Here is a 57,671-nt window from a genome sequence, read left to right as displayed (position 1 = left end):
CGCTTCCAGAAGACGTTTCTTGACGTAAACATAAATGCCGAGAAGATTATTGGCGACTTCCCCGCCGTCTTCCATATTGAGCGCGAGCATCAATTCGGTGACGATGTCTTGTGCCTTGAGAATATGATTGTTTACCACGTCGTACTTGCGGGGCGTATTGTTCTCGATCGCTACGTGCAGGAAGCGGATCGCCCCTTCATAAAGCATTACGATAAGCCGTCCCTGACTCACAGTAGAAATTTCGTTGGATTTGTACTGCTCGACAGAGGCCGTCGATTTTCTAGCAAGTGACATGTGTCTCTCCTGAAATACTCTTCGACAAAATCCGGGACCGCCTTAACGTGGGTGGATAATTCTTAAGCGTATCTGGGCGAAAATTCTTGGCAAGCCTGTTTCCAAAACCTAGAAAAAAGCTTGTCTTTTTAGCGTCAGGTCGCGGTTCCAACTTGGAGGCCGTTCTCCAAGCCGTTCAAAAAGGCAGAATCCGCGGAATTCCGGAGCTTTTGATTACCGACAACCCCGAAGCGTCCGCAATCGGTGTCGGATCCAAGTACGGAGTACCCTCTAAAATTTTGAATTTTTCCTCCTATGCGCAAAAGGAAAAATACCATTCCGATCTACTGGAAATCCTGGAAGCTCAATCACCCGATCTGATCGTGACCTGCGGTTATATGAGAATCCTGAAAAAAGATGTCATCCGCTCCTTTCCGAATCGGATCATCAACATACATCCTTCCCTTCTTCCGGCTTTTCCGGGATTGAATGCGCAAAAACAGGCCTTCGAATACGGAGTGAAAATCTCCGGCTGCACCGCCCATTTTATAGACGAAGGGGTGGATTCCGGCCCCGTTATTCTACAAGGAACCGTGAAAATCGACCCGGAGATGACGGAAAGAGAATTGACTCTGGCAATTCTGAAAGAGGAACATAAAATCCTGCCTCTCGCGGTGAAGTTATTCTGCGAAAATAGGCTTTCGATTAAAAATAGGAAGGTCTCCATCCTCTAGCATGATCCAAATCAAACGTGCTCTCATTTCGGTCAGCGACAAAACCGGGCTCATCGGTTTTGCGAAATACCTGGACTCCAAAGGCGTGGAGATCATCTCCACAGGCGGCACATTAAAGACTCTCCGTGACAGCGGAATCCAAGCCGTAGCCATCGACGATTATACCGGCTTTCCGGAAATTCTGGACGGCAGGGTCAAAACCCTGCACCCCAAAGTCCACGGAGGATTATTGGGGGTACTGTCCAATCCCGAACACAAGAAAAAAATGGAAGAGCTCGGAATCCCGAAAATTGATCTCGTCGTCGTGAATCTCTATCCGTTCCTGAAAACCGTTTCCAAACCGGGAGTACAGTTGGACGAGGCGATCGAGAACATAGACATAGGCGGTCCGTCCATGATACGTTCCGCCGCCAAAAATTACAGGTTCACCGTCGTGGTCACCGACCCGAACGATTACAGAACCGTCGAAGAAGCAATGCAATCGAACGGCGGAGCCGTGGATGCCGATACTTCCTTTTTACTGATGCGAAAGGCGTTTTCCCATACCAGCATGTACGACACCGCGATTTCTTCGTGGTTCAATAAGTTAGCAGGGGAAAAATTTCCGGAAATCCTCAATCTTTCCTTCACCAAGAAACAGAAGTTACGGTACGGGGAAAATCCCCACCAGGGAGCCGCTTTTTACGAACCCCTCTTTACCAAGAGCGAGTTTTCTCCGCTGCAAGGTAAGGAGCTATCCTTCAACAATATGTTGGATTTCGATGCTGCTTTCCATATCTCCGCGCTTCTTCCGGACAATACCGTCTGTATTATCAAACATTTGAATCCTTGCGGAATCGCCTACGCCGACGATCCCTTAGAGGCCTTTCGCCTTGCGCGCAGGACGGATCCCATTTCCGCATTCGGAGGAATCATCGGAATCAAGGGCAGGGTGTCCGGAGAATTGGCGCAATTGATCGGAGAAACTTTTGTGGAAGGAGTCATCGCGCAGAAGTTCGAAAAGGAAGCCTTGGACTATTTCTCCAAAAAGCCGAATGTTCGATTGATCGAGATCGAAAATTTCCAGGAAGCTCTGGATGAAATGGATCTAAGACCGATCCATCACGGAATGCTGTTACAGGATAGGGATTACGCCACCATTTCGGAAAAAGATCTGAAAGTGGTTTCCAAAAAGCAACCGACGGAAGAGGATATCCGAGGTCTGATGTTCGCTTGGTCGGCGGCCAAATTCATCAAGTCCAATGCCATCGTGTATACCGAAGAAAACGCGACTCTCGGAATCGGTGCAGGACAAATGTCTCGCGTGGATTCGGTCCAACTCGGCGCGACCAAAGCGTTGAACGTAGGTTTATCAGTGGTAGGTTCTTACGTCGCCAGCGACGCGTTTTTTCCGTTTAGAGACGGGATTGATGCGATCGCAAAAGTAGGAGCCAAAGCGATCATACAGCCTGGAGGATCCATCCGGGACGAAGAGGTGATTCGTGCCGCGGACGAGCACGGATTAATTATGGTATTTACAGGCATGAGGCATTTCCGGCACTAGGATGGAATTCTTTCTCTATCTGATCTTTTTCGCTTTTTCTTCCGCCTTTCTGGCCTTGGTAGATTATTACTTTGCCCTACTTTTCTTAAGCGGCAAAGATACCTTTCACAAAAGCGAATTGACCGATTGGTTTAGAATCCTTCCCACCAAACTGCTTGCGATCTTCGAATCCAACGGAAGCCTCCAACACGGAATGATCGCGTTCGGAGTTTCTTCCTTTTTCGCCTATGTTTGGACCCTTACCGGAGGCCTGATCGGATCGCCTCATTATGCGGACTCGTTCGGAAATTATTTCTTCCTGTCCTTTCTGATGCCCGTACTCGTGTTGGTATTTTATCCCAGAATATCTTCCGAGCTTTTAGTCTCCGGTTCCCAGTTCCGACAAGGTTCCTTTTTGGCGAGGTTGTTGGAACAGGAAGTGCCTTTGGTTTCCGGAATCTTCCTTTCCGTCATCGCCTCGAACTTGGCGGTCTACGGATTGTACCATGAGATTGCGTTTTTGTTCGTTCTTCCGAATATTTCGGTTTTAGGGGTTCTACTTGTGCTACGATGGAACGGAAAAGTACGTTTCGGAGGAATCCACCTGGATAGGAAGTCCACGGAGGAAGAGGATTTCGAGGAAGAAATCTAATCGGAGACGGTTTTTCTGCCGATAGGGTTATTATGAAAGGGATCACTTTACCCGCGATTTTCGTCTCCATGCTCCTTCCGGCGATCGGCCTCCAAGCCCAATTTCCCGGGGACGGAACGAGAAGCAGACAAGAGAACACAAATCGCCCTACTCTGGAAGGTTTTGCGGAAGTTCCCTGGGAAGCCACCTACGCGCAGGTCCGGGAAAAATTCCTTTCTTTGGCTACCAACCCGGACAGCGGGGAAAAAGTGGAAATCGTCAACGAGGATAAAGAGCGATCTCTTCTGATCCGCAGGAACGGCATCTTTTACGTATATCGCTTTTATTCCACTCCCAAATTGGTGCTGGATTCCCGTCCTAAGCAAAAACAACCCCAGACCAATCCCCCACCCGCAAATGAAGAAGAAGATCATACGGATCCGGGAAAACTCTTCTCCGTCGGAATTTCCTTCCGTTACCTTCCGGGAAAAGACGTCCAAGACAAGCTCGAGAATAAGTACGGAAAACCCAAAAAAGAAACCTTGGATGAAAAGAAAATCGGAGGGGCCGTCCTCTGGGAATTGACCAACGAAAAGGAAGTGCCTCCCAAAGGAGGCTTCGTGGTGCAATGGAAGGAAGCCTTTAAAAAGCAGCCTTTCACCCGCCGTGTGGATTATTTCAGTTCGAAATTAAAATTCCAGATCGAAAAGGAATACAAGGAATTCTTCTCTGCGGAAGAGATCAAAACGTTACGAGACCTGATTCCTTAAGTCCTTTCCGTTTTTCTTCCGCGGATCGGAGAAGCAGTTTCCTAAAATCGGATTGACCCGCACCCCGTGCGGAAGCGATTATCCAGTTAGATCATTCCTGGAAAATCGGAGCTTACTGTGGAATTATATTTAGACACGGCAAACGTGGACGAAATCAAAGAGATTGCCTCTTACGGACTCTTGGACGGAGTTACCACGAACCCTTCCCTCATCGCGAAATCCGGACGCAACTTTAAGGACGTCATCAAAGAGATCTGTTCCATCGTTTCCGGTCCCGTCAGCGCGGAAGTCCTCGCTACGAAACACGAGGATATGCTGAAGGAGGCGGACGAGCTCGTCGCGATCGCGAAAAACGTCGTGATCAAAGTCCCCTTGATTCCGGAAGGTCTAAAAGCGGTCGTAAAACTTACGGAAAAAGGGATCTCCACTAACGTGACCCTTTGCTTTTCCGCTCCGCAAGCGCTTCTTGCAGCCAAGGCGGGAGCCACTTATATTTCTCCTTTTATCGGACGTGTGGACGATACGTCTTGGGACGGTATGGAACTGATTTCGGAAATACGCGAAATCTACGACAACTACGGCTTTGAGACGAAAATTCTGGCAGCTTCCATCCGAGGCCCCATGCATTTAAAGGAATCTGCGCTGAGAGGAGCCGACTGCGCCACCATGCCTATCTCCGCTTACCAACAACTATTCAGACATCCGTTAACCGATATCGGATTGGAGAAATTTCTGGAAGACGCTAAGAAATTAAAATGGTAAAATTTCTTTTCCTGTTCTAGGAAAAAACAAAAAGCCCGCGATCTTGCGGGCTTTTTTATTTCTACGCTGATCGATAGCGGAACCGCAAAAACGTTTTTTTTCAAGGAAGAAGTTTCGTTCCGTAATAGTCGTCCATCAAGATACGGATCTGGTCCACGATACAGAATATATCCTGGTGCGAAGCGTCGTAATACTTATCACAGGAATTGGAAACGTTCATATCCACTGTACGAGCCTTGTATTTTTTTCCGAGTTCCCGGATTCTAGGCCACCAAACACGATCCAATCCGAGTTCATAATATCCCTTACGATATCCGTCAAAGACTCTCGGCCAAATTACGTAAGCGACGATTCCGTTCTCTTCGCATAACTTCAGAAATTCCTCGACAAAATAGAACTGGGAATCGGTGACCTTGAATCCGGACAAATAAATGCTCTTCAATCGGATCGCGTCTTTGGCGAGTTTGTCCGGTCGATTCGTCGCAGTGGCATAGGCCATCTGTTCCCCGTTCGTCATGTCCAAAAGTACTTTCTCGTCGTTAAAGGCAGGGTCGTATTTGTCCAACTCTCCCGCCAATAGACGATTCCAAAAAAGTTTGAAGCTAGGTTTTACTTTCCGGTATACGAAAAATTTTTCCTTGATCAGATCCATTTTATCGCCGGAAGAAAAACGACTCCAGTATGTCCGTATGAAATCCTCGTCCGCGCCCAATCTCAGGAAAGGTTCGTACATCAGACCTTTGGAATCGTCGAAGGCTTCGGGACTCACCACGTAAAAAACCGCTTTCGGTCGAACCCCGGATTCCAGGGTTTTCTTAAGCCAATAAAAACCGTAAGCAGGGACGGCTTGCGGACCGGCAAAATTATAGAGAACCCATTCTTTCCGGATTTTTTCGTCAAATGCCTTTTCGGAATAGGCGTAAGCACGCGAATCTCCGAAGGCCATGGCGAGCTTTCTCTCCTTGATCTTCGGATCGGAAAGCATTCTCTGAAATAGGGACCGGCGTTGCGCGTAATATACCGGATTGCCTTCCTGGTAAAAGGAATCCCTAAAATAATCCAACGTGAATATCTTGTCCGCAAAAAACAGAATGATCAGAAAAAGGAAAGGGAAATAGATATAAAAACGTTTCATCCTCGTACCTTAAAATTGTCCGTAAAAGAAGTCCGCATTCCCGTTAGGCAGAGCGGCCAAGACGAGAACCCAAGCAATCGGAAGCAGAACCGATTTAGTCCTCTCCGAAAAACGGAATTTCTCCGGCCATTCTTCCGAACAATGGAAAAGCATCGCGATCAATAGCGCGAAGACGCAAGGTTCCGCGTTCGGAAAATCCTGACCGGACGCCCAGGTAAAAATACGTGCGACCGCATCAAAGGCCGTCTTTACGTCCGGAGTGAAAAATAGAATCCAGGAAATGCAGTAAACGTGAAGTACGAACAGATACGTAACGACTCTTTTGAGATAAGGAATCTCCGGAAACAGCTTGATTCCGAAATCCTTAAGCACTCTCTCCGCCGAAAGATAGGCGCCGGTGAACAAACCCCAAAGAAGATAATTCGTATTCGCTCCGTGCCACAAGCCCCCGATTCCGAACGCGACCAGATAATTTAGACAGGTACGGATCGTTCCTTGCCGAGATCCTCCTAACGGAATATAAAGGTAGTCTCGGATCCAAAAGGAAAAAGTGAGATGCCAACGCCTCCAGAAATCGCCGAATCCGTTCATGAAAAACGGAGCCTTGAAATTCTGGGGAAGTCGTAATCCCAATAACTTTCCTAACCCTCTGGCGATGTCCGTAAGACCGGAGAAGTCCAAATACAGATAGATCGCGAAAAAGTAGATCGTCCGTAACAAAGCCCAGCCGGAAAAGACAGCAGGTTCACCGAACACCGGAAAAATGGACCCTGTCATAAGCACGGAGAGCACCGACTTTTTTAAAACTCCGAATAAGACCAACCAAAGACCGTCGGTCATGTCTTCTCGGGACATTTTAGGAAAGGAAAATTGCGAGGATACGTCGTTGAATCTGAGTATGGGGCCCGCGATCATTACCGGAAAGAGCAGGACGAAGGATAGCAAAGAGGAGAACGTCACTTCCGAGTCTATGGTTCCTTTCTTTCGATCCACAGCCAGAGAAATCAATTGGAAGGTATAATAACTGATCGTAAGCGGAAGAATCACTTCGAACCCCGCCCATCCTAGCGCCTTGGACAAAAGAGCATCCAAACCGGATTTATTCTGAAATTCGGAAATTCCGAATGCGATGCCGATCAGGTCCGTTAAAAAATAGAAATATTTAAAGAAGGCAAGATTGAGTACGTTGAATCCGATGGAGACAGGTAAATACCATCTTTTTTGTAGAAAGAAACGCAGCAGGAGCCAATTGATCGTGATAACGATCCAAATGTGGATTAAGAAAGGCCAAGAGGAAAACCCGTAAAAAACGGAGGAGGCAAAAATCAGAAAATGACGTTTCCAAGTATCGGGAAGATTCCAATAAATTAAAAAAACCGCCCCGAAAAAGAATAAAAATTCTAAACTAGTAAAATTCATGGTCTCCAATGATCGGGATCCAATTCTGCATATTGCCCTTCTTGGAGCCCGAGGTCTTTTAGTCTTAGATTTCCGATACGAACTCTCTTGAGATCCTGCACCCTAGTTCCGAGAGCCGCGAACATCCGACGAATCTGTCTTTTCCTTCCCTGTTTCAATACGATCCTGAATTGAAAAACCTCCGATCCCTTGGTCGCAGGTACGACAGACTCCGCTTTTAGGATTTCCCCTTCGTCGTGGATTCCTTCTTGGAATGTTCGGATCGTTTCCGATACGGAAACGGGTTCACGGACGACGACTTCGTATTCTTTTTCCATGGAACGGGAAGGATGGCTGATCCGTTGAACGAATTCTCCATCGTCGGAAAGAAGCAACAGACCCCGTGAATCCAAATCTAATCTGCCGGCGATCGCCAAATTCCCGAATTTAGCGGGCAATAGTTCGAAAACCGTATGATTGTGGAATCGATCTCCGTGCGAGCAAAGGTAACCGGGCGGCTTGTTCAGCGCAAGAAAAACAGATCCGTGCTTGCGGATCGCCCTTTTTCCTTCGACGAAAACTTCGTCCGTTTCGGGAAGGATCCGGGTACTTAAATCCCGTACCGTCTTGCCGTTCAAGGAAACTTTGCCGGACTGGACCAGCTCTTCCACCTTGCGACGGGATCCTAAGCCGCAATCCGCCAGGAAACGGTTGATCCGAATCCCTTCCGAAGGCGGAGAAAAATCCTTCTCCCCTCTTCCCTGCTTTCCCCTCAAAACTTCCCTTCCTACTTTCCCGGAGGAAAAATATCCGAATTCATTCCAGAGTAGGAAACCTGTGTTTTACGGCTACCCAAAACACTTGACCGCGTAAAGGACGGGATCAGTCTAGAAGCAGTGAATCCTCTCAAGAAAAAACCCAGAACTTCGTCCAATCTCCAGGCGCCCGAAAAACCGGATTGGTTGAAGGTGAGACTCCCTTTCCGGGAAAAGAACAATCCTGTAGGCTTCGTTCGAGAGTCCCTGGATGCCAAAGGGCTTCATACCGTCTGTGAAAGCGCTTCCTGCCCGAACCTAAATCATTGTTGGTCCAGGAAGACCGCTACATATATGCTCGGAGGAGATATTTGCACGAGAAGGTGTTCCTATTGCGACGTCGCTTTCGGAAAGCCCTTCGCTTTAGATCCGGAGGAACCTTTGCATGTGGCGGAATCCGCGGCGGCTTTAGGTTTACGGCATGTGGTCATCACTTCGGTAAACCGGGACGACTTGCCCGACGGAGGAGCGAACCATTACAAGAGAACCGTGGAACTGATCCGGGAGAGGCTTCCGGAATGTAAGATAGAATTGTTGGTTCCGGACTTCAAAGCAAAGGTAGAAAATCTAGAAATCATATATTCCTCCAAACCGGACATTTTGAACCATAATATAGAAACCGTAAAAAAATTATTTCCTGAAATCGCTCCCGCAAAACGATATGATCGTTCCCTGGAAGTATTGAAACACGCCTCCGATCGAGGTTTTTTGACGAAGAGCGGTTTGATCTTGGGACTGGGGGAATCCACGGAAGAAATTCGGGAAGCGCTTGCGGATTTGCGGAATGCCGGCGTTCAGATGGTGACCTTGGGTCAATACTTGCAACCGACCCCTTCCCACCACCCTGTAAAAGAATATGTTTCTCCGGAAACCTTTCGGGAACTGAAAGAATACGGGCTTGGCCTTGGATTTCGGAACGTCTTTTCGGGACCTCTGGTTCGAAGCTCCTACCACGCCGACGAACAGATCTCATGGAACGGGAACTAAGAGAATCTAAAAATCGATCCGATCGAGGAGATTCCTGCGATCCGGAGGAAATCTCAAAAATCCTATTTCATTCTCTCCTTTCCTTTCTCTCTAAAAAAGAAGGTCCAGTCTCGAAGACGGAGATAAAATCCTTACTCGTGGAATCTTTAAATCTAGTCCGGGGATTCCGTGTGGAATGGGCCGAAATCCGAAAATTCGGAAAAGGAAAACTCTTAGTCGCCCATCGCAACAAAGTCCTGGTTCTGGATGCGGAAGAAACTGTAAATACGATCCTTCGTCTCTGGAATGAAACCTTGGAATCTAGAAAGTAAAGGTCGGACCCCGAATTCCGTCGAGATCCGATCCTATTTTGAATTATTTTCCTGCCGGCTTAGCGCTGGAAGGAGAAGTCGCATCCGATTTGATCTCTACTTGTCGGATCTTAGTTTCGGGAGGAGTGAGATCCAGCGTGAAGGTCAATTTTTGCGGATCACTTTCGTTTCCTACGTTGTCCACGGATTTGGCCTCTATCGTATGCTGGCCCGGAGCAGTTACCGAAATCGGATCCTTATAAACGGACCATTCCGTAGCTCCATCCACCTTCACCATCAGTTGTTTGATTCCGGAAAATTGGTCGTTTCCTTTCAGAAAAAAAGAATTTCCTTTTTTCGTGTACAATTTGGAATCCACGGAAACCAAAGGAATGGTTTGCTGGATTGAAACGACGGGTTTTTCAAAGTCCGTCGTAACGACGAATATCCCTTCCTGGGACGTATTATTGGATTTATCCGTCGCAAAATACTTTAAGGTATTCACACCCAATTTGTCCAACCGGATCGGCTGGCTATCGTAAGTCCTGAACTCTCCGCCGTTTACGGAGAACTTCACTTCCTTAATACCGGCCAGATTGTCGGTGGCTAAAATCGTATAGGTAACGTCTTTCGAGGAGTAACTTTGGTCCCGAGAGGAAAAAACGGGATGACTCGGGTTGATCTTGATATTCGGAGGAGTATTGTCCACTAGGACGGTTAGAGTTTTGGGGTTCTCCTTGTTTCCTACCTTATCCACCGCCCGGTAACTGACTTTTACGATTCCTTCGTTTGCGATGAAAATAGGCGAAGTATATGTTATGAATTCCTCATCACCGATTTTATACTCCATAAAATCCACTTTGGAAGCTTCGTCGGAGGAAGTAAGTTCGAAGGCCACTTTAGAATTTACGTATAGGTCCGGCGTCGTTCCCGTTTTTTCTTCGGAATCCGTTTTTTTGCCCGTAGGATTGGCGGATGGATTTTTTCCGGAGCCTGTGCTCTGCCTCGTAGGTTGCGTCTGCGATTTCGGCGTAGGTTTCGTCTCTGAATCCGAGTCCTGCGCAAAAAGTGCCGAAGACCACAGGATTAGACAAGCCGTAACGAGTCGGATCTGGGAAGGTCCCTTCATTCGAATCTCCTTAAAAGATCGTTGAATATCGATTTAAAAAACGGAACGCACGAATGCATACCAACACCTCCTGCTTCCGCAGGTTCGGTTTCGTTTTTCAATTTTGACGATAAAGTTGGAGAATTTCCGACAAATTTCCGGAAAACAAGGCGTTTTACGATCGTCCTACGGAAATTCTTCCGGGAACTTCAGTCGGCAGGAAACGAGGCAAAGGGCATGAAAAGAAAAAACCCGGTGCCTCTTCCTGAGGACAACCGGGATTTTTCCACCAATTCTTTAGGCTTACGGATTAGAGATTGGTCTTAGTTTGGAAGTCGTAAATAACCTCTTGCACATCCGCTTGGTTGATCCGTTTGATACCTTGCTCGGTATGAACGATCATCGTGCTTCCTTGCTGGTCGACGATTGCTCCGATAAAGGAGGTACCATCTGCCATTACGATTTTTTCCAACTTCTCATAATAGTTTACGAGGTCTTGCTTGGTTTTGAGGTCTTTCGGAGCGGAAACCAATACGTTTTTAAAGCGTTTGAGTTCCTCTTCTTGGCGTTTCGTCAGTTCTTCCTCTACCTTCTTGCGTTCCGCTTCGTTGACTGCGGCGCTCTTCTCGTCCAGTTTTCCAGAAGCGTTTTCCTCGTTCAATTTTACGATCTTATCCGCGGTTCCTTTGTCCACGGTGACGATCGTATTGATCTCTTGTTCTTCGGATTTGGAAATTCCTGCCCCGTTCAATTTGGTGACCGCTTTCGGAATGTCTTTGTCCAGAGCCGCTACTTTAGCGGTATCGTTGGTACCGAATGCTCTATCGGATGCTTTAACAAGGGAAGATTCGTTCTTTTCGAGAACGATTTCGGCTTTCTCCAAAGATTCTTTCACTTTCTTCAAGCCGGCATTCGCGTCGATTTCTTCGTCGCTCAGGCCTTCCAAAGCTTTTACGCGAGGAGAAACCGCTACAGATCCTTCCAATACTTTGATTACGGATTTATCCGGTTTGGTACGATCCACCAAGAAAGAAGTTCCACGCACACCTGCGATCGCGGTCGGAGTGATTACGGAGAACTGATCGTCTTTGCTGGCCTTATTGACTTTTGCAAATACTTTTCCAGAAACAAGGGCCAAGCGGGTATCCGTATTGCCTTTCGCATTTAAAGCTAGAGTCGCAAACTCGAGTTGCGAATTTTCGGAAATCCGAATCGCGGATCCGTCTGCGAACTGGATGTCCACTTTAGCCTTTGCTTTGGTAACAAGTTTGTCTCCTGATTTCAGAGAAGCTCCTAATCCTGCTTTCTCTTCCGTCAGGTCAGCGTGCTGGATTTTGGATTCTCCAATGCTGAAAACGATGACTGCCGTGGGCTCGCTCTGTTTTGCGCTCGCGGTTTCTGCTTTTTCTGCAGGCTTTTTGCAAGCTCCGGATGCTAACAGACCGATCACCAGGACGGCCGATGCAACGGAAATATACTTCTTCATACCCCTATCCTATCCTTCTTGATCGAGATTAACCGGACCTGCGGTGGAGCGGCCCGACCTATATGGTTTAACATTCAAAAGATTCTGTTTTTCAATTTATTTCAATTTTTTTTTACCAATTGATAAATATTTCCGCCGCTAAAATCGGCAAAATAAATCTCACCGGAGGCGTCTTGGCCGAAAGTGCTGATCGACATTCCGAGATTTGCGATTTCTCGAACGTTCGTTTTTCCTTGGGGATTCTTTTGCAGAGCCCAAATTTTACCGGAAACGAAATCCGCAAAAATATATTTCCCTTCTAAAATGGGAAGTTGTTCTCCTCTATACACATAACCGCCTGTGATGGACTGACCGGTTTTGTGATCGTATTCATAAATCGGATCCATGATTCCGGGTTTTCGGCAGTCCCGGTTGTTCCGAAAACAATGAAAGCCCTCTTTGATGCTCCATCCGTAATTGCCTCCCTTTACGATCAGATCGATTTCTTCGAATTCGTTTTGCCCGACATCCGCGAGATACAATTCTCCCGTTTTTCGATCGAAAGAGAACCTCCAGGGATTTCGCAGTCCATAGGCCCAAACCTCGGGAAGAAAACCCGGTTTATTTAAAAAAGGATTGTCTTTCGGAATTCTATAAGGCGGTCCCGAGCTTTCCGGATTCGGTTCGATCCGAATGAGACTTCCCAAATACGTAGACGGATTTTGCCCTTGCAATAACGGATCGTTCGCCGCTCCTCCGTCTCCGAAACCTATGTACAATTTTCCGTCGGGCCCGAATGCGAGCTGTCCCGCATTATGGTTGGAATAGGGTTGATCGACTCTGAGTAAAACCCGCTTCCGATCCTTCCAAGCGAGAACTCTTTCGCTTTTCCATTCGAATTCTATAATCCAGGTTTGGTCCGTTCCCGCTTCCTTGGAGACCGCATTGACATAAAAGGACCGACTTCGAGCGAAATCGGGAGAAAAGGCAAGTCCGAGCAAACCCTCTTCGGATCTAGTTTCCACACTGCCCACGAAGTCCGCGACCAAAGTCTTTTCCTTCGTTTTTATATCGAAGAGCCAGATCCTTCCTTTTTTTTCCAGCACGACCAACTTGGAGTCCGCACCCGGAAGAAATTGCAAATCCGTGGGTTCCTTGAATCCGGAAGCGACTTGGATCCAGGCAATGTCCGACCAGCCCGCCGCGGGGATTTTCCTTTTTTCTGCGCCGATTTCCGAAACGGAAGCGTAGATCGCTCCAAGCAGAAGCAAACGGAGGGCCAAAGTACCGGTATTCCGGAAAATCATTCGGAAATATTGGCTCGAAAAGGGTCTGGGTCAACGCGAAAAAACGTAAAAACGAGATGCCAAAACCTAACGAAAAAACAGTCTGTCGTTAAGATGAATGCCAGCAGTACCTCGCGCCCGAAGTCTTCCGTAGCTCTATTAGAGGAAATGGAGAGGAAATACCGCGATATCCCCTTGGAAGCGATCGTTAAACAGGACATACTCAGACAGGGGATCCATTTTTTGCCGGAATCCTTTTTGGTGGAAGAAGAGTACAAGACGAAGGATTATTTCATCTTTTCTTTCGATCATATTCCTCTAGCCGATCTCAAGGAAGGCGCCGATTCCAAAGCTCCCGAAGAGATCAAGATCACCGGGGGTTATTTTCATCTTTTGCCCACGGTGGTTTCTACTCGAAACAATCCTAACTCGCCGTATCAGGTCCGACGTATTCCTCCGGGAGAAACGGGAGAAGGCGGACCGGGACTCTATTTAAACGATACTTTTTTGGGACAATTGGAGTATCCTCCCAAGCCCGCCTGGTACAGACACAGAACGAAATCGGGAAAGTTTCCGGGTGAAATCGCTCCGGTGATAGAATGGGGGTATCTGATCTATCTGACGGTATTTCGAAATTGCCAGTACTTCGGAAAAGAAGAAGAGTGCGCTTACTGCGATATCAATCACAATTACAGACAGCAGAAAAATGCGGGCCGTCCCTACACCGGAGTCAAGGATGTGGAAGATCTTTTGGAGGTATTGTCCTGGATCGATGCGGAAGATCGGATCGCTAAGGTGTATACGATTACCGGCGGTTCCGTCATCACATCTTTAAAGAAAAAGAACGAAATCGATTTCTATCTGGAATACGCAAAAGCCATCGAGGACAAGTTTCCCGGTAGATGGATGGGAAAAATCGTATCGCAAGCCTGGGAAAAGGAAGACTGTAAAAAATTCAAAGACGCGGGAATCCAAGTCTATCACCCGAATTACGAGGTCTGGGACAAAGAACTTTTCAAAAAGATCTGTCCCGGCAAGGAATCGTATATCGGAAGAGATACATGGATCCGCAGAATCGTGGACTCTGCGGAAATCTTCGGACCTTCTTATGTGATTCCGAATTTCGTAGGCGGGGTGGAACTCTCCCAGCCCTGGGGTTTTTCCACGGTCAAAGAAGCGGTGCAATCCACCGGCGAAGGCCTGGACTTTTTCATGTCCAAAGGAATCATGCCTCGTTTTACGGCCTGGTGTCCCGAACCGTACACCACGTTGGGCACACAGCCAGGACCTCCACTGGAATATTTTTGCGAACTACTGACCGTTTGGAAATCCACATTCGAAAAATATAACCTACCCGTACCTCCCGGCTACGGGGACCCGGGTCCAGGCAAGGCGGTTTTTTCGGTATCCGCCTTCATGGATGTTATAGGATATCCCGGGAGAGGTTGATTTTAATCCCCGCCGGAGGACGAGGATTTTTCCACTCGTCTCCATCCGTCGGCCCAGGCCGCAAAGGAATTTTGGTTTCGGGATTGCACATAAAGTTTCCCTTTACCGGAAAACTTGGCGACCAACCCTTCTCCGGACAGAAACAGGGATTTCAACCCTCCGATCCTGTCTATATGGTAATCCAAAGTGGTCTCGAAACCCACGATATGGCCGGTATCCACGATATACGTCCCGTCCACATCGACGGTATGAATCGCCCCAAAGCTGGAAAAAAATAGGTCTCCGGTTCCGCCCACTTTTAAGAAAAACAGACCTTCTCCGGAAAAAAATCCTTTGAATCCTCCCCACTTGCTGTCTATCACCAAGCCGGTCGAACCTGCTACGTACGCGCCTCTACTCAATATCAATTCTTCGTTGTTTAGGGAACGATGTTCCAAATCGCCTTGGGTTTCGGAGGTAAGGTACAGATCTCCGCCGTTTCCTTCCGCGGAAAAGGTGTTTTGAAAAAACGATTCTCCGCTGAGCAGAGCCCTTTTTGCCGAAGCAAAAATTCCGCCCTCCGCTTTCGTTTCCATTTTAACGTTAGGTGCCATTGCTACCATGGCGCCCGATTCCGCGCGTATGGATTCTCCGTTTTCCAGAGAAACCTTCAGCACGGGAAAATCCGGTTTTGCAAGTATTTCGTATTTCATCCGAGAGTCCGTCCTTATCTTTTCTTAGGGGGAAGTTCCGACCGGAACCAAGCCCCGAGTGTGGGCACATTTCTGGTTTGGATCCAGAGTCTTCCCTTTCCGCTGAATTTCGCCACAAGTCCTTCCCCGCCGAAAAAGAAGGATTTCCAACCGCCGAATTTCGTAATTTTGTAATCTAGACCTTCCTGGAAAGCGACTATATGCCCCGTGTCTACGATAAACTCCCCGTCCACATCAAGGGCCTCGATTCCTCCGTAACTGCCGATCAGCAAGGTTCCGACGCCGGAAAGTTTCAGGAAAAACAGGGATTCTCCGCTAAAGAACCCTTTCATTCCCTGGAACTTCGTATCCATTTCGATGGCAGGAGAAGAAGCCAAAAAGGAACTGGACTGCACGTATATGGTCCCGTTCAAATCCAATTTTTCAATATCACCCGGAAGAGTAGGCGCCAACAGTAATTCTCCCGGTTGGGCCGCCGAAAAAGTGTTCATCCAAAAGGATTCTCCCCCTAAAAAGGCCGCCTTTAAGGATTTCAGAAATCCTCCTTTCTGGGCCTTGTGGGTCTCTATTCCCAAATGGGAACTCATGCTCATCATTGCGCCGGCTTCCGCCTTGATGGATTCTCCGGAATCCAAATTGATTTTTGCCACGCTATAGGACGGTTTGTATAAGATATCGATTTTCATAATGCTACCTAGTCAATGGATTCGGATCATACGGGAAGTAGGCGGGTCAACCAACTGATGAAACCCGAAGGAACTCTGCTCTGGATCCAAATCGTTCCCGTTCCCGAAAAATTTGCGACCAGACCTTCTCCGCTAAAGAACGTGGACTTCCAACTTCCACCCGCCTTTCCTACGGTAAATTGCAAAGAGTTATCGAAAGCTACGATATGCCCCGTATCCACCGTATAAGCCCCGTTCACGGAGATCGGAAAAATGGAACCGTAAGCGCTTAAAAACGCCTTGCCGCTTCCGGACAATTCCAGCAGGAAAAGTCCTTCCCCGCCGAAAAGAGAGCGCAGTCCTCCGAATTTCGATACGACCTGGATTCCTTCATCGGAAGCGAGATAAGCTCCGGCTTCCACGAAAATGTTTTTTCCGCTCAGATCTATCTCTACGATATCTCCGGGTAACTCGGGAGCCAGTCCGATTTCTCCGCCGCTTGCAGGAGCCGTATACGTATTAAAAAAGAAGGATTCTCCACCTAGGAATTTTCTGGATAGAGCGGACAGGAATCCGCTCCCCATTTTGGTTTCGATTCCCATGCCGGAGCTCATATAAACCATGGCGCCCGCTTCCGATTTAATGGATTGACCCGGCCCAAGTCTCAATTTCAATAGGGAGAAGGACGGTTTGTGGCTAATCTGGTACTGCATATCGCGGTAATTAGAAATTAATTTCCTTACTCGTCAACCGGATTCCGACCTTCCAGCCTATTGACCGATTCGATTCAGCCTAAAAAAACGGATTTTCTTTGTATGAAATACGTCTTAATCACCGGAGCCAACCGAGGAATCGGATTCGAGCTCGCTAGAATTTATTCCGAGAACGGCTATGAAGTTCTCGCAGCCTGTAGAAAAGCCTCGGAACCCCTACGTCGATTAAAGGTTAGAATTTTCGAGGGGTTGGATCTGGGGGATTGGAGGAGTTTCGACTCCTTAGCGAACGAAATCTCCGGCTCTTCTCTGGACCTTCTGATCAATAACGCCGGTATCTTAATCCCGGACAATCTGGAAAGCATCGATTTTCAGGAACTGGAAACCCAATTCTTAATCAATTCCCTGGCCCCGATCCGACTCACTCATACCCTTTTAAGCAAGATCAAGGACGGCGGAAAGATCGCTTTTATCACGAGCAGAATGGGTTCGATTGGAGACAATTCTTCCGGCGGATATTACGGTTATAGGATGTCCAAAGCGGCACTGAACGCGGGAGCGGTCTCCTTGGCGAGGGACCTGAAAGCCAGAAACATCCCCATAGCCATTCTTCACCCCGGAATGGTAGCGACAGGAATGACCGGAAATCAGGGAATCCCTCCTAGGGAAGCCGCAGAAGGTCTATTCCGCCAGATCGAGAATTGCACCCTTTTTACCAGCGGTAAGTTCTTACACCAAACGGGAGAAGAAATCCCCTGGTAAAGGCCGGAGAAGCTCGAATTTCCGAAGCGGGTTTCGCCCGACCAAGTATCAAAAACAGGATTCCAGAAAGCATAGGCTTCGAAAAATAGGCTTAGAAACCGTTCAACGAAGGGAAACTTCCGAATCCTGAATTCTGTCTCTCTAAAACAACACTGTTGCAGAAAAGAGACAGAGCGGCGGAAATTTCTTGCGAATTATGTCTCCTTTATACTTAAACCCAGGTTATAGTCTCTTTCAGGAAGCCGTTTTTAAACCTCATTGGCATGGAAGTTGCTTTAATAGTACGAAAGGGCTATTTTCCCACCTTGGGGAACGGCTCGGAAAACAATCTGCGTGCAAGGAAGCGAAGTGACTCTCTTGGATAGGAACCGATGAATTTCACGGAACATAGAAAAACTCTCAAAGAAACAGTTAGAATTAAAGGGATCGGGCTGCACTCCGGAAAAGAAGTGAATCTTATCGCTCACCCTGCCCCGGTCGGAACGGGAATTATTTTCGAATATAGAAAAGGGGAAGATAAGGCGTCGATTCCCGTAGAACTCAGCAACGTGGTCGACACAAGTAATGCCACCACCCTAGGGGACGGGCAGTACAGGGTCCAAACGGTGGAACACCTGATGGCGGCAGTCTTTTCCCTAGGAATCACGGACATGATTCTGGAAATCGACTCCGTGGAAGTACCGATCATGGACGGTTCTTCCCTTCCGTTTTTGGAGGCTTTCGAAGCAGCCGGGTATACGGAATTCGAAGAAATGCAAGAACCGATTTATGTGAAAAACCCCATGTGGGTCGTGGACGGTGACAAATACCTGGTCATTCTTCCCAGCGACGAATGGAAAGTAACCTACACGATAGATTTCCCCCACCCTCTTCTCAAAGGACAGAATATAACGATTCGGCTGGACCGCGAGATACTCAAGAAGGAAATCCTGCCGGCTCGCACCTTCGGTTTTTTGAAGGATGTGGAGGCTTTGCAGGCCAAAGGATTGGCAATGGGCGGCTCTCTGGACAACGCGATCGTCCTGACCCAAGACGGATATCTCAATGAATCTCTCAGATACGAGAACGAGTGCGTTCGGCATAAGATTCTAGATTTGGTCGGAGATCTGTCTATAGCCGGAAGACCGATTATCGGACATTATTTAGCCTCCAAGGCAGGCCATGCCCTGGATGTTTCCATGGCAAAACTGGTCATGAGCTCCGAAACAGGAAACGAATTGGGCAAATACAAAAGCCGTCGTATTCCCCTCTTCAAGAGAAAGGCCGCAGCGGTTTAATCTCTCCTTTTCGATCAGGCGCCGATCGCAGGATCCTTTCTCGGAATTGAAAGAGGTCCGTCCGCGGTCGGTTTGTCTCCGTTAAAAAAGCTTGTCGGATCCGGAAACCGCAGGTATTCCTAACCTTCGCGGAAATTATCCTCCATGAACGGCAGCAGACGAACGACTTTTCCAGGGATCATCGCTTTTCCGGGGCGCTTTTACGGTCGCTGCGTAAAGATCGGAACGAAAAAAAGACATCTCGCACACGGCGCGTACGTTCACGAATCCGAGGTAGAAAAGGAACTATCCCGTCTGGAAAGAGCGGTTTCGGCGTCCCGCAAAGAACTTAAGGAAATCGTAAATAAACTTCGGGAAAAATCGGAAGATAAGGAACTTAAGGAGATCCTCGAAACTCAGGTGGTCCTGATGGACGACCCTACTCTATCGAATTCCTTTCGGGACCGAATTCAAAATCACAGTGAGAACGCCTTTCTTGCAGTGGAAAATTCCCTGCGCGAATGGTCCGAAAAATTCAGCAGGATGGAGAATCCCTTTTTTCGGGAAAGAGTCGATCATTTAAAGGATATTTCGAACCGCATTCTGGAAAACCTACTGGATAAAAAAGAGGAGGTTTCCTTCCTCGCAGAACTTTCGGAAGACGTGATCCTTGTGGCGAGAGAACTCACACCTTCCCAAATGATTCTTATGAATAAGGCCAGGATACGCGGGATCGCAACGGATCTCGGCGGAAAAACGGGACACATGGCCATCCTGGCACGCAACTACGGGATTCCCACCATTGTCGGGCTGAAACAATTTTACGGAAACGTAAAGGATAACGAGTACGTCTTTCTGGACGGAGAGAACGGGCTTATGGTCCGCTCTCCGACGATAGAGGAAGTGAAGTATTACGGAGCCTCCTCCCCCATCCAATTGGAGGACAAATCCCAAAAGAAAAGAAAATCGATCACCAAGGACGGAGTCAGGATTCGCCTAAAATGCAATCTGGAATCCGACGCGGATTGGGAACAGGCCAGAAAAATGGAAGTGGACGGAGTGGGACTGTTCCGGTCGGAGTCCCTATTCCTGAAATACCAGGACAGCAACGTATCCGGAGAAGAACAGTTCCAAGCCTACAAACGAATTACCGAAGGCTTGGATCCGAACCCCGTATACATCCGTACCTTCGATATCGGCGCGGATAAATTCTCGACGGGAGAAATCGAAGAGAACCCTTTTTTAGGAAACCGGGGAATCCGATACAGTCTGCAGAACCCGGATTGGTTTAAGGAACAACTCACCGCGATTTTAAGGGCGTCCTCTTTCGGGAACCTAAGCATTCTACTTCCCATGGTCACCAACCTTTCGGAAATCAAAAAAACAAAGGAATTGTTGGAAGAATGCAAAAGGGAATTGAACGCTAAAAGGGAGAAGTTCAATCGGAAAATCAAGATCGGAATCATGGTGGAAACCCCTTCCGCTGTGGCCTCTATGGACGTTCTAGCCAAGGAAGTCGATTTTTTTTCGGTCGGAACGAACGATCTACTCCAGTATCTGATGGCCGTGGATAGGAATAACGTGAACGTATCCGGCCTTTACAATCCGTTTCATATCTCCTTCTTACGAGCCTTACACCAAATCGTAAGCACGGCTTGGAAATATGAAAAACCCCTGAGCATCTGCGGCGAAATCGCCTCGGATACTAATTTTACGATTCTATTAATCGGATTGGGATTTCGGGAGATGTCCGTCTCTCTTCCCTTCGTCGGAGCCATCCGGAATATTCTGGCTTCCGTTAGCCTCAAGCAAGCGGACTTTTTGCTTAGAAAAGTGATGGAACTATCCGAATTAGAGGACTACGAAGCGATCGAGGCCTTCTTATTTAGCAAGCATCTCGAATAGGATCGTACCTTATTTTTCCGTTCTAGTTCGTCTTTTCCTCCGTTTCCTGAACGTATTCCATAGCAAGGAACAAAAAGGGGAAATGGCTTCTTTCCTTTTCCTGCAAGAAAATGGCGCAAGTCTCTTCCTTTCCCTTTAAGAACTGGAGATAGGATTGTTTTTCCGTGCGGCAATAAAAGCTACCCCGTAGGTCGGAAGCGGACGAGATTTCATTGACCCACTCGAGCAATCCCGGCAAGTCCCTTTCCAGCTCCTCTCCGGTAAGAAACAGAATTCTATAATTTCGTTCTTTCCAGTTACCGACCAACTGAAAACCTTTTCCCGCCATACCCGGAAATACCGAAACGGAATCCGCAGGGCCTTCGATCCTCGAGAAGACGAGAGAAGGAGTTCCTCCCAAAATCGTCGGAAGAAAAATATCGAAATCGATTCCGGCAAGTTCCTCTTTCCCTTCGATTCTGCAAAACCCCTTTTTAAATCCGGAGGTAAGCCCTTGGACTCGGATCTCTTTGCCTAATGAGGCTGCGAGTGCGCCCCGAGCCGCCAAAAATGCCAAATTCAAAACGGAGAGTTCCCGTATACGGGAGAAATCCCAGACCTCCGGATGTTTGAAAGCGGAGAAATACAGGTTATCTAGAGCATAAACGTCGGAATGACCGTAGGGCTCGAATACCGCAGAACGCGTAAGTGCCTGACTCATACCAAACCTATCGGTACGTTTTCATGAGTTGACGGTAAAAAAAAGCCCGCGAATGAACGCGGGCTTTCGATCTTTTCAAAAATGTAAAGTAGGGAGGACTATTTGTCCGTGTATACCTTTTTGATCTTATCGGCGTATTTTTCCGCGATCACGTGTCGCTTCATTTTCAACATGTTGTTCAACTCATCGCCTACTTCAAACGGTTTTGTGATCAAAAAGAAGGGGGTAACCTGCTCGAAGGATTTAAAACCGTTCTTTGCGTTATTCAGGTTTTTGATCTCCTTACGGAAGAAATCCGTTACCTTCGGATTTTCGATGAATTTCTCCTTATCCGAAAACTCTACCCCGTTCTCTTTGGCCCACTCCTGCAATTTTTCGAAGTCGGGGACGATAATGGCCCCCAGATTTTTCTGGTCCTGACCGATCACCATACACTGACTGATATACGGAGACTCCTGGAGCTTATTTTCGATAGGAACCGGCTCCACATTTTCTCCGCCCATAAGAACGACGGTGTCCTTCGCACGGCCCGTCAAGGTCAGGGTCTTTTTAAAATTGATCATGCCCATATCGCCGGTATTCATCCAGCCGTCGACCAATGCCTTAGCCGTCGCTTCCTCGTTCTTGAAATACCCTTTCATGACCTGGGGTCCTTTTACGAAAACGACTCCCTTACGACCCAACATTCCTTTGGTGATATGTCCGTTCTCGTCCACCTCGGTCAGTATTTCGTTGTTGTCGTTCCGGATCTGCAGATTCGTCTTCGGCACGATGGATCCGACGGAACCGATGATCAGTTTTTGGAAGGTCCGAACCGACAACACCGGCGAGGTTTCCGTCATACCGTATCCTTCCAGAACCTTAATCCCGATATTATTGAAGAACTCGTCCACATGTCTCGGAAGTGCTCCTCCTCCGGAAATGGATGCCTTGAGCTTTCCGCCGGTAGCGGTTCGAATCTTGGATAGAACTACCTTATCCAAGGTGGCGCTGTTCAGGAACAAAGCCAACGCGGAAACCGCATATAACGGCAAACTTAGGAAAGACAGTTCTGTAGGCGCCAACGAGTATGCCGCGATCGCGGTCAGGACGGTCAGAGTATACGGTCCGGTCAAAAGGAACTGTATAACCATTAGTATTCCGTAAAATACGGATTTGATCGAACTCCGCCCGTGATAATCCACTTCGTTGCCGGAAAGAAAACGCGCTGCCGCATTCTTTTTGTCGGAAAAGAAATATGCGATTTTGAACAACCCTCTACGCAATGCGGGAGTCTGACCGGGATCGTTGATCCGAGTATAAATTCCGTTGTAAATGTTTTCCCAGAGACGAGGAGCCGATCCCATGAACGTAGGTTTTACCGTAGCCAAATCCTGTCTCAGGTCCCGCACGTTCGTATAATAGGTGGCCGCCCCTATGCTGATGCAAACGTATTCGACTACTCTTTCGAATACGTGCCATACCGGTAGTATCGATAGAAGTTTCGCTTCCGCATTGATCTTCAACATCGGAGTCACGTTCAACACCTGATGCATCATATTCGAATGCATGAGCTGAACCCCTTTCGGTAATCCGGTGGTTCCGGACGTATAAATCAGGGTGAACAGATCGTTCGGTTGAATGCCGGCTACCCGCTCTTCCGCCTTCCGAGAACCGCCGGCACGCAGCTGTTTTCCTTTTTCGATCAGGTCGTACAATTTCAGGATTCCGGGAGCGGTGGATTCCCGATCCATCATAATGATCGTCTTCACTTTCGAAAGCTGGGATTTGTTCCGATTGAACTTTTCCAACATCTTGTCGTTTTCGATAAAGACTACTTCCGACTCGGAATGGCTGATGATATAAACGATTTCAGAATCCGTAATATCTGTCCCGCGAGGTACGTCCGCAGCACCGGACATAATGATCCCGTAGTCGGCGATAATCCACTCCAAGCGATTATCGGCCAAAAGGCCCACATGCTCCCTTGATTTGATCCCTAAATCGATAAGTGCTTCCGCCAAATTTAAACCATAATCGTACAACTGACCGTAGGTGACCGGATGATAGTTTTTCTGGGCGTCCTTGGAGTAAAAAGCGGGTTGGTCTTTGTATTTTTCCGCAGCCTCACGGAACAATTGGGCGAGATTCTCAGCCATGAATCATAAATCTCCTGATTTACTAAGGGGTTATTCTATGCGTCCCGGAGAACCCGGCATGCCCCCCCAGGTTAAAAGTAGAACCTGAGAGATAAATCCTTTTTTGGGCTTCCGGAACCTGAAACGGAAGTTATTTCATCGGCCCGTTAGCCACAATCAACTGTTTTACGGCGCTTCCAGCCAATTTCTGATCCTTCCTTGCAGAACGGGTAAATCCTTCTCGGAAATTCCATACTGGGAATGGAGACGTTTTCCGGAGGCGCTAAAAACGAATAGAGCGGGTTGTCCTTCGATTTTTAGAAGTTGTACCAACTTCCATTCCGGATCCAAAAAGCTAGGATACTCCATTCCGAAATCCTTTGCAGCCTGTTTGATCTCGGGCACGGTAAGATCGTTTTCCGTATTGATTCCGAACACTTTCGCATTCTTTCCGGTAAGGTCTTTTCTTAAGGCTTCCACCACCGGAACGGCCTTTTTGCAAGGCTCACACCAGCTCGCCCAGAAATCCAGTATTAGAACCTGCCCGCGGTATTCCGAAAAACTATGGGAATTCCCTTCCCAGTCGTTTAAGTGAATCTGATACAGGGGTGCCTCGTTCGGACGGGAACAGGAAACCGTCTGGAGGAAGGAAAACAGAAGAAAACCGATCGCGAACTTGCGGCGAAACATCATTTCCGTTCCAAAATACCGGGAGAAAAGTCCCGAGCAAGCCAAATCCGCTCTTCCGAGATACTCGAGGCGATCCTCCTTGCCAGCTCTGAGCCCACTTCTAGAATGGGACGACAAGATCGGAAAACGAAGTGTCCTCTTCCATTTATAATTATTTTCTCGACTTTTCCGAATTCGAGAGTTATCTAAAAGGGCGCCCCTTTTTCGGATCCGGTATTTCCGCCATCCCCGCATTCGATTCCAAAACCTCGGATTCCGCGGAAGCGACAATGGAGTGGTCGACCAAACGGGGCTTCCGCCTGGAATTGAAACACACCGAAAAAGTCCATCTCAGAAAAGAATGGAAGGAAACCGAATGGGAAAGGAAGGAAGATCTATTCCGATTTTTTCCGAATCCTTCCGAGGAAATTTTCTTCCAAGCTCTGGACAAAAATAGGTTTCATGTTCTCTGGAAATCGGAGAGAGGTATCGTTTTCTCCGGAACCCTATCCCGAAAGAACGCATCCCTCTTACATCGAATTTTCGCTTTTTTCACCTTGAAACGGTAGGTTTCGTTTTTCCTTTTTTTCCAAAAAATCCAAGAAGACCTTTCGGGTCAATTTTGCGGAAGCATTCATTTCAAACTTTCTGAGATCCGCTTCGGGAAGTTTCCAGGGTTTAGAAGAATACAGAGACATTTCTTCCGCCCAATCCTGCGGATTCGACAAGCCTTTGTATCGAACGGAGCGTCCGCCGATCTCGTGGAATACGTTCAAATCGGAAACTAGGCACTGCTTTCCATGAGCCAGCGCCTCCACTAAAGGAATTCCGAATCCTTCATATAAGGAAGGAAACAGAAATAAACCGGCCTTGGAATAAAGATAATGAAGCTCGGCATCGGTGGGAGATTCTATCCAGAGCATGGAACCGGCGGAAGTTTCCGATCTCATGTTTTCCACTAGGGCTTCCGTCCCCCATCCCGCCTTCCCCGCGTGAACCCAAAGGAGAGCCTTTTTCCCCGCCTTTTGTCTGTATTTCAAATAAGCTTCCCGCAAGAATCCGTAATTCTTTCTAGGTTCGACCGTGGAAACGGAAAGAAAAAATCCCGAGGAAATTCCGGCGACCCGTTCCGTCGGCGGCTTCCGGACCGAGATTCGGATTTCCTTGGCATCGTATCCGGGATATACGACCGAAATCTTTTCTTCGGGAATATGATAATACGACTTCGCCTCTTCGGCTACCGCGCGGGAAATCGGCAAAATCTTGTCTGCTCTTTCGGCGCTCCAGCGCATGTAAACGGATTGTTGGAATCTCGCGATCGGACGCATGGTCTCCGGAAATTTCCGAAGCACAAAGTCCACGCAAGTGATGACCGCCGGAACTTCTTTCGGGAAAAAAGGCGGAAGAAGTTGTTGGGTGCCCCAGAACAAATCAATATTCTTTTTTCGTAATTCTCGGGGAAGAGCGAGACTAAAATAAAGTCCCCCTTTGGAGGCGAGGAAACCTGTTCCGATCTCCTCCTGTACGTTCGGTAATTCCTTGAGATGCGCGTGACTCGGATGTATCGGACGATGCGAAAATAGAAGAAACCGAAAGCGCGGATCTCCTTCGAACCCTTTCAAAGTAGAGGCGATCAATCTTCCTACGCCCGAGACAGGCGTGGACAGAGGACGGGCGTCCACTCCTATAACGAAGTGTCGGCCGGGGAAAGAGGAAATAATTTTTTTCTTAGGAACCAAAAAGGTGGGATCTCCGTAATACGATTACCAACTTTCCCGGACGGAATTTCTAAGTCTTTCGCTATTCTTTTCCCAAAATTCCAGTACGTAATTCTCCCGACCTGCAAGAAGGCCTACGCTGAGTTCGGAATCCAGAAAACGAAAGGAGTTGCCCGTTTTGATCTCCAAATCGAAACCTTTCGAGGCTCTTAAGATCGCGATTCCTCCCGCAATATCCCAATCGTTCTTGGGTCGAAGAGAAAGAGTCATCTCGGCCTTTCCTACGGCAACCAAAGCGAGCTTGTACGCGATGGAACCCGTAGCTTTCCGTACGTATCGGGGACCGAAATCAAAATCTTGGAACATTCCATCACGAGTTTCGGATACGGAAACTAGGACCTCACGGACAGCACCGGGATCTCGCGACTCATCCTTCTCTTCCAAAAAAAAGCGGGGGGAATCCCAATCGATTTCCAGATTCGAATACGGAGGTTTTAGAATCTGGAGATCCGAACCGATCCCGTCCCTTCCCCAGAAAAATTCCCCGGTTGCAGGATTCATAATGATGCCGAAAACCGGAGTTCCGTCCTCTACTAAACCGAGACTTAATGCGAATTCCGGATTTTTTGCGACGAACTCTCTCGTACCGTCTATAGGATCCAGAATCCAAACCCTTCCGTTTCGGTGGGATTTCTGATCGAAAGGTAGGGTGTCTTCTTCGGAAAACACGGGGTCTCCGAAACGTTCCCGGATTCCCCGGACCAAAATACGATTCGCGGCGAGATCCGCTTCCGTAACGGGGTCCCCTTTCTTTTTTTCGCGGACCGCGAATTCGCTTCGATAGATCCTCAGGATTTCGTCCGCAGCCTCCAAAACGAATTTGGAAACTATACGGGCTTCTTCTGGAAAAAACATTCGTCTAGAATTATTTTCCTTGGGTCTGGGGTTGTTGTTTATCTTCCTTATGCGATTCTTCGTCCAGATTATCCGGTCTGATATAGAAAACCTCGTTCGAGGGGGTTTGAAGATACAGTTCAGGATCCATTAGATAACTATAAAATACGATGTACGTCTTGTATTTGACGTATACGGAATAGGTCCCTTTTTGCTGTTCGTACTGGATAGAATCCGCGGTAAGGCCCTTCGTATATTCCTTATATTCCAAATATTTCCTGTGGAGGCTGTATTTTAATGCGGAGAGGAGGTTCTTTTCCAGGGTAGCCTTTTTAGTGGCTTCGGATACCTTCCTGTTTTTGTTGAATTCTTCCACCTTATTGAATTCTTCCACAAGACCGGTGACTTTTCCCGCCAGGAGCGGAGTCGCCAGACTCAAGGCCAGAGCTGCTACTAAAATCCGTTTCATTGGTTTTCCTGTGTTCCTTGGAATTATTATCGGTTTTTCGCAGTAGGAACTTCTCCTTCCGTTATATTTTCTCTAAGGGGGTATAGGCAAGGAAAAAGTTCTTTTCCAAAGAACCGAAACGGATTTTCACCTTCCGATTCTTGCCGTGCCCTGAAACTGCGAGGACCGTTCCCGGGCCGAACTGAGAATGGCGAATCCTGTCTCCTTCCCGGATTTCCGCTTCCTCCCCGAGAGGTTCCGCCGAAGGTTCGAACTCGGAAAAAGAGAGGTTCGAGACCGTTCCCGCGTAGGCTCTAGGGGGTCCTTCCGGCTTTCGAACCCCCTTTTGGGAAACCGTCGATTCTCCTCCGAAACATTCCGTCGGAATTTCGGATAGGAACCGCGAGGGAATCATCGGTTCCACACGGCCGAATTTACGGGTATATTTACAATAACTTAGGTTCAACTTTTTTCCGGCCCGAGTCAAAGCAACGTAGAAGAGACGCCTCTCCTCCTGCTCTCCCTTGGGTTCCTCCAAGCTCATGGCGTGCGGAAAAATCCCCTCTTCCAAACCCGTCAAAAAAACGACCGGAAATTCCAGACCTTTTGCGTTATGAACTGTCATCAGATGCACGTAATCCGTAAGCTGAGCCGAATCCTCTTCGGAAGTAAGCAGGCTGATTTGATTCAAATATTCTTCCAAGCTGGGAGAATCTTCCCGCTCCTCGTATTCTACGATGGAATTCACGAACTCTCGTATGTTTTCCAATCTGGAAACGGATTCCTCGTCCTGTGAATTCCGTTCCAGGTGTTCCGCCCAACCGGATCGCGCCAATACTTCCAAGGCGATTTTGGAAGGGGGCTCTCCTTTTTCCTTCATTTCGATCAGGTCCGAAAAAAGGTGATATAACTCTTTTGCCTTGGCGAAAGCGGCTTTTTTTAGCGGTAAGTCGTGGTGCCCCAACGCTTCCAAAAAGGAAATTCCACGATCCAGCGAAAATTCCCGCATCTTTTCCAGACTGGCCTCGCCTATACCTCGGGGAGGGTTGTTGACGATCCGTAAAAGGGAAACCGAGTCCATAGGGTTGGCTATCACGCTTAAATAAGCCACCATATCCTTGATTTCCGCTCTATCGAAAAACCGAAAACCTCCGAATATTTTGTACGGAATTCCCGATGACCGTAAGCCTTCTTCGAAATATCTGGACTGGGCGTTCGTCCTATAGAATATCGCAAATTCCTTATATTCCGATCCTCTTGCGGACTCTGCCCGGATTTTTCTCACCGCGTCGTAAGCTTCTTCGGTTTCGTTTTCGAATTCGGAAAGTCGGATAGGTTCTCCTTCGGAATTGTTCGTGAATAGTTCCTTTTCCTTTCTATCCGGATTATGCGCGATCACTTTAGAAGCCGCTCGGATGATCCTACCCGTCGACCTATAATTTTCCTCCAGCTTTACCACGAACGCGTCGGGAAAATCCTTTTCGAAGTTCAATATATTCGTAATATCAGCCCCTCTCCAGGAATAAATGGACTGATCGTCGTCCCCGACCACGCAAAGGTTTCCTCTTTCTCCGGCAAGCAGACGAACCAGACGATACTGAACCTTATTCGTATCCTGGTACTCGTCCACCATTACGAATCTCCAACGCTCCTGGTATTTGGTCAGAACCGTCGGGTTTTCCTCGAAAAGTCGGACCACTCGCAGGATCAGATCCCCGAAATCGAAGGCTTGGTTTTTTCTTTTCCTAGACTCGTATTCCGAATAGATTTTTGCGATCACTTGCGAGCGGTGGGAAAAATCCTCTTTGCGCACATATTCATCCGCACCCGTCATGGAATCCTTCATCGAAGAAAAAATTCCGACAAGAGTCGACGGTTTGTATTGTTTCGGATCCTCGTGTAAGTCTTTGACAACCTGCTTCAACAAGGATTCCTGTAACGTCGTATCGTAAACGGTAAATCCGGAGTCGATTCCTAAGGTCGCCGCCTCTCTACGAAGGATAAATAGACAAAGGGAATGGAAGGTCTTGACTTGCACATTCGGAGAGATGTTCTGCACCAGATTGCGGACCCTCTCCAACATTTCGGCGGCGGCTTTATTCGTAAACGTAAGGGCACAAATGGAATCCGTCCTACGGTTCAGAATCAGATTCGCGATCCGATGAGTGATGACTCTCGTTTTGCCGGAACCGGCTCCCGCAAGAATCAGGACCGGACCGTCCAACTTTTCCACCGCCGACCTCTGCGGTTCGTTTAACCCATCCAGATCCATCAAGAAAACCTGTCCTTAAAAACGATAATCTCCAATCCCGAATACGAACTGAAATGCACGGTCCGATTCGTATCTTTCGAACGGGGCCCAGAAATTCCCGGTAGGCCGAATCTTTTGCGCGAAATACAGTCGCAACGGGAGGACCGGAATTTGGATCCTGAGACCGACGCCCCACGAGAATCTCATCCGCTCTATCGCGAGATTGTCCGCGGAAAGCACCTGATAAGCTGGGTTATTCAACGCGTCGTAGGATACGTCCGCTTTTTGCCCGTTGGACAGATTGAAATTATTCAACAAATACCAGCCTATCGGATTGGAAATCTCCTGTTGCTGGATGTTCTTATCATAATTATGCGCGTAGTCTTTTTTTACTCCGGTATAACGGTTGACCTGTTCGTACATGGCTCCTCCGTCCAGGAATATAACCAACCACAACAGACTGGGTTCGATCGGGATACGGATTTCCGAATCGAACAGTACGCGGTGCTGTGCACCGCTTCTCCATTCCACGGGGTATTTGGCATCGTTATAATACCATCCTCTTAAGGATTCGTATCCGCCTATGATCAACAAATCCTGAGGACGGATGTACGGATTCTGAACAGGATCTTGGTGGCCGTATTTCGGAGACCGTTGGAACGTGAACATATTCGAAGTACGGAATTCCTGCACCACTCTCCAGCGGCGTAGGGAGTTGTTGCGGATCAGGCCTCCGAACGTGAAGTCGAACCAAGTATGGTAGTATTCCGCGGTAATCCTGTACTGGTCGAAGTGGGAAGAACCGCCCAAATACTGACCCACATTATCCACTTGGAGAAGGATATCATATCCTCTGGTGGGAGCGAATACGTTATCCCGAATATCGAACGAAATACCGTTCGAAATCTGGGAACGGAATTGCCATCCTTGTCTTACGTTAGCAAGAACCGCGTCCGAAACGAGCGCGGTCGGATTCGAATACGAGTAAAAGGCGGGCGTATACCTGTGAAAGTGGGTCCAGTTCGTAAAGACTCGGTGCGCCAAACCTACTGTGACTCCCAAACCGTTGTTGTCGTACGTCGCATTTTCGGTGGTCGGAGCGGTCGTGCTATTCGATACGTTAATGGTCGAAGTAGAGCCCAAGAAAATAGTACGAGAAAAATAAAATAGGGAGAGAGACAGGGACCAAGGAGTATCGTTCAACCAAGGTTCCGTCCAGGAAATCTGAAAAGACCTTCTGTACGGACCGAACTCGATACGGCCGGAAATCTTTTGTCCGGTTCCGTTCAGGTTATTCTCACCGACTTCGGTAAAGATGGTAAATCCCGTGATCGTTCCGTAACCGCCTCCCATGGAAACGGTTCCCGTGGGTTGCTCCACAACCTCGACCACCAGATTCATCTTGGTGTCGTCCGAACCCGGCCTCATATTCAGGTTCACTTCCTTGAAATATCCAAGGTTGTGGATTCTCTCGCGGGACCGGTTCACTTTGGCCGAATCGAAAAGGTCTCCCGGTTTTACCAGCATCTCCCGGCGAATTACCTTATCCTGGGTCTTCTTATTTCCCTTAATGATGATGTTTTCAATCTTAGCTAGATTGTTTTCTCGAATCGTAAAATCCACATGCACGAATTTACGACCTCGGAGATTGGAATTCCTGGCGTAAAGTTCCCGCAACCGTCGAACGTTCAACTGCTTGTATTCGTCCTCGCAGATTTTACGTTCCAGTTCCGATCTTCTAGAATAACAATTCTCGTAATATTGCAGGCTCTCCTCGTCCAGAGAAACGATTTTCCTTCTGGGAATCACCTGAGCAAAAATATGTCCTTTGGAACCGTAGAGTTCGTTCACAGAGGAACGGTCCCGCATGAAGATGGATTCGTCGAAAATTTGCCCGACTTCCCGTACGCTATAGTCCAAGACCTTTTCCACTTCGTCCAAAGTGAAGAGCGGAACCAGCTTGTCCTTAGGCGTGTCCGGCGGGTTCTTTTCCTTGTTCAAAAATACGGGTCTTCCTTCGTTATCCAAGGTCATGTCGTGGGAAAGGGTGTATCCGTTAAAGTAGTACACCTGACCTTCGTACAGCTTTATGTTGACTATGATGACCCTTCTGTCCTTCTTTTCCGGGTTTTCCCAGTGGATTTCCCAGTTCGTGCCTTCGCGCAAAAGTTCCGAATCCAGGTATCCTTTGCTTCGCATATATGCCTGGATCGTTTCCTTATCTTTTTCGAATGCGCTTTCCTTAAACGATCCCCCTTCGAAGACCCCCTCTTCCTTGAGGTCCATTAGGCCCAAAATTTCGGACGTTTCGATCGTTTCGTTTCCGTAGACATTGATCTTAGCGACGGGGATCTCCTCCCCTTCGTCTATGACGAATCGCACCTTTACTAGGTTCGTCTTAGGATCCGGCTTTCCGAGCTCGGCCTTTACGTAAGCCAGAAAAAAACCCTCGTCCCTATACTTTTGCAGAATGAGGTCTCTCGACTTGGAGACTTTTTGCGGCGTGATGACCTCGTTGTCTTTCAGAGGCATCTTATCCCGAAGGTCGGCGGGAAAAACTTCGTCCGCTCCTACGAACTCGATTTCTTTGACCCGGGGTCTTTCCTTTAGTTCTATGATGATTCGTACGCCGCCCTCGACGTCTTCGGCCTGGATATCGATGAAGTAGAAAAAACCGGACGCGAATAGGGTCTTTAGATCGCGATCCACCATACCTTTCGTCAAGGCTCTACCGCGCTTCAATTCGAGCATCGAGTCGATATCGGAGTCGGACGTATTTCGATTTCCTTTAAACGTGACTTCTTTGATCGTTTTACCGAAATAGTCGCTCCTCTTCGACAGCAATTCGGAGATGTTGCCGGAATAGAAAAGGGAGCCCGTCAAAAAGAAGACGGCTAAAAGTTTATTTACGGGAGGTTTACGTTTCAAGTCGCTTAATCAACCTTTACAGTTAGGTTCCAAATTCCTCCAAAATAAAGGAAACACCCCCTATGCCGGGAGTTGAGTCGCTCCGATTTCCAGTTCTCTTATTTTCCTCCGGGTTGACGTACCATAGCGAGATTGAATCTGGTCACTCCAGCTTCATTCACCTTGTCGATTACCTTGACGACCGTCTGGTAATTCGCGCCGCCGTCACCGCGGATGATCACTCTATTTTTATTTTGTTCCTTTTTGTCCTTATCCTCGGGACCCATAAAAACTTTGATCTTGTCGGTCAATTTTTCAAGAGGAACCGGTTCCGTGTCCTTATCTAGAAAAATTTTGCCGTCCTTATTGATCGTAATCACTAATTCGTCTTTTTTCTTTTCCTGAGCGGTACTGGAGGATCTAGGTAATTCGATTTTGATCACGGTAGATTTTTCCAGGGTGGCGTTCATAAGAAAATAAATAACGATAAAGCAGATAACGTCGATCATCGGGGCAAGCTCGATCTGCCCCGGTCTATAGGCGCCGTTTTGACTTCTCCACTTTTTGAATCGCATCGTTACTTCAGGTACCTAAGCGCCTGCTCGGAAAGAGTCTCCATTTCGGAGATTGCGTCATCTTTTCTTTTCTGGAAGAAGTTATTGAAAATATAAGCGGGAATAGCCACGGCCAATCCCATTGCGGTAGTAATCAACGCCTCGCTGATCCCTACCTCGGCACCTTTGGTTCCGGATCCTTCCGCAAAGGAACGAATGATTCCGACTACGGTACCTAGAACCCCCAGCAAAGGAGCGATGGTTGCAATGGTTGCCAAGGCGGAGAGAAATTTATCCATACGCTGGATCTGGCTCAATCCCTGGCTTAGAATTTCATCCTCTACGGAGGAAGTTTTCCGCTTAAACTGGGCAATAGCCGCCTGGATGACTTGAGAAGAAGGACCTTGGCTTAGACTGCGAAGCAAATCGGATGCGGAATCGTAATTCTTTTCTGTCAGTAGATCTTTTACTCTTCTCCATTCATCAGGAGAAAGGGCCTTCCAACGTGAAAAAAAGATCAATCTTTCTATAATAATAGTGAACCCGATGATAGACACAAGTAAAATCAAAATTGGGATCGTTTCTGGTGGAATAATGGATACCAGAGAATCGGTTTTGGCAAGAATCATTGTCGGTCAAGCTTCTCCAGGGAGTAGGGTTTCTGACTCGGCTGTTGCTGCCAAACGATTTTTAGAAGGAATGCTTCCTTTTTACCAGAGAACCCCCCGGTATCCAATCATTAGGAAACGGTTCAATTAAACCGCTTTCTTTTTGAGCAACTCTTTTGCATGGTCAAGGGCTCCCCGCGAAACATTCTGACCCGAAATCATCCGAGCAAGTTCCAAGGTTCTTTCCTCCATCCCCAAAAATTCCGCTTCCGACAAAGTCCTGCCATCCGTGATCCTCTTGCTTACCTTTAAGTGGTGATCGGCGGCAGCGGCGATTTGTTGCAAATGAGTAACGAGAAGGATCTGATGAGTCTTTGACAAAGTGCGCAATTTTTTCGCCACATCCATAGCGATTTCTCCGCCCAAACCGGAATCCACCTCGTCGAAAACCAAAACTTTTCCATCATAATTAGATCCTAATACGCTTTTGATCGCCAGCATAACCCGAGACATCTCTCCCCCGGAGGCGATTTTGCGTAAAGGCCGAGGCTTCTCTCCCGGATTCGGACTAAAGTAGAATTCGGCCTGGTCCAGTCCACTCTCGTTGACTAAATAGGATTTTCCCTGGGATTCCACTTCTCCTTCCACACTCGATTCCCATCGAAGCACGACCTGGATTCCGGCTCCGGGCATTCCCAATGCTTCCAATTCGGATTTTAACCTAGGCTCGAACCTACCTAAAGATTCCCTTCTTGCTTTAGAAAGCTGCATACACAATTGGGCTAATTTTTCCGTGGCTTTTTTCTTTTCTCTCTCTAGGGACTCTTTGGATTCCATGTTCTGAGCGAGGGCCTCCAACTCATTTTCCGCGTTTCGTTTGGAAAGCAAAACCTCCTGGACGCTTCCTCCATATTTCTTCTTCAATTTTTGGATCAGATCCAAACGACCTTGTACATGTGCCAATCTGTCCGGAGAAAAATAAATCTCATCCTTTTGGTCCTGCACGTTCGTATTGATCTCCCTCAAAGTGACGTACACCTCTCTCAACGCACCTTCCAGCTCCGCATAATCGGAATGGATTCCCTTCATCTTTTCCGCAGCGATCAAAATCCTCGAAAAGGAACTCAAAACGGAATCTTCCGTTTCCGAAAGTAATCCGGTAATGATTTCCAGATTTTCCGATAATCTCTCTCCGTGAGACAAGAGACTCTCCTCTTTGCTCAATTCTTCCTCTTCTCCCTCCTTCAAATTCGCGGACTGGATTTCCTCGATTTGGTATTGTAGGATTTCTTTTTTCCGATTTCTATCCCCGTGGCTAGCTTCCAATTCTTCTAATCGCTTTCGAAGACTCCGGTACGTCAGAAACGATTCCCGGACCTCCGAGCGAATGGAATATAAATTCCCGAAGGAATCCAGAATGTCCAACTGCTGACTCTTATCTAAAAGAAGGATCTGATCGTTTTGGTTATGTACTTCCGCAAGTAATTCCCCCAATCCTCGCAAAACTTGAGCCGCCGCCAAGGAATGGTTGATTAGAATCTTGGATTTTCCGTCCCGAGAAAACTCCTTCCTCAAAACCAATTCCGTACCGGATACTAGGATCCCTTTTTCCGCCAACCATTGCCGAGCGGAAAGATTTCCGCCGAGATCCCAAACGGCTTCCAGCACGTATTTTTCGGCACCGGTACGAATGTCCATGGCGCTACTTTTGCCGCCTAACAGAGAAGAAATCGCATCCAGCAAAAGAGACTTACCGGAACCCGTTTCTCCCGTGATCGCGGTAAAACCGTTCCGAAAATCGATATATGCGGATTCTATTAAAGCGAAATCCCGGATCGAAAGCATCTGTAACATAGAGAATACCTACTCAATTAATAAGTAATCATAGGTATATGCTTATCGATTTTTTCAACTATTTTTTTGTATAGTATAAAATTTTTCCCTAATCCACGCGACTCGGGAATGGAATCCTTCTATTTGAAAAACCGTAAGATGCCAAAAACGGATTCCGGAGAGATCGACTCCCTTTACCCCCTACTTTAGAAAAAGAAATTTTCTAAGAGAATTTTCTAGAATGGCGAAAGCAGGATTTTTGATTGCATGAATCCGGGAAACCGGAAGACTGGGCCCTGATCCTCCCCGCCCTGAAGGACGAGCATGGCCAAAAGCTTCAAACATTTAGACGCCCAGCTCAGTGATTATATCCTAAATAGATCCCGAATTTCCGTTCAATCCTCCCGGATGAACGCAAAATTAGAAAAATACGTTCTCAGAATATTAACGGAAGTTTTGGAAAAAGTCGGCCAATCCCGTTACATAGAGATGCTCTATACGATCACGAAGGAAATGGCAATCAACGGAGTCAAAGCCAACCAGAAAAGGATTTTTTTCGAAGATTTGGGACTGGACATACGGAATCCGAACCATTACAACCAGGCCTTGTCGCAATTTAAGGAGAATTTCTCCGAAAAAATGGCGGACGAATACGGGAAACGCTGCCTTGCCCGGGGAGTGTTCGTAAAAATCAACGTGGTTTACGGCGAAGACGGCCTTGTAGTGGAAGTGATCAATAATACTCCCGTGATCGACGCAGAAGAGGCCCGGATGCGGGAAAAGATGAAAAAGGCCATGGGGTACAACGACATCGCCGAGTTCTACATGGACAATATGGACAATACCGAAGGGGCCGGACTCGGAATCGCTCTTATTATGATTCTGTTAAAGAGCGAAAATATCGATCCGAATCTATTTCGGATCCAGACTCAGGCTGCCGAAACCGTAGCAAGGGTGGAAATCCCGTTTAACGACAAATATATCTCAATTAGAAGTAAGGAAATCAATCAAGTTGGAAATCACAGGTAAGACGGCCGTCATCACCGGCTCGGCCGGAGGCTTAGGCAAAGCCATGGCCGAACATTTTGCGAAATTGGGAGCCAATATCGTCCTATCCGACATCTCGGAGGAGAAATTGGCGGAAGCCCTAAAAGACATCGTTTCCCTCGGAGCCAAGGCAATTGCCGTCAAGACTGACGTATCTAAAGAGGCGGATGCCGAGGCTTTGATGCAAAAAGCTGTCTCCACGTTCGGTAGTCTGGACATAGCCGTTTTGAACGCGGGAATCCTACGTGACGGTCTCTTAGTAAAAGTGGACAAGCAAACCGGCAAGGTCGCTTCTAAACTTTCCCTTGCCAACTGGCAATCCGTTATCGATGTGAATCTAACGGGCGTCTTTTTGACTGGAAGAGAGGCAGCAGCTCAGATGATTGACTCCGGATCCAAAGGAGTGATCATTCCGATCTCTTCCGTAGCAATGCACGGAAATCCGGGCCAAACGAATTATTCCGCCGCAAAAGCGGGAGTGGCTGCCATGACGAAATTATGGGCCCGCGAATTAAGCCGCTTCGGAATCAGAGTGGCGGGTATCGCACCGGGCTTCATAGCCACCGAAATGGTAATGAAGGACATGAATCCGGAAGCGTTAAAAAAATGGGAAGCTCAGATTCCGATCGGAAGATTGGGCAAACCCGAGGAAATCGCCGAAACGGCCGCCTTTATCGCCAGGAACGAACTTGTGGACGGAGTCGTCCTAGAAATTTCCGGCGGCGTTAAAATCTAAACCCACCTAACGGAGGACGGCCGGAAATGAAAGCCGGCCCGTCCCCCTCTCCAAACTTACTTATCTCTTCAGAATATACTAATTTTATACGGAGGAACGGCTACGATATCCGAAACATGAGCTTCGGACTTCTGAAAATCATTCATAAGGTATATATAATTCCATAATATTCGAATTTTTTCGAGGAGTACATTCGAATAGAATATTAATGTAAAATTTTAACCACGTAATTCCATAAAAATATCATAATTTTCACAATTGGACATAAGGACAAAAAAAGCCTCCTAAGACCGGAAATCCTTGAAAAAATGCGAGTATCGATTATGATGGATCAAACGTAATAGAAGGAAAAAAAATGGCAGCCCAAAAGTTAGAAATCAAGAAAGCCCACCTGGACTCGACCATCCGCGGTTTGAAAGCCGTAGCCCATCCCGATAGATTGAAAATTCTATTGTATTTATCGAAAAAAGAACATAGCGTAGGAGAGCTAGTCGACGCGCTGGGAATCAGCCAGTCGGCAGCTTCTCAACACTTAAGCAAAATGAAAGAAGCGGGATACTTAGGAAGCAAGAAGGTATCAAACCAAGTCTTCTATTCCATTAAGGATCAAAAATTCAAGAGCTTCGCGAAGTCTTTACTCCAGATTTTCTCCAAGTAATCTCTTCGAGCCGAGAGGGGGCTGGCGGCGGTCCCCTCTTATTCTCCTTCCGATCTTAACAACTGCACATAATCATAGATAGCCGTCTTTAAATCCGTAAAACCTTCCGCATAACCTGTTTCCATCAGTTTAGAAGATTCCGATTTCGTAAAATACTGATACTTTGCCTTTAAGCTTTCCGGCATGTCTATGAATTCGATTTTCGGGGTCCGATCCAAAGCCGCAAACAGGGAATTGGCCAGATCCACCCAAGTTTCCGCGATTCCTCTCCCTACGTTGTACAGACCGAAATGGTCTCCAAAAATCAGATGAATCGTTATTTTGGCCGCATCCTTTACGTAAAGAAAATCCCGTTTTTGTTCCCCGTCGGCATAGTCAGGCCTATAGGATTTGAAAAGTCGAATCTTTCCCTCTGAAAGGATCTGCTCGTATCCCTTCAGGACCACGGATCTCATATCTCCCTTATGTCCTTCACCGAAACCGAATACGTTGAAATACTTTACACCGGTGATTTTCGACAGAAATTTCTTCTTTTGCGCGTATAAATCGAACATATGCTTCGAGTAACCGTACATATTCAGCGGTCTCAATTCCTCGATCGAAGCCCGGTCGTTATAACCGTATTTTCCATCTCCGTAGGTAGCGGCCGAGGATGCGTATAAAAACCGGACGCTATGTGCGAGACAGGCTTCCGCCAAAACTTTGGTATATTCGAAATTATTTCGGATCAGATAAGACGCGTCGGATTCCGTAGTCGATGAGCAGGCCCCGAGATGGAACACATGAGTAAAGCCTTTCGGAAATTGGCCGGCTTCCACTTTCTTCAGAAAAACGTCTTTTTCCAAATAATCCTCGTAGGAAAGGTCTCGAAGGTTTTTCCATTTTACGGAATCTCCGAGATGATCCACGACCAGTATATTGTCCACTCCTCTCTCGTTCAATAATCGGACCAGGTTACTTCCGATCAATCCCGCTCCGCCGGTGACAATGACTCGAATCTTAGACATAGGTTCCATTGGATTCTAACGAACGTAGAAGTCTACCAAATCTATTCTCCACTCGCTTGGCGATACCGAGATCGGGTTGTAAGACTTCGGGATACCAATCCTTCATTCGCGCATCGACGACGATGGGACCGGAAAAAGAAAGATGGTTGCGAACGACTTCCCGCTTTCCGTAGATATCTCCGGCGGGTTCGAATCGAGTGAAGACGTTCCAAATAAAATCGTGATCCGAAGCCACAGCCTCCTCGGAGCTGTCCACAAGAAACACGAAAGCGAATCCGCGGATCGCCTCCTCTTTCAATAATAACTCCGGCAACTTGTCCCCTCTCTTGTACGCGGCCCCCGAAACCACCAATGCCCCAGGACAGTACACTTTCGGATTTTTAAATTTGGAACTTTTAAAACCGACACCGATCTTGGACTTCAACACCTTTTGATTTCGGCCTACTCCCAACAAAACCGCTTTGCTTCCGCGATTCACTTCCGGTCCTGTGTAGTCCAAGGTGTCCTGCGATATGTTGGAGAAGATATGCAGATCCGTTTCCGGACGGAATCCTTCCAACACTGTGGAAAAGACTTTTTTAAAATCCTTCAGCGGTACGTCCTTGTCCGTCACCAGAAGTACTTTCGTGAGGGAAAGCTGACCTTCCCCTAAAATCCGTAAGGCGCCCATAAAGGCTTCCTTTTCGTACCTTTCCTGAACGATTGCCGCAGCGAGAGAATGCACTCCGGATTCTTCGTATGCCCAAACCCCTTTTACCTGGGGCATAACGATCGGAAAAAGCGGAGAAAGTAAATCCTGTAAATATTCAGCGATCCAATGGTCTTCCTGAGGAGGCCGGCCTACGACAGTTGCCGGCCAAACCGCATTTTTTCTCCGAAAGATCCGCTCCACTTCAAAAACGGGATAGTCGTGTTTCAACGCGTAATATCCGTAATGATCCCCGAAAGGACCTTCCGGCTTTCGGACCTTCGGAGGAATCTTTCCGATCAAAGCAAAATCAGCGTCGGAAACGATGGGCAAAGGGCTGATCTCCCTTTTTCTGGAAATTCTTAACCGTTCTCCCAATAATAAGGAAGCCAGCAAAAATTCGCTGATCTCCTCGGGCAAGGGCGCCACGGCCGCGATCGTCAGAGCCGGCGGACCTCCGACATAAATATGAGCCGACAATGCCTGTCCTCTCTGCTCCGCTTCGAAATAATGAAATCCTCCTCCCCGGTGGATTTGGATATGCATGCCTGTCAGCTTGGGGCCGTGAAATTGGATGCGATACATCCCCAAATTCCCTTTTCCCGTATTCGGACTTTCCGTATAGACCAGCGGTAAGGTAATGAAGCGTCCCGCGTCTTTCGGCCAGGACTGGATTGCGGGAAGGCTTTCCAGAGAGGTCTCCTCGGCTTCGAGTACCGGCGGATCGGAGACCCTACGCAGACCGATTTTTAAGGCGGCCCAAGCCAGAGATCTCGCCTCCCAAACCTTTCCGAAAGTGGGTGGCATTAAGTGCTTGGCGGTATGGGCGATTCTCGCTACGAATTTTTCGGGGTTTTCGCCGAATGCGATACGAATCCTCTTGGAGGATCCGTACAAATTCGTGGCGACTGGAATTTTAGAACCGATTACATTACGGAATAATAATGCAGGTCCTCTTCGAGCGACCACCCTTCTCTGTATTTCCGCGATTTCCAGGATAGGATCCACCGGATCCGTGATTTCCAGCAACTCTCCTTGTCGTGACAGCTCACGCAAAAAATCGGAGGTAGACCTCAGGCTCATTCCGCTCTCCTATTTTCGGATGGATTTTTTCCTCGCAAGATTCCGGGAAGTTCCCTTTCTGAAACGGACAACTCCCTTCGAATTTTTTTCGCAATGGAGGAAGGAAATCCGTTTTCCAAATCCGCCCAGCTACACCATTTCCATTCCAAGCCGAATTCCTTTTTTTCGCGCAATCGATCCTCTACCCGTCGCGCCTCTTCGGAATCGATCACGGATTCCCAGATCGAACCGAGAATCTTATGATGAGTGATCGAATGTTTAAAGACGGAACCGGTATTCGAAAATTCGATTCCCAGATCGACGATCGGATCGGAATCGTACGGAGAATCTCCTTCCCAATCGAAAGGTAGGGAAAAGATCGTCTTGAAAAACCTCCGTTTAAGATAGCGTAAGAGTAAAATCCCTTCCGGAGACCGTACGATTAAAAATCGTATTCCTAGGGGAATTTCCCGAATTTTCTTTTCCAGAACGGGTATTTCGTTTTGGACTCCCTCTCGGACGGCAAGACAATCCCGCGATAGAGGACATTGGGCGCATAAAGGTCGGGCAGGAAGACAGATTCTCGCTCCCAACTCCATTACGGCTTCATTATGTTCTCCTGCATGCCTCTCGTCTAAAAACCGGTCCGCAATCTCCTGAAGTACGGAATCCGATTTGGAAATATTTCCCCGAAAGAGGAAGAATCTGGAAAGGACCCTCTTGGCGTTCCCGTCCAAAACGGCGAAGGGAAGATCGTAGGAGATGGATAAGACAGCTCTAGCGGTGTACGGCCCGATTCCCGGAAGAGAAAGAGCGGAATCCAAAGAGCGCGGAAAAACTCCATCGAATTCCTGGACCAGCTTCCGCATTCCTTTTTGTAGATTCTTTGCGCGAGAATAATACCCTAGCCCTTTCCAATATTGCAGGACTTCCTCTTCCTCCGCGTGAGCCAAATCGGAAGGAGTCGGAAAACGTTGTAAGAACGTTTCATAGATCGGAATCATGGCCGCCACCCTGGTTTGCTGCAACATGACTTCGCTGACCCAAGTAGAATACGGAGTGCGGTTCCTACGAAAGGGTAGATCCCTTTTTTCCCGCAAAAACCAATCCCTTAGTTTTTTCCCGGACCGTCGGATCGAATCTAGGTCGCCGATTTCTCCACGGGTAGGATCGAAGGTGGAAGTCTCCATGATTTCCTCCCATTGGAAGTTTCAGGGAACCCAGGAAAAGGAGTTTTTTAAGGAATTTCCCGGATTCGAATCAACCGGAATCGCCACGAAATGATTCGAACCGAATGGTCTTCCAATTTCTCCGGAACTGGGAGTAGGAAATCCTATTTACGGAACTATCCCGAAACAGGGAATCGAATTCCTGTTCCGAGATCGTTTCCAAGGATTCGATTTTGTTCCGGAAAAAATCACGAACCTTGAATTCCGGCAACTCGGTTTCCACTCCTTTCTTTCTAGCCTTTACCTTATTCCAAGGACAGACCTCTTGGCAAATATCGCAACCGTAGACCCAACCGTGTAATCCTCCGACCGACGGGGACCTATCCTCTATGGTTTTATAAGAGATGCATTTGCGCGCGTCTATTTTGTAAGACTCCAAGGCTCCGGTAGGACAGGCCCTGAGGCAAGCGTCGCAGGTACCGCAACGGTCCTTGGCTGGAAGAGAGGCGATTCGTAACGGAAGATCGGTCAATACCACAGTTAGAAAAAAGAAAGAGCCGATCTCCTCGTTGATCAGATTCGTATTCTTTCCGATCCACCCTATCCCGGCCTCTCGGGCTAGGACTTTTTCCGGAACCGGGAGGGAATCCACCCCCTGTCGAAAAGAACGGTTGGGAAAGGACCGTCGCAGAAAGTCCAAGATCTCCTTTGCGTTTCGTCTCAAGACGGTATGATAATCTTCGCCGACAGCATAGCGAGAGAATCGGAACGGGGAGTCTCCTAAAATCGATTCATATTCGGAATCGGAATACAAGGAAGCAAAGACCAGCACGGATTCCGGACGGAACCCGAGTCCGGAAAATTCCAAGCGAAGTTGCATATTCCTAGGATACCAATCCATGCTTCCATGCAGGCCGGAATTCACCCATTCCAGGATATTTTCGCGATCGGAATCCGGAACTTTCGCCTTGGCCGCCCCGCAGAGCTGGAAACCGTTTTTACGGGAGAGGGATTCCAATTCGGATAGAAGTTCTTTACTTTCCAGAAGCACAGGGGTTCCATCCAATTATGGCTTCGGAAAAAGAAGAACCGGATTCTTCCCTGACCGTTTTCGGCGGTCGTATTCCGATTAAAGACCTTCTTCTTGCCGCGAAGGAAGCGGGTCTGGAGATTCCGAAAGGAGAAAAGGCGCTACTGAACCGGTGCCTTCTCGCCGGGCTTGTAGGCGCCCTAAAGGGATTTTCGGAAAGAGGATTGTCCCCCTTCCTGCCCAAGCACAAAACGATTTTCCCGGAAATCAAAAAGGAACTCACGGAGGCCTTCTCCCAGCGTGCCGTGCAGGAATCCGAAGCTAGCGAATGGTTACGCGAGTCCTTCGAATACGGCACAAAAAAAGTATACCACTTGGAATGGAAATTATACTCCTCCCAAGAACTTTTTTAAAACCTAGACGGCAAAAAATATGATCGCCGAAAAGGAAACTAGGACCACCGCTTCCAAAAGTCCCGCTCCGAAATTCTGATCGTCCGAAATTTCATGCTTCAAGGTGGAGCCCGGAAGAATCACCCGGCCCGCTAAGAAATGAAGTACTGGAATGATGATGAACGCGAATGCAAGGTCCAGCAAAAGTAAAATTCCCGTATGAAAAAAGGAATCGAATTCCCGAAATAGAGCCCGAGTCAGCAGGATTCCTATGGCAAGAAGGGCGCCCGCCATGGAAACTCCGGCCGCCACATTTTGTTTCGACTCCAGCTCTTCCTTGATCCTGTACGGAATCCAAATTTTATAATAAAGCGAAAAAAGGATCATTCCAATCTGCCCGATCAGAAAGAAAGCGAGGGATAAAATCGCTCCGATCAGTGTTTTTTCCCACAAAGGAGAAAGAGCTAATCCCAAACCGTTCGGAAAGACCTTACTCCCGATATCCCCGTTCAATGCCGCCGAAATAAAGAAGGAACTCGCGATCGTTCCGCCGAATAACACCGTACCGACGGCCAAGTTTTTGTTTTCGTAAATCTCTTCCTGGGCATCGATTCCGGTCAGGATGAACGTGTCGTTCACCCACTGGGAAATCAACAAAAGGACCAATCCCAAAAGGGAATACACGGTGACTTGGATGACGTCGCCGACAAGTCCCGTGCCGTCTCCCGGGTGGGATACGATCGTGACGAACAAAAGGATGATTCCTAAATAGTATCCGGAAAGGCTGAGAGCCAAAGCCCCGTTATCGGAACGGACCAACTCTTCGTCCAGTTCTCTAGGTTCCAGCCAGTCTTTTACTTTTTTGCCGATGTAAAATACAAGGAATCCCAGAACGAAAAAAACGAGATCCTTTCCGATTAAGGAAAGATATTTCCAGATAAAATCCATGCCCTCCAAGATACTATGGAAGGGTCAAAATTTCATAGCCTTTTTCGGTGACTAAAACCGTATGCTCGAACTGGGCGGACCATTTTCCGTCTTTCGTGGTCACCGTCCAACCGTCTTTTCTGGAGAAATTCACTTCCCAGGTTCCTAAATTGACCATCGGCTCGATGGTGAAAGTCATTCCGGGTTCCAGCTTGGTCAATTTACGATTCGAGCGAAAGTGAGGAACCTGAGGTTCTTCGTGGAACCCGCGTCCAATACCATGACCCATCAAATCCCGGACGATTCCGTACCCTTTCGGAGTCAGATAATCGTCGATCGCATTCGCGATATCACTCACCCGATTTCCCGGCTTGACCTGCTCGATTCCGATCCACATAGACCGTTCCGCGTCTTGGACCAAACGTTCCACTTCGGCTGAACTTTTACCGCCGACAATAAAGGTACGGGAGGAATCTCCGTGATATCCTTCCACAATGGGAGTCACATCCACATTTACGATATCTCCTTCCTTCAGGATATCCGTTGCCTTCGGGATACCGTGACAGACGACTTCGTTTATGGAGGTACAGACTGATTTCGGAAAACCCTTATAACCGAGAGGAGCCGATTTCGCTCCGTGTTTCTTCGTGAATTCCTCACAAAGATCGTTGATTTCCAAAGTACTAATTCCGGGACGAATGTACCCGGAAATGTACTCCAAAAGTCTGGCGGCTAGTTTTCCTGCCGCCCTCATTTTCTCGATTTCAGTCTTATTCTTGATGTAGATCAAGAATGCTTAGAAGTCGGTGGGTCGAACCGTAGTACGTTTATTCGCCTCGGTCCGTTTCAGGGCATCGTCAATCAGAGCGTAAAGCTTCTCATTCAAACCGTCGACAGCGTCTCCCGAGGTCATAAAACCTTTGGATTTAATATAGGCTTTTACCTTGCTTGCGACGATGAGGGTATCCTTTTCAGCGCTTTGAGCCATGGAATTCTTCCTCTTAACAGTAGTTTTCTTTTTTTGTACCATATCGAAATGCTACGGGAGCTTTCTCCTTTTCTTTCCGAATTTTTCGGAACGTATCTCGGTTATACGGAGATACGTTTCCAAATGCCTCGAAAAAAGGAATCATTTTCGTTAAAAGTTACGCGATTATTTAAATATCGCACTCAATGAAAAAGCGATCCCCCCTTTAATCGTAAACATATAATATGATACAAGTAGGAACGAGACATATTAGGCAAACTGACTAGGGTCAAGAACAAAATCATCCCCTTTTTGCCGCCTCGCTCTGGATAATCGTCTGTACTAAGGAAGTTTCCAACCCGAGTTTCTCCGCGATGGTTTCGGAGTCCCAATGAAAGTTATGAAATAAATTTAAGACAGTGGCCTTTTTCCGGTTTACCAAAGGGTCCCGTTCGGAGGATTTTCCTCCTCCTTTTCCGCTCGTCGGTTTTTGGCCGGTCGTTTGAACAGCATCCAGGAAAGTGGACAGTTTTTCGAAGGTATCGTCCGCCTCCGCAAGAAGACCTTCTAGTTCCTCTTTGACGGAACCCGCGCCTTCTTTCAAGTCCTCCACCCTTTGCAAAAGAGTGCTCGTCTGCTTGTGCCGTTCGGAAAGCTCCGACATCAGATCCTCTATTTTGTCGAACTTGGCTTCCACGGAAACGATCTCCTCTTTCCGTCCTGCCAACAGTTCGAGCCTTTCGTCCGCGGAGCGTATGGAGGAAGCGACTTCCTTTTCTCTCGTTTCGAGGATGGAAATTTCCTTTTCCAGATCTCGGATTTTCTGGAACATTTTTCCCGAAGAATCCTTTTGTTCCTTCGTTTCTTCGGAAAGGCTTAGGATTTCCTCTCTGATCTCGCCTAAATGACCTAGTCGATTTTCCAGGTCCACGAATCTAGTCTCCATTTCGGCGGCTCTTTCGCTGGCCTCGTCCAATTTACGGGCCGATTCCTCCCAACGGGAAGATTCCTCTAGCATATTCAGGAATTCTAACTTTAGACTTTCCGCTTTGCCGGAAATTTCCTGAATATCTTTTTCCCGCTCCTCCGCGTTTTCCAAGCGGGACTCCAATTCCGCCTGTGCCGCTTTCAAAAGGTGCAGATTTCGATCCAATTCCACGGACAGTGCTTCCGAATGGTTCGCCTCTTCCACCGCCGACTTCATTCTTTCCACGAATTCTTCGGAACGATCTATGATTTCTTTGACATCCAATAGGAGAAGGGATTTGGATTCCGCTTCCTGCATTTTTTCGGAGATTTCTCCGACGGAACTCCGCAGGTTCTCCGCTTCCGATTCCAATTCTTCGAATAGATTCGTTTTTGCTTTTTGGATTTCTTCCAGGTCCTTCCTAAGTTCGCTCTGGAGAGATCTGTATTCTTCCTGGGCGGAACGGAACTCCTCTTTTCCGAATCTTAGGAATTCCTCCGAAGAAGCCTCCGTTTCCCGTAGCAGATTTCGCACCTGGTTTTGGAAGGATTTCATCTGGTCTTCGCTTTCTTTTTTACCGGACTTGAGAGCTTCTTCCAGGTTTCGCTTCACCTCTTGGAGGTGCTTAGCGATGCGTTCTTCCAGTTGTCCGAGCTGGACATTCCCTTTATCCAAAAGGGAAGACAATTGCTTATTGATTTTTGAGTCGATGGTTCCGTTCAAGCGGCCGATTTTCTCTTCTTGTCTTTCGAAGAATTCTTCCGCGGATTCCCTAAGTCTATCCAGCACGGAACCTGCTTGTTCGGACGCGTGTTCCAGTTCCGCTTCCGCAGAAGTCCGAATCCTTTCCGCCTGAGCTTCCATCAACTTTTCGTTTTTCTTAACCAGGTTTTCGAATCTTTCTTCGATCCCGGAGTAATCCTCTTTCAACGAGGAAACCAGATTTTGGCCTTCGGTTTTGGCTTCCCGGAACCTTTGGGCCAATTCTTCCCGAACCTCTTCCCCTTCCCTACGGAAATTGGTCTTGTATTTGGAAACGAACTCTTCGATGCGATCTTTTTGGGAAGCATAGACTTTTCCGAATTCTTCCAAAAGCTCCGTTCCTCGGAGATGGATTTGACCCAACCTCTCCTCCAATCCGTCTATCGCTTCGCGGGTATGGTTTTTTATGGAAACGACTTCTTCTTCCCAAGAGCGACTGAAATGCTCCAGTCTTCGGTCCATTTTTTGGAACTCTTCGTCTATCATCCCGTTCAACGGAACGATCTTTTCTTCCATCTCTCCCAGTACGTCTCCGGCGCTGCTTTCAAGTGCGGAACGAATGTCTCGGACATAGGAATCCATTTCCCTCATCCTTGCAGTCACCTGTACGTCGAAGGACTTCACGTTTTCTTCGATCTGGTTCCAGTCGGAACGGAATCTTTCGGAATGGGACGCATGCAACGCGCGTATCTCTTCCTCTAAACTCCTCCGGATCTCCTCTATTTTCGTCCGGGATTTCCGTTCTTCCTCTTCTCTAAGCAGATCCAAAGACGAACCGAATTCCTGGGAAGAGGAAGAAATTTTCTTACGAAGGTCGTCGGACTCCTCGCGCAAGGAGCCTAATTCCTCTTCCAAGGACTCGCGGAGTTGGTCCACGCGGGAACGAGTTTTTCTTTCCTCTTCGCTTTTTGCGGTTTCCAAGGAAGAATGGAAATCCTTCAACGCGAATAGAATTTCCTTACGCACATCCTCAGCTTCGCTACGAAGAGTGGAGCTGATACGATTGAACTCCTCTTCGAAGGAATCGATCTGCCTCATCAATTCGGATTTACGGGAATCCGCTTGCTTTAGTAATTTATTTTCCGCTTCCAGGTATTTTTCCTGGAAGATATTGATGGAATCGTTGATTCCTTCCGCTTGGCGCCGAGTTTCATTCAGGATTTCATCTCGGCGAGTCAAAGTCTCCAGACTCATTCCTTCTATTTCTCTACGGATCGCATCGATTTCAATCTTGAGACCGTTCAGATACGCCTCTTTGGAATGTACCACTTGTTCCAAAATCTGATCGTACTTTTGCCGTAAAACGGATTCGGAACGGGAAAACAGTTCGTCCAATTTGCGATCCGCGAAATCCGCTTTCTCGTCTACCCGCCCGTCCATTCGATCGATCTTTTCGGATACGGAAAGGAAGGCCGTCTGGATCCGATCCGTTTGTGCATCCAGATCGTCCTCTTTGGCCTTCATCGTATCCAACAATTGAGCCACTTCCTCTCGGGCTAATTCCACTTTTCCGACCGTGTCCGACATCAGGGTCTTGGTCTGGGCTTCCAGTTTTTGACGATAGGCTTCCCCTAAAGTCTCCATTCCGGCCTCTACTTGGTCCGCTTTGGTTTCCAGTAACCCTTCCAACTCCACGATCTTGGCCGCCAAGGATTGTAGAATATCGTCCGACCTAAAGTTGATCTTTTCCTGAAAGGCTCCCAATAAAGTCTCCGCCTCGGAACGGAGTTCCTGGATTCGGATCGCGACTCCATTCAGATCTTTTTTGCCCAGCTCCAGCCGACCTAAGCCTTCTTGGACGGACTCGGATTCTTTCCGGATGTCTCCGGACAAATGCACTACCTCTTTCAGATCTAAGGTGACTGCGTTTAAAAACTCCCGGTTGGAACGGATGGTTTCCAGAAGCTGGCGGGACTCTTCGTTTAACGTCCGGACTTCCTCCGCCAATTTTCTAGTTTGTTTGAGGGAGATGTCTAATTCGATTCCGGAATCTTTGACGGCTTGGATCTTTTCCAGAGCGATTTCCTGCAATTCTTCCTGCAACTTTCCCGTATAACGTTTGATCTGGCTTAATTTATAATTCGACTTGTCCATCCTTCGGAGAAGGATAGTTATGCCAACGCTGGCCAAAAAAGGAAATAGCAGTTCTAAGCCCATAGTTTAGAGATTCGAGGAAATGCCCAGTACCAGGCGGTCCTTAGGATTATGTCGCATCAAATGGATAGAAATACAGGCCCCCAAGGGAAAAGATCAAGAATTATTTCTCCGATTGCCCAAAAAAAGCCATATACGTCCTTTTCTGCGGTGTACGACAGGGCCATGCGGGGAGCAGCCTATTCTCTTTGGGCCAAAATGGCCTTAGAAGGGTACAAAGAAGCCACTGGACTCGGGATTCCAAATAAAATTCTGGATTTAGGGTGTGGAACTTGCAAGTTTTGGCGGCATTTGCCTTCTCAGTCGGGCATTTGGGGGGTGGATCTTTCCGAGGAGATGCTCTCGGAGGCAGAAAGAGCCGGAATCCGCGGAACCAGAATCCTGTCGGACCTGCTTTCTCTCCCGGTTTTGCCTTTCCCTTTCGATCTCATCCTCTCCGTCCATGATACCTTGAATTATTTTTTGGAAGAATCCCAGCTCCGGAAGATCTTCACGGAAATCGCGACAATTTTGGAAGTCTCGGGTGTTTTCTTTTTTGATGTCAGCACCGAGCGGAATTTTGAAAAGCATTTCGACGGGAAAATTTTGGAGGAAAATTACGGGGGAACCCGATTGCTTTGGGAGAATGAATATTCCAAAAGCGAAGGAATTCTGACCACACGCCTTCGGTTCCGGAACGAATCGGAGGAAACCGAAGAAATTCATTACCACAAGGCATACCCGTTGGAAGTCTGGAAATTTTTGCTGGAATCTTCCGGGATACAAATTTTGAAGATCGGATCGGATTATAGATCCTGGAAAGTTTCTCCTCGAGCGGATTATCTCAACTTCCTTTGCAGAAAGGCGTAATCGATCGAATTCTTGTAGGAATCGGTTCGATTTTCCTGTCTCTTAGTAATAAAGATCGCATATTTATATGGCAAAGCTGGAACTCCAAGGAAGGAAAGGAACGGTTCGATTCAAGAATCATTTACTGGACGGATACGAAAAGGTATTCGATGAAATTTCGGACCGCGCGTCCAGGGCTCAATTCGAAGAACTGGTTTTGGACCTAGGCCAAACGAAAAAAATCACCTCGAGCGGGGTGGCCAAATTGCTCACGTTAAAGAATCTCTTGGACCATTTCGGTATCCGGCTGGAAGTAGTGAATTTACAATCTTCCCTCATGGACGTACTGAAAAAATTCAAAGTGGACATGATGCTCAAGATTCGCAGCTAAAATCGGCCGAAAAACGATTGCGGTTCCTTGCTCCGTCCGGACCGTACCCTTATGAGCGCCTTACAGGCAGTCGGTCTGTCAAAATCCTTTTCCGATAAACAGGCGCTTCTCAATCTAAGCTTTTCCATTCCTAAAGGAAGGATTACCGCACTTTTAGGGCCGAACGGAGCCGGAAAAACTACTACAATGCGCATCCTGACCGGATTCCTAGAACCGGATTCCGGATCCATATCCTTCGGTCCTCTCTCTCTTTCGGAAAATCCGATAGAGGTAAAACGGAATCTTGGGTATCTTCCCGAATCCGCTCCCCTGTACGGAGATCTGACTGCGGAGGAAACTCTGGAGTTTATCGGCCAAGCCAGAGGATTGAAAGGAGAAGTCCTCCGACGCAGGATCCGGGAAATGCGGGAAGTATGCGATTTAGGAGATCATTTCTTTGCGACGATCCAGTCCCTTTCCAAAGGCTTTCGGCAAAGAGTGGCATTGGCGGGTACTCTCTTGCACGATCCGGAGTACGTCATTCTAGACGAACCTAGCTCCGGTCTGGACCCGAATCAGATCGGACAGATCCGGAGTATCATCCGTTCCTTAGGAAAGGACAAGGTGGTTGTTCTTTCCACTCATATCCTTCAGGAGGCGCAAGAAATCTGCGACCACGTACTGATCCTGAATCGAGGCAGGATGATCGCGGACACGAGCGTCTCCGAAATGAATCGGCAAGATTCCGTTTTAGTCATCGCCAAAACGGATTTGCAGGCGGTCCGAAATTGTTTTTTAGGAACCGACGTGGACATACGGGAAGAGTCCAGGTTAGCCGACACAGGAACCTTCCGTCTGAAATCCTCCAACTGGAGCCCGGAGTCGCTATTCGATAAGATCCGAAATGCCGATTTTCCTGTTTTGGAATTCCGTCCCGTACGCAAATCTCTGGAAACCGTTTTCCGGGAATTGACCGCCCCTTTATGAATTCCGTTTTTACCGTCTCCGAATTCCTGCAAGGAATCCGTACGATTTTCTCTAAAGAATGGAGAACGTATCGGAACACGCAAATCGGATATATTTTCGCGGTATTGTTCCTTTCCCTATCCGCCTTCCTATTCTTTTTCGGTTTGGGAGAAGACTCCTTCTGGGACAGAAAAGCCGCGAACATGGAACAGTTCTTTCTTTGGACTCCTTTGCTGTACGCCGTTTTTGTCCCCGCAGTTACCATGAGATTGTGGTCGGAAGAAGAAAGAGCGGGGACCGTCGAACTACTATTCACTCTCCCGTTTCGAGAATACGAAATCGTTGTCGGCAAATTCCTAGCTGCCTGGGCCTTTTTAGGTTCGGTCCTGGTACTGACGAGTACCGTTCCTTTTTCCATCTACGCGGTCGGAGATCTGGACCTAGGAGCGACCTTTGCGGGATACTTGGGTTGCTTTTTATTAGGAGGATCTTATATAGCGATAGGCTTGGTATTTTCCGCTTCCACTAAGGACCAAATCAGCGCTTATCTTTTAACTCTACTCTTTTGCCTTTTCCTTTTTCTATTGGGTACCCAGCCTGTCTTGAAATTTCTAGGCGGTCCCGCTGGTTCTTTGGCCTCTTTTCTCTCGCTTTCCAGGCATTTCGAATCGTTTCGCCTAGGAATCTTGGACGGAAGGGACGTTTTTTACTTCTTAAGTTCCATCCTATTTTCTCTTCTTGCAAACGTCCTAGTGCTTCACTGGAGAAGAGAATGAAGGAACTATGGAATCCTCTTTTCGAAATCTCAAAGTCGAGGTCTTTCCTCGCTTTGAATGCGTTTTTATGTTTCCTTTTGGTGAACGCGATCGTTTCCGAAGCGAACTGTAAAAAAGACCTCTCCCGATCCAAGCGCTTCGAACTGACCTCCAGCACCCGAAAGTTAGCATCGGCGCTCGATTCCACCTTATACATCGACGCGTTTTATTCTTCCAAGGTCCCGGGTGAATACAAGGCGAGACTCGAATTGACACAGCAGATCTTAAAAGAGATCGAATCCGCCGGAAACGGTAAAATCCTATTACGATTTTATGATCCGGACACTTCTTTAGAAGACGCAAGAAAGGCCGCTGATTCCGGAATAGAGCCCCAGATCCTGCAAAAGGCGGAACGAGGCTCCGCCTCGGTCAAACAAGCCTATCTCGGAGTTTCCTTACGACTCGGATCGAAGACAGAAGTGATCCCGGTTGCTTTCTTTGCGGAACAGATCGAATACCAAATCCTGTCCGGAATCCGAAAAATGTCTAGATCCGGATCTGATAGCGGGATCGGGGTTTTAAAAACGGATTCCAGTCTCGGAACCCAAGCGCCCGGACCGGGCACCGGAAAAGACACGATCGGAATCTTTTTGCACCAAGTCTTGGAAACGACAGTCGGAGAAGTTCCGGAAATCGATCCCGAAAAGGGGGATTTTCCGGACGGTCTGGAGACCCTCCTTTGGGTAGGCTCCGGATCGCTCTCCGAAGCCGCCAAATACCGTCTGGATCAATTTCTGGTCAAAGGCGGGAATCTGATCCTCTTAGGAAAGGCCATGGAGTTCCGGATGGAGGGCGCCGGAAACCGAATGGGAATCCTGACGGGAGGTACGGAAGCGGGTGCCGCGTACCGTCATCCTCGTCTCGGCGATTTGAATTCTTTTTTAGAACATTATGGAATTCGAATCCATTCGAACCTGGTTTTGGATCCCGATCATTCCCTCCCTATGGGCCCGCTCGTAGAAGTGGAGCCCGGCATTCTAGGTAGAGCCCCCTACCCTCTCTGGATCGTCTCGGGAAAAAAAGACCGGACACTGGCCGTCGATTCCGATTACACGAAGGAACAGGAAAACTTACTCCTCCCATGGTGCTCCAGTTTGGAGCTAATCCCGGATCGACAGCCGAATGCGAAACTCACCCCCCTTGTGTTCAGCGGGGAAGAAGCGGAAATTCGATCCGATCAAGTCATGCTCGGAGAAAAGCAACTCTCCCGGATTCCGATCCGTCCGAACGGAGGTCCCTTCGTTTTGGGGGCGATCTTAGAGGGCCCTCTACTTTCTTATTTCCACGAAAAGGCTCTTCCGAAAGGTACAAGACGGGAATCTTTTCTGACACGCTCTCCGAAAGATAAGATTCCGAAAATTTTGGCGTTCGGAACCCCTTATTTGGTCTCCGACATACTCGCATTTCCAGAATACGGAGATATATTCAGGGACACGAATATTCCGTTTTTATTGAATTCTATAGATTTCATGGAGGGAGACTCGGACCTATCCGCCGTTAGAAGCAAACAATCCCTCATACTAAAAATGGATCCTATCTCCGTCGGAACCGAAAATCTGATCAGCATCCTGAATATTTTCGGGGTCCCTGTGATTTTGTCCCTGTATGCGACGCTCAGAATTGCCCGTAGAAGGCGGATGCAGCCGAAATGAACGTTTCCCGATCCGCAAAAACGGTTCTTTTAGGATTAAAAACGAATCGGGGCCTAGCCTTATTTGCCTTCAATCTTCTTTTAGCTTTTTTACTGGTTTTAGCGAAAGATCCCTGGGGATGTTTTAAGGATACATATTCTAATTCGGATCCGTTCTTTCCTTTGAAGGAATCCGATATTTCCGGGATCAAAGTAGGCAGGAAAGGAGAAATCGTCTCCTTATCCAGGACCTTGGATTCCTGGGAGGCAACTCTGCCGGACGGGACGACCGGTCCGGCAGATTCGGAAAGGGTCGTCGAGCTGCTCAAGGCGGTGGTCTCTCTCAGAAAATTCACGTTACTCGCCCGGAACTCAGTTTTCCCCTCTCCGGAATTCGGTTTGTCCGAAGACGAACCTAGTTTAGAAATTTATGATATTTCGGGAAAATCCCGGGGAATACTGTTTATCGGTTCCTCGGCTCCTAGAAATTCCGGTGTGTACGTATCGGAACCCGAAGGAAAAAACGTCTGGCTGGTAAAGGAGAATTTAAAGACTCTGATCGGCAAGGGAAGAAAGGATTATTTCCTCTCCCACAGCCTCTTTCCGGACAGATTTTCCTACGGCAAAATCCGTTCTCTGAAAATCGAATTTCCGTCGGATCCGAAAAAGGGATTCTTTCTGACGAATACGGACAACGGTTGGATTCTAAGTACGAATCTTATCTCCAAATCGGCGGAACAGAATACGGTAAACGATTTTCTGGAAAGATTGCTCGGATTAAAGGCGGACGAAATTTCCCTAGCCGCCGGAGAGAGCCTTCCTCTAGGACCGCAGGAGAAGTTTCGAATCCTTTTGGATACCGATTCAGGAACCAGAATCCTATCTCCTTTCGGAAAGGACCGACAAGGAAGTTGGATCTTCAGACTCTCCGGAATGAAATACGAACTGGTCGTGGACCCTTGGACGATGGAAACGATCTTGGACAAGGATTTGACTGACTTTACGTCGTCTCCGCAGGTAAGAAGCCCCGTGCCCTAAGGTCCCTGAATCATTGATTGACAATAGACCAGGATCGAAGTTTCCTTCCAAAAACGTCCGGAAATAAGGAACTTGCATGGCTCTGATCGAAGAACTAGACAAACAAGGGAATTTTCTTTTTCGCTGGAGATCCTACGTACCGGGGTTCATCCTTCTCCTTTGTCTGTATGCTCTGAAAGATTACCAATTTCTCAACGGTTCCTACGAGGATAATCTGTATTACGCGGCTGCCTGCTTTCTAGTCAGCCTTATCGGCCTTGCGGTACGATGCTTCGTGATCGGTTATGCCCCTGCCAGGACTTCGGGAAGGAATACGAAAGAGCAGGTGGCCGACCTGGTGAACATGGAAGGGATCTATTCATTGGTACGACATCCTCTATATCTGGGAAACTTCCTTTTGTATCTCGGACCTGTGTTGTATTTCAGAAATCTTCCGCTTACGTTGGTATTCGTATTATTTTTCGGGTTCTATTACGAAAGAATCATGTTTACCGAGGAAAAATTCCTTAGGGAAAAATTCGGAAAGGAATACTTGGATTGGGCGGATAGGATTCCCGCTTTTTTTCCGAAATGGACTGGATTCGTGAAACCGAAACTTTCCTTTTCGTTCAGGAACGTGCTGAAGCGCGAATACCCGAGTCTATTCGGAGTGACCGTGATCTTCGTACTTTTCGATTTCCTTGCCAACTTCCTGAACAGCTTCGCCTCCTGGACTGCGCCTTGGGAAGCGATCACGGAACCGCAAATTTGGGTCTTCGGCATCGGAACCGTCTTTTATATTTTGGTCAGACTAGTCGTAAAGACCACCCGCCTGTTGCACGTAGAAGGAAGATAATCCGGAGGCCGGACGGACAAAAGACTTCGTTTAACGGGAAACGTTTTCCAAATAGGATTTGAATTTTTCCGTATCCGAAGTCAAAAAGATGGGGACGGGATATTCCCTCTTGGAGGGAAGAAGAGCGAACCCCTCGTCGTAAAAAACGACCTTTTCCACTTCGTCGAATCTGTATTTGAATTCGGAGTTCAAGGCGTGAAAGCAGAAGCCGCCTTGGATTTCCTGTACTCTTCCCTCGCCGATCCGGCGGAAACCTTTCAATTGTTCGGGGCGAATCCGCTCTTTCAGATTTTCGTACGGTAATTTTCCCGAGAGATCGAGGAACAATACGCCTTCCATAGACCACCATTCTTGCGTGGACGGTTCCGGGTCAGAATGCGCAGGAGTTTCCGCTCGCACCGTTTCCGTTCGAATCGTTTGCTCCTCTTGCCGGATAGGTTCCGATCTGATTTCTTCCATCCAAGTCCGATCTTCCTCTTGCATTCTCTCCTCCTCTCTGACTTCCTGAAAATGGGACGAAGGAAAGGAAGGCGGAATTTTACGATTTTCCGCAAACATTCTATCGTATTCGGACACTGATTCCGCTTGGGGGTTCTTCTTTGTTCCCACCAAGGCTTCCTTTAGAATTTTACGGTCACTCGGATGAGAATAGCTCGCGCGTACCGGGGACGGCGTCGGATTTCCCTGTTTGCCGCTCGGCAGAAAGGACACATATATGAAGCACAAAAGGCCGACCAGAATGAGTGCAAGAGCTATATAAAGCATTATTATATGTATCTATCATACCGGCGTCTTTCTGAAGCGTTTTTCGTCGGTTTTTCTCCTTTACAGATTCCCCCGGCCCGTCACCCTTCCTTTACATACGGATTTTTATGACGAATACCGAAGGAACTTCCCTGAAGAACATTTTTTTTAAGGTCGGATCCGCCCTATTTTTAGGCGTTCTGGTACTGATGTTGATCTTTACCCTACTGCGCTCCGACGTGGAGCAAGCCGGAATGGATATGTTGACCGGTAAGGCCAATATCAAAGCCGGAAAAATCGGCGGAAAAGACGTGCCCATGGATTCCTTCAATGCGGGCCGTAGATATTGTTATCAAATGTACCAAGGACAGATTCCCGACAACCAATTGGGGGAATGCTCTTTTATGATTCTAAAGGGGATGTTCGTGGCAAATACGATCGCGAACGCCTTGGGATACACGGTCTCGGAAGACATGATCCGCCAAAGTCTCTGGGAAGAAGCCCAAAAAAGGGTAAAACTTTCTTACCGCGGAGCCGGATATTCCGACGAAGAAATGGAGAAACCTGACCAGGTTTATCGTCAATTTCTTAAGGAAGCGCCGATGCGCTTTCGAGTCGAGGCAGCAGTGCAAGGTTCCGTTCAGGCAAATCTACTCCATTCCGACGTAAGAAAAACCGACGACGAATTGTCCGTCCAGTCCGAAGCGTCTACCGCAAAAGTGGATCTAAATGCGGTCGTTTACACGGACGAAGATCTAACTAGAATCGCGAACCAGAATGTGGAACCGACGGATCTCCAATTGCGGGAACTTTACCAAAAGGAAATCACGGATCCGAATTTCCCCAAGGGAAAGGACGGAAAGATCGCCGCTTTCGAGGAAAGAAAATCCATTCTTCGGGGGAAATTCCTGATAGAAGCTCGGAAAAATTCTATCGAAAACTTGAAGGGAAAAATCAAATCCCTCCAAAATGAACCGGACGGTCTCTCCAAGGTCGCGGCGCTTTTCGGCACGGGAACCGTTTCCGTCCGGGATAAAGGTTTTTCCGATCTGAAATCCCTAGCCTCCCAGAAAGGCAATTTTTCCCTGATCGCGGATAAAAGATTTTTTCAGGACCTTACCTCCTCGACTTTCGGTCAAAGGAAAAGCGCCGGTCCGTACAAGGACGGGGATAAATACGCACTCGTTGAGTTTGTAGCCCTACGTTTCGGAAATCCCGGAACTTCTACCGTACTTAGAATTAGAGAAGCGTCGACAATCTTGAACGGTTTTCTGGCCGAAATCCCTCAGAGCATTGCGGATGAAATTACCGTAGAAAGACTGGCCCGATCAGCGGAGGAATGATGCAAATCCGTGCCGAACTCGTAAACCCGTTTTTAGAAGCAGCAACAATCGTTTTCCGCGACGTACTTCAAACGGATCTAATCCGGGGAAAGATCGGAATCAAGGATACTCCTGAAACCTCCTTGGAACTCGCGATCATCATCGGAGTATTAGGAACCTTTAATGGAGAAGTCGTTTACGGACTGAATTACGATGCGGCTTATAAGATCGCTCAAAAAT

54 protein-coding genes and 2 pseudogenes (2 of these 56 cut by a window edge) are annotated in these 57,671 nt (G+C 47.8%); 25 read left to right on the top strand and 31 right to left on the bottom strand.

The features are described 5' to 3' along the window. Positions 1 to 294: the 5' portion of a flagellar export chaperone FliS gene (fliS, locus tag EHO61_RS14115; RefSeq protein WP_135814183.1), read on the bottom strand. The gene continues 156 nt to the left of window position 1, outside the view; 294 of the gene's 450 nt are visible here — the first part of the coding sequence; its start codon is at positions 292 to 294; the stop codon falls past the left edge of the window. 86 nt (positions 295 to 380) lie between these two features. Here fliS and purN point away from each other — a divergent pair, with 86 nt between their 5' ends. The 5 genes from purN (at position 381) to fsa (ending at position 4,692) form a co-directional block, all read left to right on the top strand. Next, the gene (gene purN / locus EHO61_RS14110) at positions 381 to 1,007 is read left to right on the top strand and encodes a phosphoribosylglycinamide formyltransferase (protein ID WP_135814182.1); all 627 of its coding nucleotides are present in this window, start codon (positions 381 to 383) and stop codon (positions 1,005 to 1,007) included. A 1-nt stretch (position 1,008) separates the two neighbouring features. After that, entirely contained in the window at positions 1,009 to 2,550 is a 1,542-nt protein-coding gene (gene purH / locus EHO61_RS14105; RefSeq protein WP_135814181.1) for a bifunctional phosphoribosylaminoimidazolecarboxamide formyltransferase/IMP cyclohydrolase, read from the top strand. Between the two features lies 1 nt (position 2,551). Further along, positions 2,552 to 3,181, top strand: a complete 630-nt coding sequence (locus EHO61_RS14100) for a hypothetical protein (protein WP_135814180.1) — start codon at positions 2,552 to 2,554, stop codon at positions 3,179 to 3,181. 41 nt (positions 3,182 to 3,222) lie between these two features. Next, positions 3,223 to 3,930, top strand: a complete 708-nt coding sequence (locus tag EHO61_RS14095) for a hypothetical protein (protein WP_425460357.1) — start codon at positions 3,223 to 3,225, stop codon at positions 3,928 to 3,930. 117 nt (positions 3,931 to 4,047) lie between these two features. Beyond that, positions 4,048 to 4,692: a fructose-6-phosphate aldolase gene (fsa, locus tag EHO61_RS14090; RefSeq protein ID WP_135814178.1), complete on the top strand. Its 645-nt coding sequence runs from the start codon at positions 4,048 to 4,050 to the stop codon at positions 4,690 to 4,692. A 100-nt stretch (positions 4,693 to 4,792) separates the two neighbouring features. Here fsa and EHO61_RS14085 read toward each other — a convergent pair whose 3' ends face one another. Genes EHO61_RS14085 through EHO61_RS14075 form a run of 3 tightly spaced genes read right to left on the bottom strand, consistent with a single transcriptional unit; the run spans position 4,793 to position 8,001 of the window. Further along, positions 4,793 to 5,827, bottom strand: coding sequence for a DUF1574 domain-containing protein (locus EHO61_RS14085; RefSeq protein ID WP_135814177.1), 1,035 nt, complete (start codon positions 5,825 to 5,827; stop codon positions 4,793 to 4,795). Positions 5,828 to 5,836: 9 nt separating this feature from the next. Beyond that, a complete protein-coding gene (locus tag EHO61_RS14080) occupies positions 5,837 to 7,246 on the bottom strand; it encodes an MBOAT family O-acyltransferase (protein WP_135814176.1) in 1,410 nt (469 codons plus the stop codon). Continuing rightward, entirely contained in the window at positions 7,243 to 8,001 is a 759-nt protein-coding gene (locus EHO61_RS14075; protein ID WP_135814175.1) for a pseudouridine synthase, read from the bottom strand. The genes EHO61_RS14080 and EHO61_RS14075 overlap by 4 nt, the downstream gene beginning before the upstream one ends. 120 nt (positions 8,002 to 8,121) lie before the next feature. Here EHO61_RS14075 and lipA point away from each other — a divergent pair, with 120 nt between their 5' ends. Both lipA and EHO61_RS14065 read left to right on the top strand, forming a co-directional pair. Continuing rightward, positions 8,122 to 9,027 carry a lipoyl synthase gene (gene lipA / locus EHO61_RS14070; RefSeq protein ID WP_135814174.1) on the top strand — a complete coding sequence of 302 codons (906 nt, stop codon included), beginning with the start codon at positions 8,122 to 8,124 and terminating at the stop codon, positions 9,025 to 9,027. After that, complete coding sequence (locus EHO61_RS14065; protein ID WP_135814173.1) at positions 9,012 to 9,338, top strand: hypothetical protein; 327 nt, start codon at positions 9,012 to 9,014, stop codon at positions 9,336 to 9,338. Before lipA ends, EHO61_RS14065 begins: the two co-directional genes overlap by 16 nt. A gap of 43 nt (positions 9,339 to 9,381) precedes the next feature. Here EHO61_RS14065 and ompL47 read toward each other — a convergent pair whose 3' ends face one another. The 3 genes from ompL47 to EHO61_RS14050 all read right to left on the bottom strand — a co-directional run bounded on the left by ompL47 (position 9,382) and on the right by EHO61_RS14050 (position 13,197). Then, a complete protein-coding gene (ompL47, locus tag EHO61_RS14060; RefSeq protein ID WP_135814172.1) occupies positions 9,382 to 10,446 on the bottom strand; it encodes a multi-beta-barrel domain surface protein OmpL47 in 1,065 nt (354 codons plus the stop codon). 289 nt (positions 10,447 to 10,735) lie between these two features. Beyond that, on the bottom strand, positions 10,736 to 11,911 hold the full coding sequence (locus tag EHO61_RS14055) for a lipoprotein LipL45 (RefSeq protein ID WP_135814171.1): 1,176 nt from the start codon (positions 11,909 to 11,911) through the stop codon (positions 10,736 to 10,738). Between the two features lie 101 nt (positions 11,912 to 12,012). Further along, a complete protein-coding gene (locus EHO61_RS14050; RefSeq protein ID WP_135814170.1) occupies positions 12,013 to 13,197 on the bottom strand; it encodes a PQQ-dependent sugar dehydrogenase in 1,185 nt (394 codons plus the stop codon). A 93-nt stretch (positions 13,198 to 13,290) separates the two neighbouring features. On the opposite strand from EHO61_RS14050, the gene EHO61_RS14045 reads away from it, so the two are divergent. Continuing rightward, a complete protein-coding gene (locus EHO61_RS14045) occupies positions 13,291 to 14,625 on the top strand; it encodes a radical SAM protein (RefSeq protein ID WP_135814169.1) in 1,335 nt (444 codons plus the stop codon). A gap of 2 nt (positions 14,626 to 14,627) precedes the next feature. Here EHO61_RS14045 and EHO61_RS14040 read toward each other — a convergent pair whose 3' ends face one another. Genes EHO61_RS14040 through EHO61_RS14030 form a run of 3 tightly spaced genes read right to left on the bottom strand, consistent with a single transcriptional unit; the run spans position 14,628 to position 16,695 of the window. After that, entirely contained in the window at positions 14,628 to 15,317 is a 690-nt protein-coding gene (locus EHO61_RS14040) for a TIGR00266 family protein (protein ID WP_135814168.1), read from the bottom strand. Positions 15,318 to 15,331: 14 nt separating this feature from the next. Then, positions 15,332 to 16,003 carry a TIGR00266 family protein gene (locus tag EHO61_RS14035; RefSeq protein ID WP_135814167.1) on the bottom strand — a complete coding sequence of 224 codons (672 nt, stop codon included), beginning with the start codon at positions 16,001 to 16,003 and terminating at the stop codon, positions 15,332 to 15,334. 26 nt (positions 16,004 to 16,029) lie between these two features. Next, complete coding sequence (locus tag EHO61_RS14030) at positions 16,030 to 16,695, bottom strand: TIGR00266 family protein (protein ID WP_135814166.1); 666 nt, start codon at positions 16,693 to 16,695, stop codon at positions 16,030 to 16,032. Positions 16,696 to 16,797: 102 nt separating this feature from the next. On the opposite strand from EHO61_RS14030, the gene EHO61_RS14025 reads away from it, so the two are divergent. The 3 genes from EHO61_RS14025 (at position 16,798) to ptsP (ending at position 20,618) form a co-directional block, all read left to right on the top strand. Next, positions 16,798 to 17,457, top strand: a complete 660-nt coding sequence (locus EHO61_RS14025; RefSeq protein WP_135814165.1) for an SDR family oxidoreductase — start codon at positions 16,798 to 16,800, stop codon at positions 17,455 to 17,457. 371 nt (positions 17,458 to 17,828) lie between these two features. Then, positions 17,829 to 18,734, top strand: a complete 906-nt coding sequence (lpxC, locus tag EHO61_RS14020) for a UDP-3-O-acyl-N-acetylglucosamine deacetylase (RefSeq protein ID WP_135814164.1) — start codon at positions 17,829 to 17,831, stop codon at positions 18,732 to 18,734. A gap of 144 nt (positions 18,735 to 18,878) precedes the next feature. Beyond that, a complete protein-coding gene (ptsP, locus tag EHO61_RS14015; protein ID WP_135814163.1) occupies positions 18,879 to 20,618 on the top strand; it encodes a phosphoenolpyruvate--protein phosphotransferase in 1,740 nt (579 codons plus the stop codon). A gap of 22 nt (positions 20,619 to 20,640) precedes the next feature. On the opposite strand, the gene EHO61_RS14010 is transcribed toward ptsP, so the two are convergent. The 3 genes from EHO61_RS14010 to EHO61_RS14000 all read right to left on the bottom strand — a co-directional run bounded on the left by EHO61_RS14010 (position 20,641) and on the right by EHO61_RS14000 (position 24,128). Beyond that, positions 20,641 to 21,318, bottom strand: coding sequence for an LIC11631 family protein (locus tag EHO61_RS14010; protein WP_135814162.1), 678 nt, complete (start codon positions 21,316 to 21,318; stop codon positions 20,641 to 20,643). A 98-nt stretch (positions 21,319 to 21,416) separates the two neighbouring features. Beyond that, the gene (locus tag EHO61_RS14005; RefSeq protein ID WP_135814161.1) at positions 21,417 to 23,456 is read right to left on the bottom strand and encodes an AMP-dependent synthetase/ligase; all 2,040 of its coding nucleotides are present in this window, start codon (positions 23,454 to 23,456) and stop codon (positions 21,417 to 21,419) included. A gap of 165 nt (positions 23,457 to 23,621) precedes the next feature. Continuing rightward, positions 23,622 to 24,128 carry a TlpA family protein disulfide reductase gene (locus tag EHO61_RS14000; RefSeq protein WP_135814160.1) on the bottom strand — a complete coding sequence of 169 codons (507 nt, stop codon included), beginning with the start codon at positions 24,126 to 24,128 and terminating at the stop codon, positions 23,622 to 23,624. A gap of 128 nt (positions 24,129 to 24,256) precedes the next feature. Between EHO61_RS14000 and EHO61_RS13995 the strand changes: the two genes are divergently transcribed. After that, positions 24,257 to 24,673, top strand: a complete 417-nt coding sequence (locus EHO61_RS13995; protein WP_135814159.1) for a hypothetical protein — start codon at positions 24,257 to 24,259, stop codon at positions 24,671 to 24,673. Here EHO61_RS13995 and EHO61_RS13990 read toward each other — a convergent pair. The 8 genes from EHO61_RS13990 to recN all read right to left on the bottom strand — a co-directional run bounded on the left by EHO61_RS13990 (position 24,635) and on the right by recN (position 35,338). After that, complete coding sequence (locus EHO61_RS13990; protein WP_425460356.1) at positions 24,635 to 25,786, bottom strand: glycosyltransferase family 4 protein; 1,152 nt, start codon at positions 25,784 to 25,786, stop codon at positions 24,635 to 24,637. The two genes, EHO61_RS13995 and EHO61_RS13990, sit on opposite strands and share 39 nt — an antisense overlap. Before the next feature lie 81 nt (positions 25,787 to 25,867). Continuing rightward, positions 25,868 to 26,737, bottom strand: coding sequence for a 3'(2'),5'-bisphosphate nucleotidase CysQ family protein (locus EHO61_RS13985; protein WP_135814158.1), 870 nt, complete (start codon positions 26,735 to 26,737; stop codon positions 25,868 to 25,870). A gap of 10 nt (positions 26,738 to 26,747) precedes the next feature. Beyond that, a complete protein-coding gene (locus tag EHO61_RS13980; RefSeq protein ID WP_135814157.1) occupies positions 26,748 to 27,185 on the bottom strand; it encodes an LIC11625 family surface-exposed protein in 438 nt (145 codons plus the stop codon). 61 nt (positions 27,186 to 27,246) lie between these two features. Beyond that, a complete protein-coding gene (locus tag EHO61_RS13975) occupies positions 27,247 to 29,436 on the bottom strand; it encodes an ATP-dependent helicase (RefSeq protein ID WP_135814248.1) in 2,190 nt (729 codons plus the stop codon). Between the two features lie 15 nt (positions 29,437 to 29,451). Beyond that, complete coding sequence (locus tag EHO61_RS13970) at positions 29,452 to 32,343, bottom strand: BamA/OMP85 family outer membrane protein (RefSeq protein WP_135814156.1); 2,892 nt, start codon at positions 32,341 to 32,343, stop codon at positions 29,452 to 29,454. Positions 32,344 to 32,441: 98 nt separating this feature from the next. Further along, a complete protein-coding gene (locus EHO61_RS13965; protein ID WP_135769305.1) occupies positions 32,442 to 32,897 on the bottom strand; it encodes an ExbD/TolR family protein in 456 nt (151 codons plus the stop codon). Between the two features lie 2 nt (positions 32,898 to 32,899). After that, positions 32,900 to 33,505 carry a MotA/TolQ/ExbB proton channel family protein gene (locus EHO61_RS13960; protein WP_135814155.1) on the bottom strand — a complete coding sequence of 202 codons (606 nt, stop codon included), beginning with the start codon at positions 33,503 to 33,505 and terminating at the stop codon, positions 32,900 to 32,902. A 126-nt stretch (positions 33,506 to 33,631) separates the two neighbouring features. Continuing rightward, positions 33,632 to 35,338 (bottom strand): DNA repair protein RecN, encoded by a 1,707-nt coding sequence (recN, locus tag EHO61_RS13955; protein ID WP_135814154.1) that lies wholly within the window; start codon positions 35,336 to 35,338, stop codon positions 33,632 to 33,634. Positions 35,339 to 35,641: 303 nt separating this feature from the next. Here recN and EHO61_RS13950 point away from each other — a divergent pair, with 303 nt between their 5' ends. From EHO61_RS13950 to EHO61_RS13940, 3 genes are all read left to right on the top strand, one after another. After that, positions 35,642 to 36,346, top strand: coding sequence for a histidine kinase (locus EHO61_RS13950; RefSeq protein WP_135814153.1), 705 nt, complete (start codon positions 35,642 to 35,644; stop codon positions 36,344 to 36,346). Next, positions 36,330 to 37,100: an SDR family NAD(P)-dependent oxidoreductase gene (locus EHO61_RS13945; RefSeq protein ID WP_135814152.1), complete on the top strand. Its 771-nt coding sequence runs from the start codon at positions 36,330 to 36,332 to the stop codon at positions 37,098 to 37,100. The genes EHO61_RS13950 and EHO61_RS13945 overlap by 17 nt, the downstream gene beginning before the upstream one ends. Positions 37,101 to 37,455: 355 nt before the next feature. Further along, positions 37,456 to 37,758 carry an ArsR/SmtB family transcription factor gene (locus tag EHO61_RS13940; RefSeq protein ID WP_010419051.1) on the top strand — a complete coding sequence of 101 codons (303 nt, stop codon included), beginning with the start codon at positions 37,456 to 37,458 and terminating at the stop codon, positions 37,756 to 37,758. A 38-nt stretch (positions 37,759 to 37,796) separates the two neighbouring features. Here the strand turns inward: EHO61_RS13940 and rfaD are convergent, their stop codons facing one another. The 4 genes from rfaD to queG form a co-directional block, all read right to left on the bottom strand. Beyond that, entirely contained in the window at positions 37,797 to 38,765 is a 969-nt protein-coding gene (gene rfaD / locus EHO61_RS13935) for an ADP-glyceromanno-heptose 6-epimerase (RefSeq protein ID WP_135814151.1), read from the bottom strand. Then, positions 38,758 to 40,536 carry a UbiD family decarboxylase gene (locus EHO61_RS13930; protein WP_135814150.1) on the bottom strand — a complete coding sequence of 593 codons (1,779 nt, stop codon included), beginning with the start codon at positions 40,534 to 40,536 and terminating at the stop codon, positions 38,758 to 38,760. The genes rfaD and EHO61_RS13930 overlap by 8 nt, the downstream gene beginning before the upstream one ends. Next, a complete protein-coding gene (locus EHO61_RS13925; protein ID WP_135814149.1) occupies positions 40,533 to 41,705 on the bottom strand; it encodes an A/G-specific adenine glycosylase in 1,173 nt (390 codons plus the stop codon). The genes EHO61_RS13930 and EHO61_RS13925 overlap by 4 nt, the downstream gene beginning before the upstream one ends. Positions 41,706 to 41,775: 70 nt before the next feature. Further along, the gene (queG, locus tag EHO61_RS13920) at positions 41,776 to 42,735 is read right to left on the bottom strand and encodes a tRNA epoxyqueuosine(34) reductase QueG (protein WP_135814247.1); all 960 of its coding nucleotides are present in this window, start codon (positions 42,733 to 42,735) and stop codon (positions 41,776 to 41,778) included. 17 nt (positions 42,736 to 42,752) lie between these two features. On the opposite strand from queG, the gene EHO61_RS13915 reads away from it, so the two are divergent. Continuing rightward, complete coding sequence (locus EHO61_RS13915) at positions 42,753 to 43,127, top strand: LIC_11502 family protein (RefSeq protein ID WP_135814148.1); 375 nt, start codon at positions 42,753 to 42,755, stop codon at positions 43,125 to 43,127. A 3-nt stretch (positions 43,128 to 43,130) separates the two neighbouring features. Here the strand turns inward: EHO61_RS13915 and EHO61_RS13910 are convergent, their stop codons facing one another. The 5 genes and pseudogenes from EHO61_RS13910 to EHO61_RS17455 form a co-directional block, all read right to left on the bottom strand. Further along, complete coding sequence (locus tag EHO61_RS13910) at positions 43,131 to 44,054, bottom strand: DUF350 domain-containing protein (RefSeq protein ID WP_135814147.1); 924 nt, start codon at positions 44,052 to 44,054, stop codon at positions 43,131 to 43,133. Positions 44,055 to 44,067: 13 nt separating this feature from the next. Beyond that, positions 44,068 to 44,823 (bottom strand): type I methionyl aminopeptidase, encoded by a 756-nt coding sequence (gene map, locus EHO61_RS13905; protein ID WP_135814146.1) that lies wholly within the window; start codon positions 44,821 to 44,823, stop codon positions 44,068 to 44,070. A 6-nt stretch (positions 44,824 to 44,829) separates the two neighbouring features. Continuing rightward, on the bottom strand, positions 44,830 to 45,063 hold the full coding sequence (locus EHO61_RS13900) for a hypothetical protein (protein ID WP_010419029.1): 234 nt from the start codon (positions 45,061 to 45,063) through the stop codon (positions 44,830 to 44,832). Between the two features lie 238 nt (positions 45,064 to 45,301). Next, positions 45,302 to 46,330: pseudogene (locus EHO61_RS17460) on the bottom strand (SpiroCoCo family coiled-coil protein); the annotation flags it as partial. A gap of 1,233 nt (positions 46,331 to 47,563) precedes the next feature. Continuing rightward, positions 47,564 to 48,886, bottom strand: a pseudogene (locus EHO61_RS17455) (SpiroCoCo family coiled-coil protein); the annotation flags it as partial. A gap of 162 nt (positions 48,887 to 49,048) precedes the next feature. Here EHO61_RS17455 and EHO61_RS13890 point away from each other — a divergent pair. The 7 genes from EHO61_RS13890 to lmtA all read left to right on the top strand — a co-directional run bounded on the left by EHO61_RS13890 (position 49,049) and on the right by lmtA (position 55,365). Then, positions 49,049 to 49,732, top strand: a complete 684-nt coding sequence (locus EHO61_RS13890) for a class I SAM-dependent DNA methyltransferase (protein WP_342776068.1) — start codon at positions 49,049 to 49,051, stop codon at positions 49,730 to 49,732. A gap of 67 nt (positions 49,733 to 49,799) precedes the next feature. Next, a complete protein-coding gene (locus EHO61_RS13885; RefSeq protein ID WP_135814143.1) occupies positions 49,800 to 50,102 on the top strand; it encodes an STAS domain-containing protein in 303 nt (100 codons plus the stop codon). 51 nt (positions 50,103 to 50,153) lie between these two features. Beyond that, on the top strand, positions 50,154 to 51,068 hold the full coding sequence (locus EHO61_RS13880) for an ABC transporter ATP-binding protein (RefSeq protein ID WP_135814142.1): 915 nt from the start codon (positions 50,154 to 50,156) through the stop codon (positions 51,066 to 51,068). Further along, a complete protein-coding gene (locus tag EHO61_RS13875; RefSeq protein WP_135814141.1) occupies positions 51,065 to 51,823 on the top strand; it encodes an ABC transporter permease subunit in 759 nt (252 codons plus the stop codon). Before EHO61_RS13880 ends, EHO61_RS13875 begins: the two co-directional genes overlap by 4 nt. After that, positions 51,820 to 53,514 carry a GldG family protein gene (locus EHO61_RS13870; protein ID WP_135814140.1) on the top strand — a complete coding sequence of 565 codons (1,695 nt, stop codon included), beginning with the start codon at positions 51,820 to 51,822 and terminating at the stop codon, positions 53,512 to 53,514. Before EHO61_RS13875 ends, EHO61_RS13870 begins: the two co-directional genes overlap by 4 nt. Next, on the top strand, positions 53,511 to 54,530 hold the full coding sequence (locus EHO61_RS13865; protein ID WP_135814139.1) for a DUF4340 domain-containing protein: 1,020 nt from the start codon (positions 53,511 to 53,513) through the stop codon (positions 54,528 to 54,530). Before EHO61_RS13870 ends, EHO61_RS13865 begins: the two co-directional genes overlap by 4 nt. A gap of 76 nt (positions 54,531 to 54,606) precedes the next feature. Beyond that, positions 54,607 to 55,365, top strand: coding sequence for a lipid A Kdo2 1-phosphate O-methyltransferase (gene lmtA / locus EHO61_RS13860; protein WP_135814138.1), 759 nt, complete (start codon positions 54,607 to 54,609; stop codon positions 55,363 to 55,365). 30 nt (positions 55,366 to 55,395) lie between these two features. Here the strand turns inward: lmtA and EHO61_RS13855 are convergent, their stop codons facing one another. After that, positions 55,396 to 56,130 (bottom strand): LIC_11490 family protein, encoded by a 735-nt coding sequence (locus EHO61_RS13855; protein ID WP_210415341.1) that lies wholly within the window; start codon positions 56,128 to 56,130, stop codon positions 55,396 to 55,398. A gap of 107 nt (positions 56,131 to 56,237) precedes the next feature. On the opposite strand from EHO61_RS13855, the gene EHO61_RS13850 reads away from it, so the two are divergent. Further along, on the top strand, positions 56,238 to 57,452 hold the full coding sequence (locus EHO61_RS13850) for a hypothetical protein (protein WP_135814136.1): 1,215 nt from the start codon (positions 56,238 to 56,240) through the stop codon (positions 57,450 to 57,452). Beyond that, positions 57,452 to 57,671, top strand: the 5' portion of a protein-coding gene (locus tag EHO61_RS13845) for a chemotaxis protein CheX (protein WP_135769418.1). Its footprint extends 245 nt past the window's final position; 220 of the gene's 465 nt are visible here — the first part of the coding sequence; the start codon lies at positions 57,452 to 57,454; its stop codon lies beyond the right edge, outside the window. Before EHO61_RS13850 ends, EHO61_RS13845 begins: the two co-directional genes overlap by 1 nt.

Source organism: Leptospira fluminis (assembly GCF_004771275.1).
Lineage (GTDB): Bacteria > Spirochaetota > Leptospiria > Leptospirales > Leptospiraceae > Leptospira_B > Leptospira_B fluminis.
The sequence above is the reverse complement of the archived record's forward strand: the minus strand, read 5'-3'. Positions and strand labels throughout refer to the sequence as shown.

Coding starts and splice junctions, on each gene's coding strand:
- EHO61_RS14000 (WP_135814160.1), bottom strand. CDS start 24,128: ATGATGTTTCGCCGCAAGTTCGCGATCGGTTTTCTTCTGTTTTCCTTC.
- EHO61_RS14035 (WP_135814167.1), bottom strand. CDS start 16,003: ATGAAAATCGATATCTTATACAAACCGTCCTATAGCGTGGCAAAAATC.
- EHO61_RS13975 (WP_135814248.1), bottom strand. CDS start 29,436: ATGGATCTGGATGGGTTAAACGAACCGCAGAGGTCGGCGGTGGAAAAG.
- EHO61_RS14025 (WP_135814165.1), top strand. CDS start 16,798: ATGAAATACGTCTTAATCACCGGAGCCAACCGAGGAATCGGATTCGAG.
- EHO61_RS14085 (WP_135814177.1), bottom strand. CDS start 5,827: ATGAAACGTTTTTATATCTATTTCCCTTTCCTTTTTCTGATCATTCTG.
- ptsP (WP_135814163.1), top strand. CDS start 18,879: ATGAACGGCAGCAGACGAACGACTTTTCCAGGGATCATCGCTTTTCCG.
- EHO61_RS13985 (WP_135814158.1), bottom strand. CDS start 26,737: ATGTTTTTTCCAGAAGAAGCCCGTATAGTTTCCAAATTCGTTTTGGAG.
- EHO61_RS13890 (WP_342776068.1), top strand. CDS start 49,049: ATGCGGGGAGCAGCCTATTCTCTTTGGGCCAAAATGGCCTTAGAAGGG.
- EHO61_RS14030 (WP_135814166.1), bottom strand. CDS start 16,695: ATGCAGTACCAGATTAGCCACAAACCGTCCTTCTCCCTATTGAAATTG.
- EHO61_RS13980 (WP_135814157.1), bottom strand. CDS start 27,185: ATGAAACGGATTTTAGTAGCAGCTCTGGCCTTGAGTCTGGCGACTCCG.
- EHO61_RS14100 (WP_135814180.1), top strand. CDS start 2,552: ATGGAATTCTTTCTCTATCTGATCTTTTTCGCTTTTTCTTCCGCCTTT.
- recN (WP_135814154.1), bottom strand. CDS start 35,338: ATGTTACAGATGCTTTCGATCCGGGATTTCGCTTTAATAGAATCCGCA.
- EHO61_RS13900 (WP_010419029.1), bottom strand. CDS start 45,063: ATGGTACAAAAAAAGAAAACTACTGTTAAGAGGAAGAATTCCATGGCT.
- EHO61_RS13950 (WP_135814153.1), top strand. CDS start 35,642: ATGGCCAAAAGCTTCAAACATTTAGACGCCCAGCTCAGTGATTATATC.
- EHO61_RS13850 (WP_135814136.1), top strand. CDS start 56,238: ATGACGAATACCGAAGGAACTTCCCTGAAGAACATTTTTTTTAAGGTC.
- EHO61_RS14080 (WP_135814176.1), bottom strand. CDS start 7,246: ATGAATTTTACTAGTTTAGAATTTTTATTCTTTTTCGGGGCGGTTTTT.
- EHO61_RS14005 (WP_135814161.1), bottom strand. CDS start 23,456: ATGGCTGAGAATCTCGCCCAATTGTTCCGTGAGGCTGCGGAAAAATAC.
- lmtA (WP_135814138.1), top strand. CDS start 54,607: ATGGCTCTGATCGAAGAACTAGACAAACAAGGGAATTTTCTTTTTCGC.
- ompL47 (WP_135814172.1), bottom strand. CDS start 10,446: ATGAAGGGACCTTCCCAGATCCGACTCGTTACGGCTTGTCTAATCCTG.
- EHO61_RS13940 (WP_010419051.1), top strand. CDS start 37,456: ATGGCAGCCCAAAAGTTAGAAATCAAGAAAGCCCACCTGGACTCGACC.
- EHO61_RS13870 (WP_135814140.1), top strand. CDS start 51,820: ATGAAGGAACTATGGAATCCTCTTTTCGAAATCTCAAAGTCGAGGTCT.
- EHO61_RS13855 (WP_210415341.1), bottom strand. CDS start 56,130: ATGCTTTATATAGCTCTTGCACTCATTCTGGTCGGCCTTTTGTGCTTC.
- EHO61_RS13910 (WP_135814147.1), bottom strand. CDS start 44,054: ATGGATTTTATCTGGAAATATCTTTCCTTAATCGGAAAGGATCTCGTT.
- EHO61_RS14040 (WP_135814168.1), bottom strand. CDS start 15,317: ATGAAATACGAAATACTTGCAAAACCGGATTTTCCCGTGCTGAAGGTT.
- rfaD (WP_135814151.1), bottom strand. CDS start 38,765: ATGTCTAAGATTCGAGTCATTGTCACCGGCGGAGCGGGATTGATCGGA.
- EHO61_RS13925 (WP_135814149.1), bottom strand. CDS start 41,705: ATGGAGACTTCCACCTTCGATCCTACCCGTGGAGAAATCGGCGACCTA.
- EHO61_RS13875 (WP_135814141.1), top strand. CDS start 51,065: ATGAATTCCGTTTTTACCGTCTCCGAATTCCTGCAAGGAATCCGTACG.
- EHO61_RS13965 (WP_135769305.1), bottom strand. CDS start 32,897: ATGCGATTCAAAAAGTGGAGAAGTCAAAACGGCGCCTATAGACCGGGG.
- EHO61_RS13865 (WP_135814139.1), top strand. CDS start 53,511: ATGAACGTTTCCCGATCCGCAAAAACGGTTCTTTTAGGATTAAAAACG.
- lpxC (WP_135814164.1), top strand. CDS start 17,829: ATGAATTTCACGGAACATAGAAAAACTCTCAAAGAAACAGTTAGAATT.
- EHO61_RS13885 (WP_135814143.1), top strand. CDS start 49,800: ATGGCAAAGCTGGAACTCCAAGGAAGGAAAGGAACGGTTCGATTCAAG.
- EHO61_RS13880 (WP_135814142.1), top strand. CDS start 50,154: ATGAGCGCCTTACAGGCAGTCGGTCTGTCAAAATCCTTTTCCGATAAA.
- EHO61_RS14010 (WP_135814162.1), bottom strand. CDS start 21,318: ATGAGTCAGGCACTTACGCGTTCTGCGGTATTCGAGCCCTACGGTCAT.
- EHO61_RS14045 (WP_135814169.1), top strand. CDS start 13,291: ATGAATGCCAGCAGTACCTCGCGCCCGAAGTCTTCCGTAGCTCTATTA.
- EHO61_RS13915 (WP_135814148.1), top strand. CDS start 42,753: ATGGCTTCGGAAAAAGAAGAACCGGATTCTTCCCTGACCGTTTTCGGC.
- EHO61_RS14065 (WP_135814173.1), top strand. CDS start 9,012: ATGGAACGGGAACTAAGAGAATCTAAAAATCGATCCGATCGAGGAGAT.
- EHO61_RS14050 (WP_135814170.1), bottom strand. CDS start 13,197: ATGATTTTCCGGAATACCGGTACTTTGGCCCTCCGTTTGCTTCTGCTT.
- purH (WP_135814181.1), top strand. CDS start 1,009: ATGATCCAAATCAAACGTGCTCTCATTTCGGTCAGCGACAAAACCGGG.
- EHO61_RS14055 (WP_135814171.1), bottom strand. CDS start 11,911: ATGAAGAAGTATATTTCCGTTGCATCGGCCGTCCTGGTGATCGGTCTG.
- EHO61_RS13960 (WP_135814155.1), bottom strand. CDS start 33,505: ATGATTCTTGCCAAAACCGATTCTCTGGTATCCATTATTCCACCAGAA.
- EHO61_RS13930 (WP_135814150.1), bottom strand. CDS start 40,536: ATGAGCCTGAGGTCTACCTCCGATTTTTTGCGTGAGCTGTCACGACAA.